The 56,382-nt window shown below is 63.6% G+C and carries 55 protein-coding genes, 1 tRNA gene and 1 pseudogene (2 of these 57 only partly in view); 35 read left to right on the top strand and 22 right to left on the bottom strand.

The genetic code is table 11. The annotated features are described in order from the left end of the window. The 14 genes and pseudogenes from cynS to DCY11_RS08915 form a co-directional block, all read left to right on the top strand. A protein-coding gene (gene cynS, locus DCY11_RS08970) for a cyanase (protein WP_108682603.1) crosses the window boundary here: on the top strand, window positions 1-183 show its final stretch. It extends 270 nt beyond the left edge of the window; 183 of the gene's 453 nt are visible here — the last part of the coding sequence; its start codon lies off the left edge, out of view; its stop codon occupies window positions 181-183. A 206-nt stretch (window positions 184-389) separates the two neighbouring features. Beyond that, a pseudogene (locus DCY11_RS08965) lies at window positions 390-1,756 on the top strand (OFA family MFS transporter); the annotation flags it as partial. 38 nt (window positions 1,757-1,794) lie between these two features. Further along, entirely contained in the window at window positions 1,795-1,932 is a 138-nt protein-coding gene (locus tag DCY11_RS15685; protein WP_174202143.1) for a hypothetical protein, read from the top strand. A 174-nt stretch (window positions 1,933-2,106) separates the two neighbouring features. Further along, window positions 2,107-2,196, top strand: coding sequence for a pyrroloquinoline quinone precursor peptide PqqA (gene pqqA / locus DCY11_RS08960; RefSeq protein WP_045363338.1), 90 nt, complete (start codon window positions 2,107-2,109; stop codon window positions 2,194-2,196). A gap of 216 nt (window positions 2,197-2,412) precedes the next feature. Beyond that, window positions 2,413-2,502: a pyrroloquinoline quinone precursor peptide PqqA gene (gene pqqA, locus DCY11_RS08955; protein WP_045363338.1), complete on the top strand. Its 90-nt coding sequence runs from the start codon at window positions 2,413-2,415 to the stop codon at window positions 2,500-2,502. Window positions 2,503-2,751: 249 nt separating this feature from the next. After that, a complete protein-coding gene (gene pqqA / locus DCY11_RS08950) occupies window positions 2,752-2,841 on the top strand; it encodes a pyrroloquinoline quinone precursor peptide PqqA (protein WP_045363338.1) in 90 nt (29 codons plus the stop codon). A 231-nt stretch (window positions 2,842-3,072) separates the two neighbouring features. Then, window positions 3,073-3,396: a multidrug efflux SMR transporter gene (locus DCY11_RS08945; RefSeq protein ID WP_069445652.1), complete on the top strand. Its 324-nt coding sequence runs from the start codon at window positions 3,073-3,075 to the stop codon at window positions 3,394-3,396. Next, entirely contained in the window at window positions 3,393-4,463 is a 1,071-nt protein-coding gene (locus DCY11_RS08940; RefSeq protein ID WP_108682602.1) for a MaoC family dehydratase, read from the top strand. Before DCY11_RS08945 ends, DCY11_RS08940 begins: the two co-directional genes overlap by 4 nt. 127 nt (window positions 4,464-4,590) lie before the next feature. Next, window positions 4,591-5,112 (top strand): superoxide dismutase family protein, encoded by a 522-nt coding sequence (locus tag DCY11_RS08935; RefSeq protein WP_108682601.1) that lies wholly within the window; start codon window positions 4,591-4,593, stop codon window positions 5,110-5,112. A 98-nt stretch (window positions 5,113-5,210) separates the two neighbouring features. Beyond that, complete coding sequence (locus DCY11_RS15530) at window positions 5,211-5,366, top strand: hypothetical protein (RefSeq protein WP_156137327.1); 156 nt, start codon at window positions 5,211-5,213, stop codon at window positions 5,364-5,366. 155 nt (window positions 5,367-5,521) lie between these two features. After that, the gene (gene sdhC, locus DCY11_RS08930) at window positions 5,522-5,926 is read left to right on the top strand and encodes a succinate dehydrogenase, cytochrome b556 subunit (protein WP_108682600.1); all 405 of its coding nucleotides are present in this window, start codon (window positions 5,522-5,524) and stop codon (window positions 5,924-5,926) included. Window positions 5,927-5,928: 2 nt separating this feature from the next. Further along, complete coding sequence (sdhD, locus tag DCY11_RS08925) at window positions 5,929-6,303, top strand: succinate dehydrogenase, hydrophobic membrane anchor protein (protein ID WP_108682599.1); 375 nt, start codon at window positions 5,929-5,931, stop codon at window positions 6,301-6,303. A gap of 6 nt (window positions 6,304-6,309) precedes the next feature. Further along, window positions 6,310-8,151, top strand: a complete 1,842-nt coding sequence (gene sdhA / locus DCY11_RS08920; RefSeq protein ID WP_108682598.1) for a succinate dehydrogenase flavoprotein subunit — start codon at window positions 6,310-6,312, stop codon at window positions 8,149-8,151. 64 nt (window positions 8,152-8,215) lie between these two features. Continuing rightward, window positions 8,216-9,004 carry a succinate dehydrogenase iron-sulfur subunit gene (locus DCY11_RS08915; protein ID WP_108682597.1) on the top strand — a complete coding sequence of 263 codons (789 nt, stop codon included), beginning with the start codon at window positions 8,216-8,218 and terminating at the stop codon, window positions 9,002-9,004. Between the two features lie 94 nt (window positions 9,005-9,098). Here DCY11_RS08915 and DCY11_RS08910 read toward each other — a convergent pair whose 3' ends face one another. Next, a complete protein-coding gene (locus DCY11_RS08910; RefSeq protein ID WP_159079916.1) occupies window positions 9,099-9,596 on the bottom strand; it encodes a hypothetical protein in 498 nt (165 codons plus the stop codon). 121 nt (window positions 9,597-9,717) lie between these two features. Here DCY11_RS08910 and DCY11_RS08905 point away from each other — a divergent pair, with 121 nt between their 5' ends. Further along, window positions 9,718-10,203 carry a cupin domain-containing protein gene (locus DCY11_RS08905; RefSeq protein WP_108682595.1) on the top strand — a complete coding sequence of 162 codons (486 nt, stop codon included), beginning with the start codon at window positions 9,718-9,720 and terminating at the stop codon, window positions 10,201-10,203. 45 nt (window positions 10,204-10,248) lie between these two features. Here the strand turns inward: DCY11_RS08905 and DCY11_RS08900 are convergent, their stop codons facing one another. Then, complete coding sequence (locus tag DCY11_RS08900) at window positions 10,249-10,749, bottom strand: hypothetical protein (protein WP_159079915.1); 501 nt, start codon at window positions 10,747-10,749, stop codon at window positions 10,249-10,251. A 192-nt stretch (window positions 10,750-10,941) separates the two neighbouring features. Here DCY11_RS08900 and mdh point away from each other — a divergent pair, with 192 nt between their 5' ends. From mdh to lpdA, 6 genes are all read left to right on the top strand, one after another. Next, on the top strand, window positions 10,942-11,910 hold the full coding sequence (mdh, locus tag DCY11_RS08895) for a malate dehydrogenase (RefSeq protein WP_108682593.1): 969 nt from the start codon (window positions 10,942-10,944) through the stop codon (window positions 11,908-11,910). A 33-nt stretch (window positions 11,911-11,943) separates the two neighbouring features. Then, a complete protein-coding gene (gene sucC, locus DCY11_RS08890) occupies window positions 11,944-13,110 on the top strand; it encodes an ADP-forming succinate--CoA ligase subunit beta (RefSeq protein ID WP_108682592.1) in 1,167 nt (388 codons plus the stop codon). Window positions 13,111-13,169: 59 nt separating this feature from the next. After that, the gene (gene sucD, locus DCY11_RS08885) at window positions 13,170-14,042 is read left to right on the top strand and encodes a succinate--CoA ligase subunit alpha (RefSeq protein WP_108682591.1); all 873 of its coding nucleotides are present in this window, start codon (window positions 13,170-13,172) and stop codon (window positions 14,040-14,042) included. A gap of 78 nt (window positions 14,043-14,120) precedes the next feature. Beyond that, a complete protein-coding gene (locus DCY11_RS08880; RefSeq protein WP_108682590.1) occupies window positions 14,121-17,009 on the top strand; it encodes a 2-oxoglutarate dehydrogenase E1 component in 2,889 nt (962 codons plus the stop codon). 71 nt (window positions 17,010-17,080) lie between these two features. Further along, the gene (gene odhB, locus DCY11_RS08875; RefSeq protein WP_108682589.1) at window positions 17,081-18,379 is read left to right on the top strand and encodes a 2-oxoglutarate dehydrogenase complex dihydrolipoyllysine-residue succinyltransferase; all 1,299 of its coding nucleotides are present in this window, start codon (window positions 17,081-17,083) and stop codon (window positions 18,377-18,379) included. 23 nt (window positions 18,380-18,402) lie between these two features. Beyond that, the gene (lpdA, locus tag DCY11_RS08870; protein ID WP_108682588.1) at window positions 18,403-19,806 is read left to right on the top strand and encodes a dihydrolipoyl dehydrogenase; all 1,404 of its coding nucleotides are present in this window, start codon (window positions 18,403-18,405) and stop codon (window positions 19,804-19,806) included. Between the two features lie 23 nt (window positions 19,807-19,829). Here lpdA and DCY11_RS08865 read toward each other — a convergent pair whose 3' ends face one another. The 5 genes from DCY11_RS08865 to DCY11_RS08845 form a co-directional block, all read right to left on the bottom strand. Further along, entirely contained in the window at window positions 19,830-21,002 is a 1,173-nt protein-coding gene (locus DCY11_RS08865; RefSeq protein WP_108682587.1) for an ABC transporter permease, read from the bottom strand. Further along, window positions 20,999-21,928: an ABC transporter ATP-binding protein gene (locus tag DCY11_RS08860; RefSeq protein WP_108682586.1), complete on the bottom strand. Its 930-nt coding sequence runs from the start codon at window positions 21,926-21,928 to the stop codon at window positions 20,999-21,001. Before DCY11_RS08860 ends, DCY11_RS08865 begins: the two co-directional genes overlap by 4 nt. Before the next feature lie 7 nt (window positions 21,929-21,935). After that, a complete protein-coding gene (locus DCY11_RS08855) occupies window positions 21,936-22,913 on the bottom strand; it encodes an HlyD family secretion protein (protein WP_108682585.1) in 978 nt (325 codons plus the stop codon). Then, complete coding sequence (locus DCY11_RS08850) at window positions 22,910-23,575, bottom strand: TetR/AcrR family transcriptional regulator (protein ID WP_108682584.1); 666 nt, start codon at window positions 23,573-23,575, stop codon at window positions 22,910-22,912. The genes DCY11_RS08855 and DCY11_RS08850 overlap by 4 nt, the downstream gene beginning before the upstream one ends. Window positions 23,576-23,775: 200 nt before the next feature. Then, complete coding sequence (locus tag DCY11_RS08845; RefSeq protein ID WP_108682583.1) at window positions 23,776-24,750, bottom strand: tyrosine recombinase XerC; 975 nt, start codon at window positions 24,748-24,750, stop codon at window positions 23,776-23,778. Window positions 24,751-24,846: 96 nt separating this feature from the next. Here DCY11_RS08845 and DCY11_RS08840 point away from each other — a divergent pair, with 96 nt between their 5' ends. The 6 genes from DCY11_RS08840 to DCY11_RS08815 all read left to right on the top strand — a co-directional run bounded on the left by DCY11_RS08840 (window position 24,847) and on the right by DCY11_RS08815 (window position 32,186). Further along, complete coding sequence (locus DCY11_RS08840) at window positions 24,847-27,066, top strand: primosomal protein N' (protein WP_208430436.1); 2,220 nt, start codon at window positions 24,847-24,849, stop codon at window positions 27,064-27,066. A gap of 226 nt (window positions 27,067-27,292) precedes the next feature. Next, the gene (locus DCY11_RS08835) at window positions 27,293-27,853 is read left to right on the top strand and encodes a F0F1 ATP synthase subunit delta (protein WP_069445673.1); all 561 of its coding nucleotides are present in this window, start codon (window positions 27,293-27,295) and stop codon (window positions 27,851-27,853) included. Next, on the top strand, window positions 27,853-29,382 hold the full coding sequence (atpA, locus tag DCY11_RS08830) for a F0F1 ATP synthase subunit alpha (protein ID WP_108682580.1): 1,530 nt from the start codon (window positions 27,853-27,855) through the stop codon (window positions 29,380-29,382). Before DCY11_RS08835 ends, atpA begins: the two co-directional genes overlap by 1 nt. Before the next feature lie 8 nt (window positions 29,383-29,390). After that, window positions 29,391-30,278 carry a F0F1 ATP synthase subunit gamma gene (locus DCY11_RS08825; protein WP_108682579.1) on the top strand — a complete coding sequence of 296 codons (888 nt, stop codon included), beginning with the start codon at window positions 29,391-29,393 and terminating at the stop codon, window positions 30,276-30,278. Window positions 30,279-30,297: 19 nt separating this feature from the next. Continuing rightward, a complete protein-coding gene (gene atpD / locus DCY11_RS08820; protein ID WP_108682578.1) occupies window positions 30,298-31,785 on the top strand; it encodes a F0F1 ATP synthase subunit beta in 1,488 nt (495 codons plus the stop codon). Continuing rightward, a complete protein-coding gene (locus DCY11_RS08815; protein WP_108682577.1) occupies window positions 31,785-32,186 on the top strand; it encodes a F0F1 ATP synthase subunit epsilon in 402 nt (133 codons plus the stop codon). The genes atpD and DCY11_RS08815 overlap by 1 nt, the downstream gene beginning before the upstream one ends. Before the next feature lie 95 nt (window positions 32,187-32,281). Here DCY11_RS08815 and DCY11_RS08810 read toward each other — a convergent pair whose 3' ends face one another. The 13 genes from DCY11_RS08810 to rplU all read right to left on the bottom strand — a co-directional run bounded on the left by DCY11_RS08810 (window position 32,282) and on the right by rplU (window position 43,817). Beyond that, on the bottom strand, window positions 32,282-32,788 hold the full coding sequence (locus DCY11_RS08810; RefSeq protein WP_108682576.1) for an RNA pyrophosphohydrolase: 507 nt from the start codon (window positions 32,786-32,788) through the stop codon (window positions 32,282-32,284). An 86-nt stretch (window positions 32,789-32,874) separates the two neighbouring features. Then, window positions 32,875-34,107: a divergent polysaccharide deacetylase family protein gene (locus DCY11_RS08805; RefSeq protein WP_108682575.1), complete on the bottom strand. Its 1,233-nt coding sequence runs from the start codon at window positions 34,105-34,107 to the stop codon at window positions 32,875-32,877. 161 nt (window positions 34,108-34,268) lie between these two features. Then, window positions 34,269-35,636, bottom strand: a complete 1,368-nt coding sequence (locus tag DCY11_RS08800) for a S41 family peptidase (RefSeq protein WP_371514995.1) — start codon at window positions 35,634-35,636, stop codon at window positions 34,269-34,271. Continuing rightward, window positions 35,633-36,922, bottom strand: a complete 1,290-nt coding sequence (locus tag DCY11_RS08795) for a murein hydrolase activator EnvC (RefSeq protein WP_159079914.1) — start codon at window positions 36,920-36,922, stop codon at window positions 35,633-35,635. Before DCY11_RS08795 ends, DCY11_RS08800 begins: the two co-directional genes overlap by 4 nt. A 160-nt stretch (window positions 36,923-37,082) precedes the next feature. Continuing rightward, a complete protein-coding gene (gene rlmH / locus DCY11_RS08790) occupies window positions 37,083-37,568 on the bottom strand; it encodes a 23S rRNA (pseudouridine(1915)-N(3))-methyltransferase RlmH (RefSeq protein WP_108683756.1) in 486 nt (161 codons plus the stop codon). 39 nt (window positions 37,569-37,607) lie between these two features. Next, a complete protein-coding gene (gene rsfS, locus DCY11_RS08785; RefSeq protein ID WP_108682573.1) occupies window positions 37,608-38,018 on the bottom strand; it encodes a ribosome silencing factor in 411 nt (136 codons plus the stop codon). 177 nt (window positions 38,019-38,195) lie between these two features. Then, a complete protein-coding gene (locus DCY11_RS08780) occupies window positions 38,196-38,768 on the bottom strand; it encodes a nicotinate-nucleotide adenylyltransferase (RefSeq protein WP_245409511.1) in 573 nt (190 codons plus the stop codon). Between the two features lie 68 nt (window positions 38,769-38,836). Continuing rightward, window positions 38,837-40,078 (bottom strand): glutamate-5-semialdehyde dehydrogenase, encoded by a 1,242-nt coding sequence (locus DCY11_RS08775; RefSeq protein ID WP_108683754.1) that lies wholly within the window; start codon window positions 40,076-40,078, stop codon window positions 38,837-38,839. A gap of 80 nt (window positions 40,079-40,158) precedes the next feature. Next, a complete protein-coding gene (gene proB / locus DCY11_RS08770; RefSeq protein WP_108683753.1) occupies window positions 40,159-41,286 on the bottom strand; it encodes a glutamate 5-kinase in 1,128 nt (375 codons plus the stop codon). Next, the gene (gene obgE, locus DCY11_RS08765; protein ID WP_108682572.1) at window positions 41,283-42,326 is read right to left on the bottom strand and encodes a GTPase ObgE; all 1,044 of its coding nucleotides are present in this window, start codon (window positions 42,324-42,326) and stop codon (window positions 41,283-41,285) included. Before obgE ends, proB begins: the two co-directional genes overlap by 4 nt. A 63-nt stretch (window positions 42,327-42,389) precedes the next feature. Then, window positions 42,390-42,920 (bottom strand): GNAT family N-acetyltransferase, encoded by a 531-nt coding sequence (locus tag DCY11_RS08760; protein ID WP_245409318.1) that lies wholly within the window; start codon window positions 42,918-42,920, stop codon window positions 42,390-42,392. A gap of 87 nt (window positions 42,921-43,007) precedes the next feature. Further along, window positions 43,008-43,268 carry a 50S ribosomal protein L27 gene (rpmA, locus tag DCY11_RS08755; protein WP_069445681.1) on the bottom strand — a complete coding sequence of 87 codons (261 nt, stop codon included), beginning with the start codon at window positions 43,266-43,268 and terminating at the stop codon, window positions 43,008-43,010. A 12-nt stretch (window positions 43,269-43,280) separates the two neighbouring features. Then, window positions 43,281-43,817, bottom strand: coding sequence for a 50S ribosomal protein L21 (rplU, locus tag DCY11_RS08750; RefSeq protein WP_108682571.1), 537 nt, complete (start codon window positions 43,815-43,817; stop codon window positions 43,281-43,283). A gap of 326 nt (window positions 43,818-44,143) precedes the next feature. Between rplU and DCY11_RS08745 the strand changes: the two genes are divergently transcribed. From DCY11_RS08745 to DCY11_RS08735, 3 genes are all read left to right on the top strand, one after another. Then, window positions 44,144-44,233: transfer RNA gene (locus DCY11_RS08745), tRNA-Ser, on the top strand. A 523-nt stretch (window positions 44,234-44,756) separates the two neighbouring features. Beyond that, entirely contained in the window at window positions 44,757-45,791 is a 1,035-nt protein-coding gene (locus DCY11_RS08740; RefSeq protein WP_108682570.1) for an efflux RND transporter periplasmic adaptor subunit, read from the top strand. Then, window positions 45,788-48,856: an efflux RND transporter permease subunit gene (locus tag DCY11_RS08735; RefSeq protein ID WP_108682569.1), complete on the top strand. Its 3,069-nt coding sequence runs from the start codon at window positions 45,788-45,790 to the stop codon at window positions 48,854-48,856. The genes DCY11_RS08740 and DCY11_RS08735 overlap by 4 nt, the downstream gene beginning before the upstream one ends. Before the next feature lie 7 nt (window positions 48,857-48,863). Here DCY11_RS08735 and DCY11_RS08730 read toward each other — a convergent pair whose 3' ends face one another. Together DCY11_RS08730 and DCY11_RS08725 are read right to left on the bottom strand one after the other, a co-directional pair. Beyond that, entirely contained in the window at window positions 48,864-50,312 is a 1,449-nt protein-coding gene (locus DCY11_RS08730) for a GntP family permease (protein ID WP_108683751.1), read from the bottom strand. 5 nt (window positions 50,313-50,317) lie between these two features. After that, on the bottom strand, window positions 50,318-51,337 hold the full coding sequence (locus DCY11_RS08725; RefSeq protein WP_108682568.1) for a patatin-like phospholipase family protein: 1,020 nt from the start codon (window positions 51,335-51,337) through the stop codon (window positions 50,318-50,320). Between the two features lie 359 nt (window positions 51,338-51,696). Here DCY11_RS08725 and gltS point away from each other — a divergent pair, with 359 nt between their 5' ends. From gltS to DCY11_RS08700, 5 genes are all read left to right on the top strand, one after another. Next, window positions 51,697-52,902, top strand: coding sequence for a sodium/glutamate symporter (gltS, locus tag DCY11_RS08720; protein ID WP_108682567.1), 1,206 nt, complete (start codon window positions 51,697-51,699; stop codon window positions 52,900-52,902). Window positions 52,903-53,452: 550 nt separating this feature from the next. Beyond that, on the top strand, window positions 53,453-53,830 hold the full coding sequence (locus DCY11_RS08715; protein WP_108682566.1) for a hypothetical protein: 378 nt from the start codon (window positions 53,453-53,455) through the stop codon (window positions 53,828-53,830). A gap of 344 nt (window positions 53,831-54,174) precedes the next feature. Continuing rightward, window positions 54,175-54,765 (top strand): tetratricopeptide repeat protein, encoded by a 591-nt coding sequence (locus DCY11_RS08710; protein ID WP_159079913.1) that lies wholly within the window; start codon window positions 54,175-54,177, stop codon window positions 54,763-54,765. A gap of 16 nt (window positions 54,766-54,781) precedes the next feature. Next, on the top strand, window positions 54,782-56,290 hold the full coding sequence (locus DCY11_RS08705; protein ID WP_159079912.1) for an efflux RND transporter periplasmic adaptor subunit: 1,509 nt from the start codon (window positions 54,782-54,784) through the stop codon (window positions 56,288-56,290). 12 nt (window positions 56,291-56,302) lie between these two features. Beyond that, window positions 56,303-56,382: the 5' end (the start) of an efflux RND transporter permease subunit gene (locus DCY11_RS08700; RefSeq protein WP_108682563.1), read on the top strand. It continues 3,055 nt past the right edge of the window; 80 of the gene's 3,135 nt are visible here — the first part of the coding sequence; its start codon is at window positions 56,303-56,305; its stop codon lies beyond the right edge, outside the window.

Genomic DNA, 56,382 nt, shown 5'->3' with positions numbered 1-56,382 from the left:
CGCTTCTACGAGATCGTCCAGGTCTATGGTACGACCCTCAAAGCGCTGATCGAAGAGGAGTTTGGCGACGGCATTATGAGCGCCATCGACTTCGACCTCGACATCTCTCGCCAGCCCGATCCGAACGGTGACAGGGTGCGCGTCGTGATGACGGGCAAATTTCTTAAATTCAAACGCGGCTAGACTTGTCGCGTTGTCCTTGCGGCAAACCCGGCCAACTCTGACCGGGCTTGCCGTAAGACCATTGTCACATTCGCGCAGCATGGCTCGCTTAGGGGACGGCCAGCGTCGAAACCTATCCCTGGTACTTGCGATAAGCACCAAGCCCGTTCAGAGTAGCTGCCAATAAGCGCACAAATGCGCCATTCAAACGGGGGGAGTGTCCACTCATGACGACCGCAGCGAGCGCGGAATCTGGAGGCGTGTTCGGCTGGCTCGACCGGTCACACACCGTGGCGAAACCGGGCTTCAGCCGATGGCTGGTCCCGCCGGCCGCACTTTGCGTCCACCTTTGTATCGGCCAGGTCTACGCGTTCAGCGTGTTCAACCTGCCGATGACCAAGCTGATCGGCATCACCCACTCCGCGCCCGACGACTGGAAGCTGACGCAACTCGGCTGGATCTTCTCTCTCGCGATCGTCTTCCTCGGGCTCTCCGCAGCATTCACCGGCACCTGGCTCGACCGCGTGGGCCCGCGCCGGGCCATGTTCACCGCAGCCTTGTGCTTTGGCGGCGGTTTTCTGATCTCGGCGCTCGGCATCCATCTGCATCAGCTCTGGCTGATCTATCTCGGCTATGGCGTGCTCGGCGGTTGCGGCCTCGGGCTCGGCTATATCTCCCCGGTGAAGACGCTGATCACCTGGTTCCCCGACCGGCCCGGCATGGCCACGGGCATGGCCATCATGGGCTTCGGCGGCGGCGCGATGATCGCCTCGCCCCTGTCGGTATGGCTGATGAAATACTATTCCAGCCCGACCGATGTGGGCGTCATGGGCACCTTCGTCACGCTCGGCATTATCTACCTCGTCTTCATGATGATCGGCGCGGCCCTCGTACGCGTACCCCCAACGGCTGGCTACCGGAGGGATATGAGCCGCCCGCGCAGCCGAAGAAGATGGTCACCACCGCCCACGTCCATGTGGACGAAGCGCTGAAGACCCCGCAATTCTATCTGCTGTGGGGCGTGCTCTGCCTGAACGTCACGGCCGGCATCGGTGTGCTTGGCCAGGCCTCCGCCATGAGCCAGGAAATGTTCCCAGGACAGATCACCGCTGCGGCCGCGGCCGGCTTTGTCGGCCTCTTGAGCCTCTTCAACATGGCGGGGCGGTTCTTCTGGGCCTCGTCCTCCGACTTCATCGGACGGCGCAACACCTACATGATCTTCTTTGCCCTCGGCATGGTGCTCTACGCCCTCGTGCCCTGGACAGGACAGATCGATTCCATCGTCCTCTTCGTCGCCTTGTATGCCGTGATCCTGTCCATGTATGGCGGCGGGTTCGCCACCATCCCTGCCTATCTCAGGGACGTTTTCGGGACCCGCTATGTGGGCGCCATTCACGGGCGTCTGCTGACCGCCTGGTCCGCGGCCGGCGTGTTCGGGCCGGTCCTGGTGAACTACATCCGCGAATACCAGATCAATCACGGGGTGCCGAAGGCGGACGCTTATTCCGTCACTATGTACATCATGGCGGGGCTTCTCTTCGTCGGCTTCATCTTGAACTGGCTGATGACCCCCGTGGACCACAAGCACCACATGACAGAAGAAGAACTCAAAGCGTCGATGGAGACTTGAGAATGACCGAAACGACCCATCACGAGACCGTCTCGGGCGCCAACAAGGTCAAGCTGGTCCTGGCCTGGACGCTGGTCGGCATTCCGCTCCTATGGGGCGTGTTCAACACCCTGGCCAAGGCGGCTTTGCTGTTTCAATAGCTGTCAGAATCTGACAGAACGCCGCAGATGACCTCGATCGGGATGGCGCAACATGCTGTTTTATAACGATAATTCCTGTAAGAATCTGTTAATGCGCCAGTCATGCGGTTCTCATCCGCAATCGCCATTATCTAGGGACGATAACGTTCACCGAACGAACTCAAGGAGACGACCATGAAAGAGTGGCTGAAGCCCGAGATCACCGAGTCCGAAGCTGGCATGGAAGTTACTTCCTACCTTCCGGCTGAGCTCGACCGCGCTTAATTAGCGCTGATCTAGCCTAGTTTTCGAAAATGGCGGTCCTAGCGATATGCGGGGCCGCCATTTTTGTATGCGCGCTTGGTTGTCGTCTTACTGCGTCGCTCGACCGTGACTGCCGGCAGCACCCTTGATCTGTTCAGATTGTTTTCATTGACGCGTCATGCGCCGCTCATCCAGATTGTCGCACCCTAGGGTATCGTTTAACGAAAGGAGACGACCATGAAAGAGTGGCTGAAGCCCGAGATCACCGAGTCCGAAGCTGGTATGGAAGTGACTTCCTACCTTCCGGCCGAGCTCGACCGCGCTTAATCAGCGCTGATCTAGCAAACCACGAATGGCGGCTCTCGCGATGGCGGAGCCGCCATTTTCGTATGCGCATTCGAATGCGCAATGGCCGGCGACCTTCGCGCGCCGGCGGCAGCTCTTGGGGCTCAAGATACCGGCGCCGCTGTTCAGATAGTTTTCATGAGCGAGTCATGCGGTTCTCATCCGTCCTCCCCATTATTGTAGGACGACTTCATTGATTGAACCGATTGCATTGAACCAAAGGAGATGATCATGAAAGAGTGGCTGAAGCCCGAGATCACCGAGTCCGAAGCTGGCATGGAAGTGACTTCCTACCTCCCGGCTGAGCTCGACCGCGCTTAATTCGCGCTGATCCAGTAAAGTTTTCAAAAATGGCGGTCCCAGCGATATGCGGGGCCGCCATTTTTGTTTGTGGCGGCTGTTCTTGCGATGCCGCTACCGCGACACCCTCCATGGAGGGTGACAGACCCTCCCCCCGAAATTATGGTCCCACGGCGCTGAACGCCTATGGCCGCCGAGAGGCGCGCTGGCGTAGCGCGCGATTGGTCGCAAGAAGCAAGAGGGACCCCTGCCATGCCCTGGGTGTATCTTATCGCCGCCGGGCTCTTCGAGGTCGGTTTTGCCTCGACGCTCAAACTCACCGACGGTTTCACGAAACTCTGGCCAACTCTGATTTTCACCGTCTGCATCGTTCTTTCGTTCGTCCTTCTCAACAAGGCGGTGAAGGATCTGCCGATCGGAACCGCCTATGCGATTTGGACGGGGATTGGCGCTGCAGGCACTGCCATTATCGGGATCCTCGTCTATAAGGAGCCCGTCACGGCGCTGCGCCTGTTCTTCATCGCGACGCTGATCGGTTCCATCATCGGATTGAAACTCGCAACAACGACCACATGACCCAGACACCAAAGATCGACCGCACCGTTACCGGAAACTATTTCGAGGACTTCAAAGTCGGCGAGGAGATCGTGCACGCCACGCCGCGCACCGTCACCGTCGGCGATGTCAGCGTCTACACGGCGCTCTATAGCGGCCGCTTCGCCGTGCAATCCTCGGACGCCTTCGCCCAGAGCATCGGCTATCCGCGCTCGCCCATCGACGACACGCTCGTCTTCCATTTCGTGATCGGCAAAACGGTGCCCGACGTGTCGCGCAACGCCATCGCCAATCTCGGTTATGCGGAGTTCCGCTTCCTCGCGCCGGTCTATCCGGGCGACACCATCGCCTCGACCTCGGAGGTCATCGGCGTCAAGCAGAACTCGAGCGGCAAGAACGGCACGGTCTATGTGCGCACCACGGGCCGCAACCAGAACGGCGAACCGGTCCTGTCCTTCGCACGCTGGGTCATGGTGGTGAAAAAGAATCTCGACCTGCCCGCGCCCGAGACGGTGATCCCGGAGCTGGACAAGGAGATTTCGCCCGACACGCTCGGCAAGGCGCTGCCGCCCCTGAAGCTCACGGTCTACGACTACGCGCTGGCCGGATCGCCGCGCCGCTGGGGAGACTATGCGGTGGGCGACAAGATCAACCATGTGGACGGTCAGACGATCGAAGAGGCCGAGCACCAGATGGCGACGCGGCTCTATCAGAACACCGCGCGTGTACACTTCAACCAGCACCGTGAATCCCAGGAGCGCTTCGGGCGCCGCCTCGTCTATGGCGGCCACATCATCTCGATTGCGCGCTCGCTCAGCTTCAACGGCCTCGCCAACGCCTTCCATGTCCTGGGGCTCAACGGGGCGCGTCACGCGGCGCCCTCCTTCGCGGGCGACACGATCTATGCCTGGAGCGAGGTGCTGGACAAAGCCGAACTCCCGGGCCGCTCAGATGCGGGTGCGCTGCGCCTGCGCACTTTCGCCGTGAAGGACCGCGACTGCGCAGATTTCCCCGGCGTGAAGGAGGACGGCAAGCTGGAAGACGGCGTCGTGCTCGATATGGACTACTGGGTCGCCCTGCCGCGCTAAGGCAGCCGTGCTCGAGGGTGGCGCGCGGTCGCGCCGCCTCCCTTAGGCCTCTCTCTCGCGTTAGAGTGATGCCTAAGTTCAATCGGCCTCAGTGAAGTGAGGCGCCGCCCTGAAGGAGATTTTCGCGATGAAGAACCTGTTCCGTCTTGCCGCCCTTGGAGCCGTCACGGTCACCCTCGCTACTCCGGCCTTGGTTTCTACGGCGTCGGCGGCGGAGACGGCCAAGGCAGTCCTGCAGAACCCGGACGGCAAGGAAGTCGGAACGGTGACGCTGACGGCGGTGCCCTCGGGCGTTCTGCTCGATGCCGACCTGACCGCGCTGCCGGAGGGCACACACGCGTTCCACATCCACGGGACGGGCAAATGCGAGGCGCCGGACTTCAAATCCGCCGGCGGGCACTTCAACCCGGAGGAAGACCAGCACGGCCTCAAGAACCCGGCCGGGCCTCATGCGGGCGACATGCCCAACATTCATGTTCCCGAGAACGGCAAGCTGCACATCGAGGTGCTGAACCAGATGGTGAGCCTGCCGAGCCTTCTCACAGGGGAAGGCACGGCCATCGTGCTCCACGAGAAGGGCGACGACTATGTCTCGGACCCGGCGGGCGATGCCGGTCCCCGGATCGCGTGCGGCGTGATCACCGAATAGGCCGTTGTCCCCGTCACAATTCGTTAGTGTAAACCTTATGTAAAAGTTTTTGGTCCCATTCTTGAGCCTCTTAGTTCCGCGACTTGGGGGAGTTGCCCATGGCTTGGGAAGGACCGTACGACGGCATGATGGGGGGCGTTGCCTACATCGTCGGCTCTCACGTTTGGGAGTCGCTCGACGGTGGCCAGACCTGGATCATGTCGAAGTTCGTCGACGACGAAGAAGCGTGCTACGAAATCGCTAAGCCCGCTTAGAGACTTGAATCTGCTCAAAGTTTAGAGCCTTCGGCGCGTGCACTGCGCGCTTCGGCAGCTTCGGCCCTGGGTCAAAGGGCCCAGGCTGTCGCGATTGCCCCTGTCTTCTCTGTGCGTTATGACAAGATCAGACTGGGCAACACATACAAAAACCAATGACAGATAAGCTTGGGGCGGAGCGGCCTCTTTCTCCGCATCTGCAGATCTACCGGCCGATGCTGACGATGATGATGTCCATCGCGCATCGCATCACCGGTGCGGGGCTGGCCGTCGGATTCGGGCTGCTGACCTGGTGGCTCGTGGCCGTCAGCATGGGCCCGAGTGCCTACGCCTATGTGCAGGACTTCTTCGGCAGTTTTCTTGGCCGCGTCCTGCTCTTCGCGTTCACCTGGGCCCTGATCCACCACATGCTTGGCGGGATCCGCCATCTCATCTGGGATACCGGCGTCGGGCTCGACAAACGGACGATCGAGATTCTCGCACTGGCGACCATCATCGGCTCGATCGTGCTGACGGTCCTCGTCTGGATCCTCGGCTATTGCTACCTGGGAGCCCACTAGCCATGGCAACGCCGCTCAAACGCGTCCGCGGCCTTGGCGCCGCCCATCACGGAACGGAGACGTTCTGGCGCCAAAGGCTCACGGCCGTCGCCAACGTGCCGCTGGTGATCTTCCTGATCGCCTTCATCGTCCGCAACGCCGGCGCGAGCTACACCGACGTGAAGGCCTGCCTCGCGAACCCCGTCGTCGCTGTCTTGATGCTGGCGCTGATCTGGTCCGCCGCAATCCATATGCGGATCGGCTTGCGGGAAATCATCGAGGACTACCTCCACCACAAGCTCTGCAAGACAGCCTCGCTCATGCTCGCCACCTTTTTCTCAGCGGTGGTCGCCATCGCCTCGACCCTCGCCATTTTGAAAATCAGTTTCGGAGGCTGATGCGAAATGCCTCAAGACGCCACGCCCAACACGCCGCACAATGCCGTCAGTGTGAACGGCCGAGCTTACGAGATCACCGACCACGCCTATGACGTCATCGTCGTGGGCGCCGGCGGTTCGGGCCTGCGCGCCGTGGTCGGCGCCAGCGAGGCGGGCCTGCGCACGGCCTGCATCTCCAAGGTCTTTCCGACGCGCTCGCACACGGTCGCGGCTCAGGGCGGCATCGCCGCCGCGCTCGGCAATATGGGCCCGGACGACTGGCGCTGGCACATGTACGACACCGTGAAGGGGTCGGACTGGCTCGGCGACCAGGACTGCATCGAATATCTCTGCCGCCATGCGCCCGAGGCCGTCTACGAGCTGGAGCACTGGGGTGTCCCCTTCTCCCGCACCGAGGACGGCAAGATTTTCCAGCGCGCCTTCGGCGGCATGACCACCGAGTTCGGCAAGGGCCAGGCGCGGCGAACCTGCGCCGCCGCCGACCGCACCGGCCACGCGCTGCTCCACACCATGTACGGTCAGGCGCTGCGCCATTCGGCGGAGTTCTTCATCGAGTACTTCGCCATCGATCTCATCATGGACGACGAAGGCGCCTGCCGCGGCGTAATCGCCATCAACATGGCCGACGGGTCGATCCACCGTTTCCGCGGCCACCAGACGATCCTTGCGACGGGCGGTTATGGCCGCGCCTATTTCTCCTGTACTTCCGCACACATCTGCACCGGTGACGGCAACGGTATGGTGCTGCGGGCGGGGCTGCCCTTGCAGGACATGGAGTTCGTGCAGTTCCACCCCACCGGCGTCTATGGCGCCGGCGTGCTGATCACCGAAGGCGCGCGCGGCGAAGGCGGCTTCCTGCGGAACTCCGAAGGCGAGAAATTCATGGAGCGCTATGCGCCCTCCGCCAAGGACCTCGCCTCACGCGACGTGGTCTCCCGCGCCATCACCATCGAGATCCGCGAAGGCCGCGGGCATGGTCCCGACGGCGAATACATGCACCTGCATCTCGACCACCTGGACCCGGATCTGATCGACGAGCGCCTGCCGGGTATTTCCGACCTCGCCCGCATCTTCGGCGGCGTCGATGCCCGCAAGGAGCCGATCAAGATCATTCCGACCTGCCACTACAATATGGGCGGGATCCCCACCAACATGCACGGCGAGGTGATTGCGCCTAAGAACGGCGATCCCGACGCCATCGTGCCGGGGCTCATGGCCCTCGGCGAAGCGGCCTGCGTGTCGGTCCACGGCGCCAACCGCCTGGGCTCGAACTCGCTGATCGACCTCGTCGTCTTCGGCCGGGCGGCCGGACTGCGCTGCGCCGAACTCATTCCGAAAGGCTCGGCCATTCCGGAGCTGCCGAAGGGCGCGGGCGAAGCCTCGATCACGCGGTTCGACGGGTTCCGCTACGCCGATGGCGGCACGCCAACCGCCGAACTGCGTCTCGCCATGCAGAAGACCATGCAGCGCGACTGCTCGGTGTTCCGCACCGAGGAAGTGCTCGAAGAAGGCGTGAAGGGCATCAAGAAGGTCTGGGACGACGCGGCGGACATCAAGGTCACGGACCGGTCGCTCATCTGGAACACGGACCTGATCGAGACGCTGGAATTCGACAACCTCATCTCCCAGGCCGCTGTTACCGTGCAGGGCGCGCTTGCCCGTCAAGAGTCCCGCGGCGCTCATGCGCGCGAGGACTTCCCCAAGCGCGACGACACCAATTGGATGAAGCACACCCTGTCCTACGCCGATTACGGCACGCACACGGTGAAGCTCGATTTCCGCCCCGTGCATACCTACACGCTGTCGAACGAGGTGGCTTACATCGAGCCGAAAGAGCGGGTCTACTAGAGACGCGCGTCGAACGTGGGTCAGGCCGGGGTTGAGTCCGGCCGGCGCAAAGGAAGAAGCTGAGATGGTTGAATTCGCACTTCCCAAGAATTCGAAGATCAAGAAGGGCAAAGAGTGGAACCCGCCCGCCGCGGACGCCGAGCCCGGCCGCTGGCGCGAATACCGTGTCTATCGTTATGACCCGGACACCGGCCAGAACCCGCGCGTCGACACCTATTGGGTGGACATGAACGAGTGCGGACCGATGGTTCTGGACGCGCTTCTGTGGATCAAGAACAAGGTCGACCCGACCCTCACCTTCCGCCGATCGTGCCGCGAGGGTGTCTGCGGGTCGTGCTCGATGAACATCGACGGCACCAACACGCTGGCCTGCACCATGCACGCCGAAGAGGCCAGGGGCGCGGCCATCGCCATCTATCCGCTGCCGCACATGCCCGTGGTGAAGGATCTCGTGCCGGACATGACGCAGTTCTATGCGCAGCACCGCGAGATCGAGCCCTGGCTCAAGACCGACAGCCCGACACCGCAGAAAGAATGGCGCCAGAGCCACGACGACCGTGAGAAGCTGGACGGGCTCTACGAGTGCATCCTATGTGCCTGCTGCTCGACCGCCTGCCCGTCCTATTGGTGGAACGGCGATCGGTATCTCGGACCGGCCATCCTGCTGCAGGCTAATCGCTGGGTCGAGGACTCCCGCGACGAACGCACGGGCGAGCGGCTGGACGACCTGGAAGATCCCTTCCGGCTCTATCGCTGCCATACCATCCTCAACTGCACCAAGGCCTGCCCCAAGGGTCTGAACCCGGCGGCGGCGATCGCCAATCTGAAACGGAAGATGGTCGAGCGCATGTAGGCGCTTCACGCGCGCGCACCGATCCCAATCGAAAATGTGTTGCGGAAAGCCCGGTCTCACCGATTTTTGTCGGGCCGGGCTTTTTTCGTGGGGCTTATTTCGGGCAACGCGGCAGCGAGAACACACAGCTTGGCGTCCCCTCCCGCTTCATCTGCGCTTGCTTCTCGGGATCCTTCTCCGCCTGCCAGGCGTAGGGGCTGCGCCCTTCCTTATGCGAGTAGCTCACGCGTATCAGCTTGCCGCCCTGGAAGGTAAGGCTCGCGGTACAGGTGGCGTCCTTCGGGGTGCCGCCCGGAACCGGCCCCGCCCCCTTGTAGTGGTAGATGAGCGTTTCGGCGCCGCCGCTGGCCGGGATCTGCGAGCGCGGCTGACCGGCGCATTGCAGGACCTGCTGCTTGCTCATGCCGATATAGGGCTTGCCGTAGTCGACCCGCGTGAGATCCTGGATGGCCTGTTCAGGACCCGAGAAGCCGCCGCCGCACCCGGAGGCAAATACCGTCAGCCCCGCCACCAGCGCGGCGCGCCAACCACGTCGTGCCGAAAATGCTTCCCGTGCTGCGCCTAGAGTTTCGCGAAATGCGCCCAAGTTCATGTCTTCCCATAAGCCTCGAACACGCCGTAACGCTAGATTGCGGGCGCTTTGCGGCGGGGGAAAGCGCCCGTAGCCCACAGAAATCCTTAGGCCCTGACGGCTCCCGGGCTATTCTGCCCCAATGACCCTGACGAAAACCACCCGCCCCGTTGCCGTCGCGTTTGTCCTCCTCGCGCTTGGGTTCGGCGCACCCGCCGTTCAAGCACGCGAGCCGGGCGCACCGCCGAAAGTCCAAGCCGAGCACATTGCGACGGAGCCTCTAGCCACCGACCCCGACAAAGAAGTCGACATTCAGATCTATACGTTCCCGCCCCAAAGCGCGGTGCCCTGGCATGTCCATAAGGACGCGGTCGAGATCGAATACGCGCTTCACGGATCGATCATGCTCGAGGAGGAGGGTAAGCCCCCTTACGAGGTCGCCAAGGGCAAGACCAACGTGCTGGCGCCGAACGTGGTTCATCGCGGGTGGAACCCGAGCAAGACGGAGCCCGCGACGCTCTATGTGGTTCGGATCAAGCCCAAAGCGGCGCCGCTCGCGACGATCGTTCCGGCACCGGCCGAGACAGCCGGCGCGCCCGCGGCAAGCGAGTATCCCGAAGACGAATAGGGTTGGTGACGGGTCGTCAGCCTGCGGCCCATCGTGAGAGCCCGGCTAGTCCGTATCGCTCCGCCTTAACAGCGCGTTGAGCCCGGCCGCCCAGGCGAACGCCACGACGACCCAATAGAAGATCTTGGCGGACGTCCCCAACTGCATCCCGAGCGCCGACCCCTCGAACGTGCCGAAGCCGGCGACAACGGTGTAGAAGGCAGCAAAGGCAAGGACGAAGGCCGTGGCATGGCGCGGGCGGAAGAAACCGATCAGGGTGCCGGCAGCCCCCCACACCAAATTGACCAACGCCTGAAGCGGATTCAGCCTGAAGCCGGGCGGAAAGCTGTTGGGATCGGTGTCGAACCCGTACACGGCATAGGACACGAGCATGATCCCGCCGAGAGCCAGGAAGTAGCTGGCGCAGCGCGCAGCCCACACCACCAGCGGTAATGGCGGGGTCGCATCAAGCTCCTCATCCGTGGGGGCGCGACGCTCTTCGTCGGGTCCGGGCCCCGAGCCGGAATCCGGCCCGGAACCGCTCTTTGCAGGGTGGTTGCCGGTCATCGTTTCTCCGGGATGTGCATCTCCCGACCGAGACTAACCCCTAATGTGCCCGACTGCGAACCAAAGATGCAGGCGATTGTCATCGCAAACTTGCGCGCAAGGACGATTACATCTAACCATCAAAAGATGTCGTAGCGGTTGGAAAAAATGACGGCGCGGCCTCCAGGACCGCGCAAGTCGGGAGGGATAGTCATGGCGCGTAATAAAATTGCTTTGATCGGTGCTGGCCAGATCGGCGGCACGCTTGCTCACCTTGCCGGCATCCGGCAACTGGGCGAAGTAGTGCTGTTCGACGTCGTGGACGGCGTTCCGCAAGGCAAGGCCCTCGATCTGTCTCAGTCCGCACCAGTGGAAGGCTACGCTCCCAAGTTTAAGGGCGCCAACGAATACGCCGAGATCAAAGACGCCGACGTGGTGATCGTCACTGCCGGCGTTCCGCGCAAGCCCGGCATGAGCCGCGACGATCTCATCGAGATCAACCTCAAGGTCATGGAGCAAGTCGGCGCGGGCCTGCGTAAGTACGCGCCCGAAGCTTTCGTCATCTGCGTGACCAACCCACTCGACGCGATGGTCTGGGCCCTCCAGAAGACGAGCGGTCTGCCCCGTAACAAGGTGGTGGGCATGGCCGGTGTGCTGGATAGCGCGCGCTTCCGCTACTTCCTGTCGGAAGAGTTCGATGTGAGCCCCCAGGACATTCACACGATGGTTCTCGGTGGCCATGGCGACACCATGGTGCCGCTCATCCGCTACTCCTCCGTGGCGGGCATTCCGCTGGCGGACCTCATCAAGATGCGCTGGATCACCCAGAAGCGGCTCGATGAAATCGTGCAACGCACCCGCGACGGCGGCGCCGAGATCGTCGGCCTTCTGAAAACCGGTTCGGCCTATTACGCCCCCGCCGCAGCGGCACTCGACATGGCCGAGTCCTACCTCCACGACAAGAAGCGTGTGCTGCCCGCCGCCGCCTATCTCAACGGCGAATACGGCGTGAAGGGCATCTACGCCGGTGTTCCCGTAATCATCAGCGCCAAGGGCGTCGAACGCGTCATCGAGCTCGATCTCACCTCCGCCGAGAAGGACGCGCTGTTGCATTCGGTTCAGGCGGTCAAGAACCTGGTGGAGATCTGCCAGCGCATCGCCCCCAATCTCGCAGCCTCATAAGTCCACACACGTTCCGCGTCCGGAGAGTTTTTTATGAACATTCACGAATACCAGGCGAAGGATCTGCTCAAGGCCTTCGGTGCTCCTGTCGGCAACGGCGTGGTCGCCACCACCGCCGACGAAGCGGTCGAAAAGGCCAAGGCGCTCAACGGCGATGTACTCGTCGTAAAAGCGCAGATCCACGCCGGCGGGCGCGGCAAGGGCGGCGGCGTCAAGATCGTCAAGACCATCCAGGAGATGCATGCGGAAGCCGACCGGATGCTCGGCAAGGCTTTGATCACGCCGCAGACCGGGCCCAAGGGACGCATCGTGCGCAGCGTCTTCGTCACCGAAGGCACCGCCATCGACCGCGAGCTCTACCTGTCGCTTCTGGTAGACCGCGCAACGGGACGGATCGCCTTCGTCGCCTCGACCGAGGGCGGCGTGAACATCGAGGAAGTGGCGGCGGAGACGCCCGAGAAGATCACCACCGTCGATGTGGACCCCGCATCGGGCCTCAGCGCTTTTCATGGGCGCGTGATCGCCGACGCGCTGGGGCTCAAAGGCGATCTCGCCAAGCAGTGCGGCAAGCTCATCAAGCAGCTCTACACGCTCTTCGTCGAGAAGGACGCGAGCCTCATCGAGATCAACCCGCTGGTCGTCACCAAGGACGGCCAGCTCGAATGCCTCGATGCGAAGATGGGGTTTGAGGATAACGCCCTGTTCCGCCATCCGGATATCGAGGCGCTGCGCGACTTCCACGAGGAGGACCCGGCCGAGGTCGAAGCCTCCAAGCACGACCTCTCTTACGTCAAGCTCGACGGCAATATCGGCTGCATGGTCAACGGCGCCGGGCTCGCCATGGCGACCATGGACATCATTAAGTACTATGGCGCCGAGCCTGCGAACTTCCTAGACGTTGGAGGTGGTGCAACCACGGAGAAGGTCACTGCGGCTTTCAAGCTGATCCTCTCGGACCCCAATGTTAAGGGAGTGCTGGTGAACATTTTCGGCGGCATCATGCGCTGCGATACGATTGCCGAGGGCATCATTGCCGCGGCCAAGGAGACGAATATCGGCGTGCCGCTGGTCGTCCGCCTCGAAGGGACCAACGTAGAGCGCGGCAAGGAGCTCCTGTCGCAATCGGGTCTAGACATCATCCCCGCCGACGATCTGGACGACGCCGCCAAAAAAGCGGTGGACGCCATTGGAGTCGCCTAGCGTCCGCACGTTGAACTTCGTGTCACAAATCCTTCCTCAAACCGGCTTAGCTTTGCATCATGTCAGTCCTCGTCAATAAGAACACGCGCGTCATTTGCCAGGGTTTCACAGGCTCTCAAGGCACATTCCACACCGAACAAGCAATCGCCTACGGCACCAAGATGGTGGGCGGCGTCACCCCCGGCAAAGGCGGCACGACGCATCTCGATCTGCCGGTCTTCGACACGGTGCGCGATGCCGTCGCGGCGACAGGCGCGACCGCATCAGCCATCTACGTTCCGCCGCCCTTTGCGGCCGATGCGATCCTCGAGGCGATCGATGCGGGCATCGCGCTTGCCGTCTGCATCACCGAGGGCGTTCCCGTCCTGGATATGGTCAAGGTCAAGCGCGCACTCATCGGGTCGGGCACGCGGCTGATCGGCCCCAACTGCCCGGGCATCATCACGCCGGGCGAGTGCAAGATCGGCATCATGCCGGGGCACATCCACAAGCCTGGACGCGTCGGCATCGTCTCCCGGTCCGGCACGCTCACCTATGAGGCCGTGGCACAGACCACCGCCGTCGGCTTCGGCCAGACCACGTGCATCGGCATCGGCGGCGACCCGGTCAACGGGACGAACTTCATCGACGCGCTCTCGCTCTTCCTTGAGGACGACGCCACCGAAGCCATCATCATGATCGGCGAGATCGGCGGCAGCGCTGAGGAAGAAGCCGCGGAATTCTTGGTTAAGGCCGGCAACAAGAAGCCCATCGTAGGCTTCGTGGCCGGCGCGACCGCGCCTCCCGGACGCCGCATGGGACATGCCGGTGCCGTTATTTCGGGCGGCAAGGGCGACGCAAAGAGCAAAATAGAGGCAATGCAGGACGCCGGTATTGTGGTGTCCCATTCCCCTGCAGCGCTTGGAACAACGCTTGCAGGAATATTTAGCTAAGGGTGCGCTGGGCGCCAAACGCTTGCCTTTTTTGCCCGGCACGCCGGAGGTCCCGATAAGGACCGCGAGGTTGGTGCCATGACACGATACGAAGCCAGCGAGGTTTTCGCCCAGACCTCTTTCCTGGATGGCGCCAACGCCACCTACCTCGCCGAGCTCTACGCCCTGTACGAGGCCGACCCATCGTCGGTCTCAGAAGACTGGCAACACTTCTTTGCCAATCTCGGCGACGACGCCAAGAACGTCATCGCCGACGCGGAAGGTCCCTCTTGGGGTGCCTGGAACCGGGCGCCGTCTTGGAAGAATGGCGCGCAATCGACCGCAATGGCCGTCGCACCCGACGGCGCGCTGACCCAGGCCGAAGCACTCGACGCTGCCCGCGATACGCTGGGGGCACGCATGCTAATCCGCGCCTACCGCACGCGTGGCCATCTGATCGCCAAGCTCGACCCGCTGCGTCTCATCGAACGTGGCGCTCATCCCGAACTCAACCCCGAGACCTATGGCTTCACGCCGGCGGACTATTCGCGGCCCATCTATATCGGCGGCGCGCTGGGGTTCGAGTTCGCCGATCTGGCCCAAGTGCTCGCGGTTCTGGAAAAGACCTATGGCGGCACGATCGGCTTCGAGTACATGCACATCTCCGACCCCGATCAGCGGGCCTGGCTGCAGAAGCGCATCGAAGGCTCGGAGATCCAATTCACTGAGCAGGGCAAGCGGGCGATCCTGAACAAGCTGATCGAGTCCGAAGGCTCCGAGCGCTTCCTCAATGTGAAATACACGGGCACCAAGCGCTTCGGTCTCGACGGCGGCGAGTCCATGGTTCCGGCGCTCGAACAGATCATCAAGCGCGGCGGCCAGCTCGGCGTCCGCGAGATCGTCATCGGCATGCCCCATCGCGGCCGGCTGAACGTGCTCGCCAACGTGATGGCCAAGCCCTGGCGCGCCATCTTCAACGAGTTCCGCGGCGGCTCCGCCCACCCCGACGACGTCGAGGGCTCGGGCGACGTGAAGTATCATCTCGGCGCCTCGTCGGATCGCGAGTTCGATGACAACCGCGTGCATCTCTCCCTCACCGCCAACCCGTCGCATCTCGAGATCGTCGATCCCGTGGTGCTCGGCAAGGTGCGGGCCAAGCAGGACCAGGCGGGCGACACCAAGCGCAAGACGATCATGCCGCTGCTTCTCCACGGTGACGCGGCCTTCGCCGGCCAGGGTGTCGTGGCCGAGTGCCTCGGATTGTCGGGTCTGCGGGGCCACCGTACCGGCGGGGGGATCCATTTCATCGTGAACAACCAGATCGGGTTCACGACGGCGCCGCGCTTCTCGCGCTCATCACCCTACCCTTCCGACGTGGCCAAGATGATCGATGCGCCAATCTTCCATGTGAACGGCGACGACCCGGAAGCCGTCGTCCATGTCACGAAGATCGCCACCGAGTTCCGTCAGCGTTTCGGCAAGCCCGTCGTCATCGATATGTTCTGCTACCGCCGCCACGGCCACAACGAGGCGGACGAGCCCGCCTTCACGCAGCCGCTGATGTATCAGCGCATCGCCGAGCACCCCCGGGTGGTCGAGATCTACGCGGACCGGCTGGTCAAGGAAGGCGTCCTCACGAAAGAGGAGGTCGATGGGCTGCAGGCACAGTTCCGCGACTACCTCGAAGAGGAGTTCAAGGCCGGCGAGACCTACAGGCCGAACCGCGCCGACTGGCTGGACGGGCGCTGGTCGGGCATCGGCTTCGCCGACGAAGGAGCCCGGCGCGGACTGACCGGCGTCGACCTCGATGTCCTGCGTGAAGTCGGGCACAAGCTGACGAAAATTCCCGCCACCCTGACGCCGCACAAGACCATCGCCCGCATCATGGCGGCGCGGCGGCAGTCGATCGACGACGGCACGGGCATCGATTGGGCGACCGCGGAGTCGCTCGCCTTCGGCACGCTGCTGGTCGAGGGCTTCAAGATCCGCCTGTCGGGACAGGACTCCGAGCGCGGCACCTTCTCGCATCGCCATTCGGTCCTGATGGATCAGGTGAACGAGAACAAGTACACGCCGCTGAAGCATCTCGGCAAAGAGCAGGGCGATTTCGAAGTCATCAATTCGATGCTTTCCGAAGAGGCCGTCCTCGGCTTCGAGTACGGCTACAGCCTCGCCGAGCCCAACGCGCTCGTCCTGTGGGAAGCCCAGTTCGGCGACTTCGCCAACGGCGCACAGGTAGTGATCGATCAGTTCATCTCGTCGGGTGAACGCAAATGGCTGCGCATGTCGGGGCTCGTGCTTCTGCTGCCCCATGGCTATGAAGGCCAGGGACCGGAACATTCCTCCGCCCGGCTCGAGCGCTATCTCCAGCTTTGCGCGGAAGACAATTGGCAGGTCGTCAACTGCACCACGCCCGCCAATTACTTCCATGTGCTGCGGCGTCAGCTACACCGGCAGTTCCGCAAGCCGCTTGTGCTCATGACGCCGAAATCGCTGTTGCGGCACAAGAAGGTCAAATCCGACATCGAGGATTTCGGCCCCAAGTCCAGCTTTCACCGGCTTCTCTGGGACGACGCCCAACGCCTCGAGGACTCGCCCATCAAGCTTGTCCCCGACGAGGAGATTCAGCGCGTCGTGCTCTGCTCCGGCAAGGTCTATTACGACCTCGAGGCCGAGCGTGAGGCGCGCGGCATCAACGACATCTATCTCCTGCGCATGGAACAGCTCTATCCGTTCCCGGCGCGCGCGCTGATCCAAGAGCTCGGACGCTTCAAGGAAGCGGAGATCGTATGGTGTCAGGAAGAGCCCAAGAACATGGGGGCTTGGACTTTCGTAGAACCAAATTTGACTTGGGTTCTGGAGCATATCGATGCCAAATCTAAGCGGCCTCGTTATGCTGGCCGCCCAAGCTCCGCGGCGACCGCCACGGGCCTGATGTCGAAGCATACGAGAGAGTTGAAAGCCCTGCTCAACGAAGCTTTGGGCTGATCCGGGAAGGCGCCGCCTCCCGGACTACGGTTGAGCAAGGAACTGGCTGGAAGGACGGACGATAGGCTGCCATGACGACAGAAATCCGGGTACCGACATTGGGCGAGTCCGTCGTCGAGGCGACGGTGGGCCAGTGGTTCAAGCAAGCGGGCGAAGCTGTCGCCGCTGACGAGCCGCTGGTCGAGCTCGAAACCGACAAGGTGACGGTCGAGGTGCCGGCCCCTGCGGGCGGCGTTCTCTCCGAAATCGTCGTCAAGGAAGGCGATACGGTCGAAGTGGGCGCGCTGCTCGGGTCGATCGCCGCCGGAGACGGTGCCACCGTGACGCCCGCCCCAAAAGCCGAGACCAAATCGAAAGAGTCTTTGCCCAAGCCGGCGGAACCGGCCCCCGCGCCGCAGCCGTCACCGGCCGCCGAGCCTGTTGCGCTCAAGCGTGAGCCGTATACCCGCACGGAGATCGCCCCGACCTCCATGCCGCCTTCGCCGGCAGCCCAGAAACTTCTCGACGAAAAGGGACTTGCTGCCGACCAAGTGACAGGGACCGGCCGCCGGGGTCAGATCCTCAAAGGCGACGTCATCGCCGCCACGGCCGCGGCGGAGACCTTGCGCGACACACCGCGCGCACCCAAGCCGCCGGCACCGCCGCGCGCGCCCGTGACCCAGGACGATGCCGCGCGCGAGGAACGCGTTCGCATGACACGCCTGCGTCAGACCATCGCCAAGCGCCTGAAGGACGCCCAGGACACCGCCGCGATGCTCACCACGTTCAACGACGTGGACATGAGCCAGATCATGGAGCTGCGCAAAGAGTACAAGGACGACTTCCAGAAGCGTCACGGCGTGAAGCTCGGCTTCATGGGCTTCTTCGTGAAGGCTTGCGTGCAAGCGCTGAAAGACATCCCCGCGGTGAATGCGGAGATCGACGGGGACGACCTCGTCTACAAGAACTACTACCATGTCGGTGTCGCGGTCGGCACGGAACGCGGCTTGGTGGTTCCGGTGATCCGCGACGCGGACCGCATGAGCCTTGCGGAGATCGAGAGCACCATCGCCGATTTCGGCGTGCGCGCCCGCGAAGGCAAGCTCGGCCTTGCCGAGATGCAGGGCGGCACCTTCACCATCTCCAACGGCGGCATTTACGGGTCGATGCTCTCGACGCCGATCCTCAATGCACCGCAATCCGGCATTCTCGGCATGCACCGCATTGAGGAACGCCCCGTGGTACGCGACGGGCAGATCGTGGCGCGGCCGATGATGTATCTGGCGCTGTCCTACGACCATCGCATTGTTGACGGCAAGGAAGCCGTGACGTTCCTAGTGAACGTGAAGGATTCTCTCGAGAACCCCGCCCGCCTGATCCTCGATCTGTAGCCTCCGACTTCAGAGACTGTCCTATGAGTTCCTCTTACGACCTGATCGTCATCGGCACCGGCCCTGGCGGCTATGTGTGCGCCATCCGCGCCGCACAGCTCGGCATGAAAGTGGCTGTCGTCGAGAAGCGCGCCACCCATGGCGGCACCTGCCTCAACGTCGGCTGCATCCCGTCCAAGGCGCTGCTGCATGCTTCCGAGGCCTATGCGGAGGCGACCGGGCATTTCGCCGAGATGGGTATCAAAGTGAAGCCGGAGCTGGACCTTGCCGCCATGCTCGCCTTCAAGGACGAAGGCGTGAAGGGCAACGTGGACGGCATCGAGTATCTCCTGAAGAAGAACAAGATCGACGCCTATGTCGGGCTCGGAACGATCCTCGCCCCGCACCAGGTCGAGGTGACGCCGGACAAGGGCGACAAGCAGACGCTCGAAACCAAGGCCATCGTCATCGCCACGGGCTCGGAGGTCGCGCACGTGCCGGGCATCGACGTCGACGAGAAACGCATCGTGTCGTCGACCGGCGCGCTGTCGCTGCCGAAAGTGCCGAAGCGCCTGATCGTCATCGGCGGCGGCTATATCGGGCTTGAGCTTGGCTCGGTCTGGTCGCGCCTCGGGTCGGAAGTGACCGTGGTCGAGATGCTGCACACCATCACGCCCGGCCTCGACGGCGAGGTCGCCAAACAGCTGCAGAAGATTCTCAAGAAGCAGGGTCTCACCTTCAAACTCGGCGCCAAGGTGACCGGGGTCGACACCTCGGGCAAGTCAGTGAAACTCACCATCGAGCCGGCGGAGGGCGGCAAGGCCGAGACGCTGGAATGCGACGTGGTGCTGGTCTCGATCGGGCGCGTGCCGAACACGGAAGGCTTAGGCCTCGCCAATGTCGGCGTCGAAACTCATGCGCGCGGGCGCATCGTCGTCGACCACCATTTCCAGACCAATGTGCCGGGCATCTACGCTATCGGCGATGTCATTGCCGGGCCAATGTTAGCCCACAAGGCCGAGGAAGAAGGCGTGGCCGTCGCCGAGATCCTGGCCGGCCAGGCCGGGCATGTGAACTACGACGTGATTCCGTCCGTGGTGTACACCGCGCCGGAAGTGGCGTCCGTCGGCAAGACCGAGGAACAGCTCAAGGAGGACGGCATCGCCTACAAGGCCGGCAAGTTCCCCTTCACCGCCAATGGCCGCGCCAAGGTGAACCGCACCACAGAAGGCTTCGTCAAAGTCCTTGCCGATGCCGTCACCGACCGCGTGCTCGGCGTGCATATCATCGGCCCAGACGCCGGCACGATGATCGCCGAAGCCGCCGTGCTGATGGAGTTCGGCGGGTCTGCGGAAGACTTGGCGCGCACCTGCCATGCGCATCCCACGCTCAATGAAGCAGTGAAGGAAGCGGCGCTCGCCGTCGACAAGCGCCCCATTCACATGTAGCGGCCTGCGCTGCGAATGCGGGCCTAATCCAGCGTGCGGCGGAAGCGCATCAGCGCGATCCCCATTGCCGCAACGAGGAAGATCACCAGCGCCAGCACGTCGAGCTTCATATCGGCGAGGCCGTTTCCCTTCAGCATGATGCCGCGAGCGATGCGCATGAAGTGCGTCAGCGGCAGGATCTCCCCGATCACTTGCGCCCATTGCGGCATGCCGCGAAACGGAAACATGAAGCCGGACAGCAGGATGTTCGGCAGAAAGAAGAAGAACGTCATCTGCACCGCCTGAAGCTGGTTTTGCGCGATGGTCGAGAACGTGTAGCCCACGGCGAGATTGGCGGCGGCGAACAACGTGCTGAGCAAAACCAGCAGACCGATACTGCCCCGGATCGGCACGTCGAACAGGAACGACGCCGCGCCGATGATGATCGTCATCTGCACGAAGCCGACGAGAACGAAGGGCGCGATCTTTCCGATCATGATCTCGACCGGCCGGATCGGCATCGCCAGCAGACTCTCCATCGTGCCGCGCTCGATCTCGCGCGTCACCGCAAGCGCCGTGAACATCATCATGGTCATGGTCAGCACGACCCCGAGCAGGCCCGGTACGATGTTGTATTGCGTCAGGCCTTCCGGGTTGTAGCGGCGCTGCAGCGTCAGCGTGAAAGGCGGGGCCCGTGCTTCAACCGCCTCGTCGGGTCCGCGCAGTTCGCGCCGGAGCGCCGTGTCGATAAGGCCCTGCACGGCGGCGATGGCCGTGCCGGTCGCGACGGGATCGGTGGCGTCGGCGATGACCAGCAGCGACGGATGATCGCCGCGCCGCACGTCGCGTTCGAAGCTTGCTGGAATCTCCACCGCAAACTGGACCGTACCCGAGCGTAGCAACGCATCGAGCTCGGCCGAATCCCGCACCTGCCGTTTGAATTCGAAATAGTCGCTGTTCTTCATGGCCGCGAGCACGGCGCGGGTTAGCGGACCATCGTCGCGCGTCAGCACCGCCGTCGGCAAGTGCTTGGGATCGGTGTTAATGGCATAGCCGAACAGCGTCAGCTGCAGGATCGGGATGAACAGCATGGTGGCGAACGTCATGCGGTCCCGGCGCATTTGGACGAATTCCTTCACCACCATGGCCCAGACCCGCTTGAGAAAGCCGGGATCCCGGCTCGCCGGGCGCGCTGAATTCTGTGCTTCCGCGCTCATTCGAAATTGTCCTGCGACTGGTCCATCAGCAGGATGAACACATCCTCGAGGCTCGGCTCGCCCTGCCGCCAGCGATACGCGCCATCTTCTTTCTTGGCCTCCGCGATGGCGGCATCGAGTTTCTTGGGGTCGCGGCCCGAGACGTGCAGCTCGTTTCCGAAAGGCGCGACCATGTCGATCCCGTCACGATGCTCGAGTCGCACAGCGAGGTCGTGCAAGCCGGGCCCAGTCACGATCCAGGTGCTGAGGCCCGATTGCGTGATGAGATCGTGCGCGGTCCCGCGCGCCAGCAGGTCTCCAAACGCAATATAGGCAAGCTCGTGACAGCGCTCCGCTTCGTCCATGTAATGGGTCGAGACCAGCACCGTGATGCCTTCCGCTGCCAGGGCGTGGATCTCGTCCCAGAACTCGCGCCGCGCCTTCGGGTCGACGCCGGCCGTCGGCTCGTCCAGCAGCAGAAGCTGCGGGTTGGGAAGAATGCAGGCGCCGAGCGCGAGGCGCTGCTTCCAGCCGCCCGAGAGCTCGCCGGCAAGCTGTTCCGCGCGCCCGGTCAGGCCGAGGCGCGCGATCGCTTCCTTCGCCGCCTGCCGCGGATGGGGCACGCCGTAGACCCGCGCCACGAATTCCAGGTTCTCGCGGATTGAAAGGTCCGCATAGAGACTAAAACGCTGCGTCATGTAGCCCACATGCCGCCGGATCTCGTCTTGCTGCGTGAGGATGTCGTAGCCGAGACAGGTCCCCTCTCCCGCATCCGGCGTGAGGAGACCGCAGAGAAGACGCAAGGTCGTGGTCTTGCCGCTACCATTGGGGCCCAGGAATCCGTAGATCTCGCCCTTCGGCACTTGCAGGCTGAGATCATGCACGACTGTCCGGTCGCCGAATTTCTTCGTCAGCCCATGGACGTCGATCGCGATCTCTTTGGTCACGGGAGACCTACTGGCTCTGCGGGAGCGTGACGGAGACGGGCTGCCCGGCCGTGAGTTCCGCGGTCTTCTCGTCGGGCCACGCCTCGACGAGAAACACGAGCTTCTTGCGCTGCTCGCGTGAAAAGATCACCGGCGGCGTGAATTCCGCATCGCGCGAAATGAAGCGGATCGTCGCCGTCAGCCCCGACGGACAGCCGTCGCAGGACACGCCGACAGTCTCTCCGATGCGAAGCCCCGCACGGTCCGCCTCCGAGACGAAGAAGCGGACCTTTAGATTGCCGGGCGGCAGCAGCGACACGACGGCCTGCCCCGCATTCACCACCTCGCCGGGACGGAAATAGACTTCCTCGATGGACCCGGCCGCCGGCGCGAACACCTTCCGCTTGGCGATACTCTTTTCCGCTTCGTCCAGGGCGGATCGCGCTTCCGACACCGCAGCCGTCGCGGCCTCGATCACGCCGGAACGGCCCGGAAGATGGGCGGCTTCGATGCGCCGCTCCGCTTCCTTCACGGCCGCCTGATTGCTGTCGTGCTGCGCGACGGCGTCATCAAGCTGCGCTTTGGAGACCCAACCTTTTTCGTAGAGCTGCTGGATACGATCGAGATTGAGCTGCGACTTCGTCTGCATGGCCTTGGCTCGCACCAAAGCCGACTCGAGCACCTCGATCTCGCGCGGACGCTGGAGCTCGGCCTTTGCATCGCCAAGCCGCGCTTCGGCTTCGGCCAGCCGAGCCTTGCGGGTTGCGAGTTCGGCCTTCTGTTCCGAACTTTCGAGTGTGAACACCAGATCGCCCTTGGCGACGGTTTCTCCTTCCCGGACTTCGAGCGATTCGATGCGCCCGCTCTTTTCGGAACCGACCAGAACCAGGTCCGCTTCCAAATAACCCGGCACGAGACCCTGATCGCCGCCGGAGCGCGTCAACAAAACCAGCCCGCCGATGGCGACGGCCACGACGGCAAGGATGATGAGAGCCGTTCGTCTCATGAGGTCTCATGCCCCCGATTGCCGGTGGTGATTGCGTCGGCCACCAGATTGATGTGCGTCTTTAGAAACTCATCGGTGTCGAGATGGGCATGAGCCTCAAACAGGCTGCGCCAGATCACGGCCATCAGCGCCGGCGCCACCAGCAATTGCGGGAAGTCGTGCAAGCCTGTCGGTTTCAATTCGCCGCGCTCAACGCCCCGGTCGATGAAGGCGCGCAGGGCGGCAATGCCCTTCGAGACGACATGATCGTAGTAGAAGCGCGTGAGCTCCGGATGCTTATGCCCTTCGCTGATCAGCAGCCGCGCGATCAGCATGCGGCGCGACTTCACGAGGTCCTGCAGGAAGGCGAGGAACGGTCCCTTGAGAAAGTCCTCGCTCGGCAAATCCGAGGCGAGCATGAGGTCGCGCATCTCGTCGAACGCCGGCGTCAGCACGCTCCGGACGACGGCCTTGAACAGCTCTTCCTTGGTCTTGAAGTAGAGATAGGGCAGGCCCTTGGACACCTTGGCGCGGGCCGCGACATCCTCCAAGCGCGTGCCCGCATAGCCTTTGACGGTGAACTCCTCGAAGGCCGCCGTCACGATCTCGTCCGCGCGGTCGCCTTTGCGCCCGCGCGATGCGCCGGTCTCTTCCTTGGACTTCGTCTGGTTGCTCTTGGCCATGCCATGCCGCCTTTCCGGAAAGCTTCCGGCCCATCGTTCCGATGCGTCCGCACGACGCCGGGTATCTCTACAAATATGACTGACTAGTCAGTATCGCAATGGCAGAATAGAAAAATCCGCGGTCTCATGCGGTTTTGGTGGACGGCCTGCGACCGCCGTCGTGAGGTGTCAGGAGCACGGTTTTCCGGAGACGCGCGAACTCAGGCCCGGGGGTGGGCGCTCTCGTAGGCCTTCAAGAGATGCGCGCGGTCGACCTCCGTGTAGCCTTGGGTGGTCGACAGGCTGGCGTGGCCGAGCAACTCCTGGATCGCACGCAAGTCGGCGCCCGCGCCCAGCAGATGCGTCGCGAAGGAATGGCGCAGCGCGTGCGGGGTCGCGGTAGCGGGAAGTCCCAGCGCGGCGCGAGCTTTCTCCAACCGGAGCTGGATGATCCGTGGACTGAGTCTCTTGCCGCGTACGCCGATGAAGAGCGGATCGTTGGGGCCCAGCTTCTTGGGACACAGATCGAGATAGCGCTCGACCGCCGCGCGCGCGACCGGCAGCACCGGCACGACACGGGTCTTGTTGCCCTTACCCGTCACGCGAAGCGTGTCGCGGCCCTTGATCGGCGCGTCACAGACTTGGAGGCCCAGCGCCTCGGAAATGCGCAGGCCCGACCCGTACAGCAGCGTCAGCACCGCGGTATCGCGGGCGAGCGTCCATTCGGGTGCGTCGGGCGCGGCGATGTCGGCTCCTTCCATCAACGCGGTCGCCTTCTCCTCGGGCAGAGGCTTCGGCACTGCATGGGGCAGCTTCGGCATGGACACGGCCCGAACCGCATCGTTCTTGCCGTAGCCGCGCCGCTCGAGGAACTGGAAGAACATGCGCAGTGCGCTCAAGGACCTGGAGAGACTGCGGCTCCCGACATCCTGGCTACGCCGATAGGCGAGGAAAGACCGCACGTCGCGGGCCGATACCGCCAGCAGCGCCGCCATGTCGGGCGTCCCGCCGAAATGCTGGCCGAGAAAGAACAGAAACTGTCCGAGATCGCGGGTATAGGCCTCGACCGTATGGGCGGCGAGATCGCGCTCGGTGGTGAGATAGGCAAGCCAAGCCTCGACGGCGGCGGCCACATCCGGCGCCGTTCCGATCGCCGCGAGGCCCTGATAGGCCCTCTCTTGCGGTTTCGAAGCCATCACGCTCCCCCAAAATAGCACAGGCGCTACTATGGCGGAGTGAGTCGTTAAACCCCCGCTAACCCCACTGGCGAGCCCCAACAGAAACGCCCGATCTTGGCCAAGTCCGAACCAGACCAGAAACTGCTGATCCCCGAGGAGGCCCCCGACACGGTACCGGTGCTGGTGCCGCTCGCACTGCCCGCGCCATATGATTACCTGGTGCCCGACGGGGTGCAGGTCCATCCCGGGTCGTTCGTGGTCGCCCCGCTCGGGCCGGTGAAATACGTGGCCGCGGTCTGGCGGCGCCCGGAAGGTGCGCCCGCGCCGAAGATTCCGCGATCCAAATTACGCGCGCTCATCGACGTGCTGGACGATGTGCCGCCGCTGCCTGAGATCTCCATGGACTTCGCCGAATGGGTCGCCGACTACACGCTGACGCCGCCCGGCATGGTCCTGCGCATGATGATGAGCGCGAGTTCCGCGTTTCAGCCGCCCGCGCCGCGCTATGGGGTACGCCTTGCCGGACCGCCTCCCGAGCGCATGACGCCGGCCCGGACCCGCGTGCTGGACGTGGCGGGCAACGGACTGATCTGGGTGAAGTCACTGCTGGCGGAAGCAGCCGGGGTTAGCCCGGGCGTGATCGACGGCCTTGTCGATGCGGGCACGCTCGTGGCCGAGCCCCTGCCCGACACCCTCGCGCGCGAACTCGATCCGTCTCTGCTCCGCACCGAACTCTCCGACGAGCAGACCAAGGCAGCGGAGCAGCTCCTCGAGAACACAAATGATGGCTTCGCGGTCTCGCTGCTCGACGGCGTCACGGGATCGGGCAAGACGGAGGTCTATTTCGAGGCCATCGCCCAGGCGCTCTCGGGCGGCAAACAGGCGCTCGTCATGATCCCGGAGATTGCGCTGACCGCCGCCTTCCTCACCCGCTGCGAAGAGCGCTTCGGCGCGCGCCCCGCCGAATGGCATTCAGGGCTGACCCAATCGGCGCGGGGCCGCACCTGGCGCGCGGTGGCCGAAGGCAAGGCGCAGCTCGTCGTCGGCGCGCGCTCGGCACTGTTCCTGCCCTTTCCCAATCTCGGGCTCATCGTCGTCGATGAGGAACACGACCAGGCCTACAAGCAGGAAGACCGCGTCTCCTATCAAGCCCGTGACATGGCCGTGGTGCGTGGGCACCTCGGCAAATGTCCCGTCGTCTTGAGTTCGGCGACGCCCTCGATCGAGAGTCTGGTCAACGCAGACCAAGGCCGTTACCGGCACATTCCCTTGCGCGCCCGCTATCAATCGGCCGGCCTGCCCGACCTCGAAGCCATCGACATGCGCAAATCCCCGCCCCAGCGCGGGTCCTGGCTCTCGCCGGTGCTCACGGAAGCCATGGCGCAAACGCTGGGGCGCGGAGAGCAGGCGCTGCTGTTCCTCAACCGGCGCGGATACGCGCCGCTCACGCTCTGCCGCAAATGCGGCTACCGCTTCGAGTGCCCCAACTGCTCCGCCTGGATGGTGGAGCACCGGTTCCGCCACCGGCTCGAATGTCACCATTGCGGCAAGTTCGCGCCCCTGCCTGACGAATGCCCGTCTTGCGGCGCCGAGGAGTCCCTGGTCGCCTGCGGGCCCGGCGTCGAGCGCATCGCTGAAGAAGTGGAGACGCTCTTTCCGGAAGCGCGGCGCGCGATCCTCTCCTCCGACCTGACCCCGCGCATCGCGGATCTGCGCGAGACCTTGCGGGAAATCGAGGACCGCGAGGTGGACATCGTCATCGGCACGCAATTGGTCGCCAAGGGTCACCATTTTCCCGGGCTGGCCCTCGTGGGTGTGGTGGATGCCGATCTCGGCCTCGCCCAAGGAGACCCGCGCGCAGCCGAACGCACCTTCCAGCTTCTGAGCCAAGTCACCGGCCGGGCCGGACGCGAGGCCATTGCCGGGCGCGGCCTGCTCCAGACCTATATGCCCGAGCACCCTGTCCTCCAGGCCCTGGTCGCAGGCGACCGCGATGCCTTCTATGCCCAGGAGATCGAGGCGCGACGCGAAGCGGGAATGCCGCCGTTCGGCCGCCTCGCCTCTCTTCTTATATCCGGCACAGACCGGGCCGCGGCGGAAAGCTACGCCCGCAGCCTCGCCCGGGCGGCGGCGCCCGCCGAGAAAATCGAGGTCCTGGGTCCGGCCGAAGCGCCACTCTCGGTGGTCAGGGGGCGCTACCGCTACCGGATTTTGGTGAAGGCGCCGCGCGAGGCGGACATCCAGGCCTACTTGCGCCTCTGGATGGCGGACGCACCCAAGGCGCGCGGCTCGATCCGCCTCTCCATCGACATCGACCCCTATAATTTCCTCTGAGCGCAGACTGAAACGCGCGCGTGCGGCGTTTGATTCGCGCACCTCTGTTGCACGCCCGTCACCCCTATGTTACAGGCTCCGCGGGGTATCCAAGGAGCGGTTCAGCGGCGCCTTTTTCGGGGCAAATTTCCGTTGACGCGGGGGCTCTAATCCCAGCATTTACCGGACTATCAAGGGTGGGGCGGCAGTTGTCTGCGCCTGCCTCAAAGGGAGAGGCTTGAGGGACTTGGCATCTGAGGATCATACCGTATCGGGCGTTGCAGGCCGCTATGCCACGGCGCTATTCGAGCTGGCGGTCGAAGAGAAGGCTCTCGAGAAAATAGAGAGCGATCTCAACCGTTTCGGCGAAGCCCTCGATGCCTCCGAAGACCTCGCCCGGCTCGTCAACAGCCCCATGTTCTCCTCCGAGGAGCAAGGCCGGGCCCTCGAAGCCGTCCTCGAGAAAGTCGAAATCGACGGCCTCACCAAGAATTTTCTGCTGCTGGTCTCCAAGAACCGCCGGCTTTTTGCCGTGCCGGGCATGATCGGCGCCTTCCGCGCGCTGCTCGCCGACCATCGCGGCGAAATCAGCGCGACGGTGGCCTCCGCCGCAGCACTCAACGACACACAGATTACAGCCCTGAAGCAGGCCCTGAAGGCCGCCCTCGGCAAGGACGTCATGCTCGAGCAGCGTGTCGATCCGAGCCTGCTCGGCGGTCTCATGGTGAAGGTCGGCAGCCGCATGATCGACACCTCGCTTCAAACAAAACTCACTCGTCTCAAGCACGCCATGAAAGAGGTTGGCTAATGGATATCAAAGCCGCCGAGATCTCCGCGATTCTCAAGGACCAGATCAAGAATTTTGGGCAGGAAGCCGAAGTGGCCGAGGTCGGCCAGGTGCTCTCCGTCGGTGACGGCATCGCCCGCGTCTACGGCCTCGACAATGTTCAGGCCGGTGAAATGGTCGAATTTGCCGACGGCACCCAGGGCATGGCCCTGAACCTCGAAATCGACAATGTCGGTATCGTGATTTTCGGCGACGACCGGAACATCGGCGAAGGCGACATCTGCAAGCGCACCGGCAACATCGTGGAAGCCCCGGTCGGCAAGGGCCTGCTGGGCCGCGTTGTCGACGGTCTCGGCAACCCGATCGACGGCAAGGGGCCCATCGAGGCCACCGAAATGCGCCGCGTGGACGTGAAGGCCCCGGGTATCATTCCCCGCCAGTCGGTGCACGAGCCCATGCAGACCGGCCTCAAGGCCGTTGATGCGCTGATCCCGGTCGGCCGCGGCCAGCGCGAGCTGATCATCGGCGACCGTCAGACCGGTAAGACCGCGATCATTCTCGACACGATCCTCAATCAGAAGTCGGTCAACGATCGCGACGACGAATCCCAGCACCTGTATTGCATCTACGTGGCCATCGGCCAGAAGCGCTCGACCGTCGCGCAGTTCGTGAAGGTGCTCGAGGAGAACGGCGCGTTGCCCTACTCCATCGTTGTCGCCGCCACGGCGTCCGATCCTGCCCCGATGCAGTTCCTGGCGCCGTTCACCGGCTGCACCATGGGCGAGTATTTCCGCGACAACGGCATGCATGCCCTTGTCAACTACGACGATCTGTCCAAGCAGGCCGTTGCCTATCGCCAGATGTCGCTGCTGCTTCGCCGCCCGCCGGGACGTGAAGCCTACCCGGGCGATGTGTTCTACCTTCACTCGCGCCTGCTGGAGCGCGCGGCCAAGCTCAATGCCGAAAACGGTTCGGGCTCGCTGACCGCTCTGCCCGTCATCGAGACGCAGGCCAACGACGTGTCGGCCTACATCCCGACCAACGTGATCTCGATCACGGACGGCCAGATCTTCCTCGAAACCGATCTGTTCTATCAGGGCATCCGCCCCGCGGTGAACGTGGGTCTGTCCGTGTCCCGCGTGGGCTCGTCGGCCCAGATCAAGGCCATGAAGCAGGTTGCCGGCAAGATTAAGGGTGAACTGGCCCAGTATCGCGAGATGGCGGCCTTCGCCCAGTTCGGTTCGGACCTCGACGCCACGACGCAGAAGCTGCTGAACCGCGGCGCGCGCCTGACCGAGCTCCTGAAGCAGCCGCAGTTCTCCCCGCTCACGGTCGAGGAGCAGGTCGTCTCCATCTACATGGGTGTGAACGGCTATCTGGATGCCCTGTCGGTGTCCGACATCGGCCGGTTCGAGGACGAATGGCTTCGGTACATGCACACCGAGCATCAGGATCTTCTCGACACCATCCGTGACGAGAAGAAGATCTCCGACGAGTCCGGCGACAAGCTGAAGGCCGCGGCCGACAAATTCGCCAAGTCCTTCGCGTGAGCTGATTCATGGCCTCGCTAAAGGAGCTTCGGAACCGTATCGCCTCGGTTAAGGCGACCCAGAAGATCACCAAGGCCATGCAGATGGTGGCTGCGGCGAAGCTTCGCCGGGCGCAGATGGCAGCCGAAGCCGCGCGCCCCTATGCCGAGCGCATGGAGGCCGTGCTTTCGAACCTGGCAGAGGCTCTCAAAGGCCTCGAGGGCGTCGGCTCGCCCCTGATGGTCGGGACCGGCAAGGACGATGTGCATCTCTTGGTGGTGTGCTCCTCCGAGCGCGGCCTTTGCGGCGGCTTCAACTCGTCGATTGTCCGCAAAGCGCGCGAGAAAGTGCTGGAACTGACCGGACAGGGCAAAGAGGTCAAGATCCTCTGCGTCGGCAAGAAGGGCTACGACCAGCTTCGCCGCCAGTTCAAGGCGCAGATCATCGACGTGATCGAGTTCCGCGGCATCAAGCAGCTGTCGTTCGAACATGCCGATCAGGTCGGGCAGAAGGTCCGGGCGATGTTCGAGGCCGGCGAGTTCGACGTGGCGACATTGTTCTACGCCGAGTTCAAGTCGGTCATCAGCCAGACCCCGATCGCCCAGCAGATCATTCCCGCCTCTATTCCCGAAGGAAAAGAGAGCGGCGTCGATCTGGACGGCGCGATCTACGAATACGAGCCGGAGGAATCCGAGATTCTCGCCGATCTCCTGCCGCTCAACATCACGACCCAGATTTTCAAGGCGCTGCTTGAGAACGCCGCGTCGGAGCAAGGCGCTCGCATGAGCGCCATGGATAGCGCGACGCGCAATGCCGGTGAGATGATCGGCAAGCTGACGCTGAACTATAACCGGACCCGCCAGGCCCAGATCACCAAGGAGCTGATCGAGATCATCTCCGGTGCTGAGGCCCTCTAGTCAGTCAAGGAACGGAACGATGGCAAACAAACCCGTGGTGGCAGAAACCAAGAAGCAAGAGAAGCGCATCGCCGAAGGCAAGGGGCCCAAGGGCCAGATCCGCCAGGTGACCGGCGCTGTCGTCGACGTGCAGTTCGACGAGCACCTGCCCGAAATTCTGAACGCGCTCGAGACCGAGAACCAGGGCAACCGCCTCGTTCTCGAGGTCGCGCAGCATCTTGGCGAGAACACCGTTCGCACCATCGCCATGGACTCGACCGAAGGTCTCGTCCGCGGCCAGCAGGTGGTCGACACGGGCGAGCCGATCGCCGTTCCGGTGGGCGCGAAGACGCTCGGCCGCATCATGAACGTCATCGGCGAGCCGGTGGACGAGTTGGGGCCCATCGAGACCTCCGACAGCCGGCCGATCCACGCGCAGGCGCCGTCCTATGTGGACCAGGCGACGGAATCCGAAATTCTGGTCACGGGCATCAAGGTCGTCGACCTGCTCGCGCCGTACGCCAAGGGCGGCAAGATCGGCCTGTTCGGCGGCGCCGGCGTGGGCAAAACCGTGCTCATCATGGAGCTGATCAACAACGTCGCGAAGGCCCACGGCGGCTACTCCGTGTTCGCCGGTGTCGGCGAGCGCACGCGCGAGGGCAACGACCTCTATCACGAGATGATCGAGTCCGGCGTGAACAAGGATCCGAAGGAAGGCTCGATCGAGGGGTCCAAATGCGCCCTCGTGTACGGCCAGATGAACGAGCCTCCGGGAGCCCGTGCTCGTGTGGCTCTGTCGGGCCTGACGGTCGCAGAGTCGTTCCGCGATGAAGGCCAGGACGTGCTGTTCTTCGTGGACAACATCTTCCGCTTCACGCAGGCGGGTTCGGAAGTGTCCGCCCTCTTGGGCCGTATTCCCTCGGCCGTGGGCTATCAGCCGACGCTGGCCACGGATATGGGCGCCCTGCAGGAGCGCATCACCACCACCCAGAAGGGTTCGATCACCTCGGTGCAGGCCATTTACGTGCCGGCCGACGACTTGACCGACCCGGCGCCGGCGACCTCGTTCGCCCATCTGGACGCCACCACCGTGCTGTCGCGCACCATCGCCGAGAAGGGCATCTACCCGGCCGTGGATCCGCTCGATTCCACCTCGCGCATGCTCGACCCGCGTATCCTCGGTGAGGAGCACTACGCGGTGGCCCGCCAGGTGCAGGAGATCCTGCAGCGCTACAAGGCCCTCCAGGACATCATCGCCATTCTGGGCATGGACGAGCTTTCCGAAGAGGACAAGCTCACCGTGGCCCGCGCCCGTAAGATCGAGCGCTTCCTGTCGCAGCCCTTCCACGTGGCCGAGGTCTTCACCGGTTCGCCGGGCGTCCTGGTCGATCTCAAGGACACGATCGCCGGCTTCAAGGGCCTGTGCGAGGGCGACTACGATCACCTGCCTGAAGCGGCGTTCTACATGGTCGGCACCATCGAGGAAGCCGTCGCCAAGGCCGAGAAGCTTGCAGCCGAGGCCGCTTAATGCCCGATCCGTTCAAGTTCGAACTGGTATCGCCCGAGAAGCTGGTGTTCTCGGGCGACGTTGAGCAGGTGCTCGTTCCGGGCGCCGAGGGCGACATGACCATCATGGCCAAGCACGCCCCGCTCATCACGACGTTGCGCCCCGGGCTGCTCGAGATCGACTTCCCGGACGGCAAGCGCCAGCGCTTCTTCGCCCGTGGCGGTTTCGCCGAAGTGATCCCGGCGGGTCTCACGGTTTTGGCGGAACGGGCGATCGACCTGGACGAACTCGATCCGGCGCAACTCTCGCAGGATATCGCGGACGCCGAGGAAGACGTCGCCGACCTCTCGGGCGAGGCCAAAGACAAGGCTCAGATGACGCTCGAGCATCTCCGACAGGTGCAGTCGGCGCTGAGCGCCTAGACCGCGCAAACAGTTCACCACGTCGAGTTCAGAGGGAGGCCAACGCCTCCCTTTTTTGTTGGGCGGCGCGCGTGCGTGTGTGGCCGAGCTGGCCCCTATTTGACGACGAGATGAGAAAACGCGTCGATGACGGCGGCGTAAACAGCCTGCTTGAACGGCACCACCAATGACGGCAATTCGTCCATGGGCACCCAGCGCCACGCGTCGAACTCCGCCTTGTGGTCCGGCCGCGGCTTCAGATCGATATCGCGCTCGGTCCCCTCAAAACGAGCCGCGAACCACATCTGTCTCTGTCCGCGATATTTGCCCTTCCAGGCCACTCCTACCAGTTCCGACGGCAGATCGTAGACGAGCCACTCCTCGGTCTGTGCGAGGAACGTTGTCTTCTGAACGCCGGTCTCTTCCCACAGCTCTCGCCGGGCAGCTTCCTCGGGCGCCTCGCCCTTGTCGATGCCCCCTTGCGGCATCTGCCACCATTTACCGCATCCCTCGGACGCTTCCTTGCCGCGGTCCGGGCGCCGTCCCACGAAGACGTGCCCTTCCGCGTTCAACAGCATCACGCCCGCGCACGGCCGGTAGGGAAGCTTGGTGGGATCGGTCATGGTCAGGTCTTTGTCGCCTTGAGATGGCTGTGGCGGAACACCGCCCGATGAGCCACGCACGACAGCCGCAAGTCAAGGTCTGGGGGTCAGCTTTGACGCCGCGCCTGGACGGCAGCGCTCACCGGCACGAGGACAAGCCCCTTGCTCTCCAGGGACCCGGCCCAATCGGTGATCCGCTTGACCGTGCCGGGCGCCGCCTTGGCGACGCCGATGGCGGATCCGTTTTCTTTCGCGGCGGCCTCGAGTGCGGCGAGCTGGCTGTCGATCCGCCCGGCATCGAGCTGGACGTCGGCGACGTCGTATTCGAGCTCAAGGGCGGCGGCGACCCGTTTCGTCACGGCGGCATCGGTCGAGCCGTCAGCCAGATAGACGAGGCCCCGCCGCTTGAGTTCCTCGAACACGGGCGCGACTGAGCCGAGGTCGGATTGGAATTTCGCACCCATGTAGTTCGTCACGCCGATATAGCCGGCGTAACGCGACATCGCCCATTGCAGGCGCTTGATGTTGTCTTTTGGGGGGAGTGTGGTGAGAAGAGCGTGGGGGCCGGGATCGTTCGTCGGGTAGTTGTTGGGCTCCAGGGGAATTGCGAGGAAGACCTCGTGCCCGGCCGTGCGAGCATCTGTTACTCGCTCTTGGAGCCCGCGCCCGTAGGCGCCGTATGCGAGACTGACAGGCGGCGGCAGCCCCTTGATGATGTCGCCGTCTTGATCCCCCGGCACGCCTAAGCCGTTGAGGAGCACAGCGACCCGTGGGGGCCCGCCTTGCACGTCGGCATAGTCGGAAGGACGCGCGTACACGTCCGCCGGACGGCTTCCGTCAGCGGCGACCTTCGGCAATGGACCGTAGGGTGAATCTTCGACGATGGCCGGCAGCGGGGCCTCGGGCAGCGGCTCTTCCGTCGACCGGTCGATCCCCGGCACAAGGCTCGCTAGGGCGACATTGCTGCCGCGATCCGGTGCCTGTGCGACGCTCCCGTCTTCGTCTTCAATCGCGCCGCTCTGGCCGGGAAACGCCGGCGCTGCGGGTGCCGCGGGCATCTGAGGCGCGGCCGGCGCGGTAGCTGGACCCTGGCCGGGCGGCGGCGCCATTCCCGGGGGAGAGACCCGGGCCGGCGGCGGTGTCGGCATACGGGGTGCTGTCACTGAAAAACCGGGCGGCGGCATAATCCCGCCCGGGCCCGCTGCAGCTGGCGCGGCAGCCGGTGCGGACTCGATCTGGACGACTTCCGCAGGCTCAGGTCCTGATAGAAAGATCAGCGCAATGACGCCAATCACCAAGGTCCAGAATATGATCCCCGACGCGACGGCTAGGGCCTTCATCCTGTGGCCTTCATGTTGTCGTTCTCCCCACTTCCAGACCGAACCGCCTGGATACTGCCTTTGTACCAAGGCTTGTACAACACAAGGCTAGTACATCAGATGGCAGCCGACCAAGCCCGCTGAGCGCTTTCCCACGAATTACGCTCTTGCGGACCGGCCGTCTAGTTCGCCGTCTCTGACTTGCTTGGAGCCTCGGCCTTCTGCTTCAGCTCCGTATCGACAGACTTGGTGCCGCGCAACAGCTCGAGCCCGTAGATGAGTTGCGTATCCTTCGTCTTGTCCTCGGGGACATACGAGGAACTGCCGGATTTCTCCTCTTTGCCTTCCTCGGAACCCTCGTTCTTGAGATGGCCGCGCAGATTGGCTTCGCCGCGTGTGCCGATGAGCTCTTCCCGCTTCTTGACGTCTTCCGGGAGCTCCTCCTCGACCACGATGTCGGGGGTGATGCCCTTGGCCTGGATCGAAATGTTCTTCGGCGTGTAGTAGCGCGCCGTGGTCAGCCGTAGAGCGCCATTCGCCGATCCCAGCGGGATAATCGTCTGCACCGAACCCTTGCCGAAGGACTGCGTCCCGACAACGGTCGCGCGTTTCAGATCCTTGAGCGCACCGGCGACAATCTCGGATGCCGACGCGGAGCCACCGTTGATCAGCACGACAATCTGCTTGCCGTCGGTGATGTCCCCTTTCCGCGCGAACTCCTTCTGAACGTCCTCGTTGTTGCGGCCGCGCGTCGACACGATCGCCCCCTGGTCGAGGAACGCGTCCGAGACGGCGATCGCCTGATCGAGCAGGCCGCCCGGATTGTTGCGTAGGTCGACGATGTAGCCCTTGAGGTCCGGACCGAGTTCCTTCTTGAGGTCGTTGACCGCCTTGACGAGCTTCTCGGTCGTCTGCTCGTTGAAAGAGGTAATTCGGATATAGCCGACGTCACCGCCCTCGGCGCTGAACTTCACCGGATTGATCTCGATGATGCCGCGGTTGAACTTGAACTTCATCAAGTCCTCCTGCCCCTCACGGAGGACCATGAGGGTGATCGGCGTATCCACCTCGCCGCGCATCTTCTCGACGGCGTCTTGCAGGTTCATGCCACGGACGTTCTCGTCGTCGATCTTGGTGATCAGGTCGCCGCTCAAGATCCCAGCCTTGTCGGCGGGCGTGTCGGCAATCGGGGAGATGACCTTCACGAGGCCATCTTCCATCGTGACCTCAATGCCCAGACCGCCGAACCGACCCTTGGTCTGGACCCGCATGTCTTCGTAGTTATCCAGGTTCAGATACGCAGAGTGCGGATCGAGCGCCGTCAGCATACCGTTGATGGCCGACTCGATGAGCTTCTCGTTCTCGGGCTCTTCCACATAGCCCTTGCGGACACGCTCCAACACCTCGCCAAACAGGTCGAGCTGCTTATAGATCTCCGAATTCGCGGCTTCGGCCGAAGGGCTTCGCGCCAGGCTCACCATTGTCGAGCCAGCGGCAATCACCGCAACCACCAGTAGCGCCCACAAAGCGTATTCGGACTTCCGCATCATCCTTGCACCTTCCCGGATGCCTCGGCCCACCATGGGCCGGGGTCTATAGGCCGTCCGTCCTTTCTGAATTCCACATAGAGGACGGGGCGTGAACTTTGGCCACCGGGACTACCCGGAGCCGGTGATTTGCCCATGACGGCGATCGGCTCGCCGGCAAGAACGAATTGGCCGAGGCTAACGTCAATACGGCTCATCCCCGCGAGCAAAATATGATAGCCCCCGCCAGCGTTGATGATCAAGAGTTGGCCGTAGGACCGGAACGGGCCTGAATAGACTACCCAGCCGTCCGCCGGGGCCGTGACGCGGGCCTCCTCGCGGGTCTGCATCGACAGGCCCTGGAACGCCACGCCGGCGGAATCCTTGTCGCCGAAACGGCTGGTTCTCTCGCCCTGGGCCGGTAGCCGCAAACTGCCCTTGGCGTCGCCGAACGGCGTGACCGGCTTCATCCGGGCCGGATTGGCGAAGGCGACCTTTTTCGAATCCGGCTTGAGCTCGACCACCCGCTCGTTGGCAGGCGTGGCCATGACCTCCTGCTTGAGGCGTTCCCGCAGAGCCTTTTCGGCCTCGACCTCGGCGTCGTACTGCGCGACCTCCGCCTTGGCGATCTTCTTGTCGAGTTCCTCGACCAGGTCGTTCAGAGTCTCGACCTCCGAGGCTAGCGTCTGCGCCGACTCGGTCAGCGAGGCAAGCTCCTCCTGGTCCTGCGCTTCCCTGGACTGCTTCGTGGCAATGAGTTCGTCGAGACGCGCCTGCTCGGCCGAAAGCTGATCGGCCTCGCGCCGCTGCGTATCCCGCTCGGCGCGGACGCGCTCCTCGACGGCCGACAGATCCTGCAGGCTGTCGGTCAGGCTATCGGCCTGGTACTTGAGTTCGGGATAGACCTCGGCCAGCAGCATCGCGCCGCGAACGACCTTCAGCGCATCGTCGCGTCTCGTGACGATTGCCGGGGGCGGCGTCCGTCCAATTCTCTGCATGGCGCTCAGCATAGTGACAATCGCGGCCTTCCGCTCATCGATCGAGGTCTGCATCACGTTCACCTGCGCGGTGAGTTCCGCAAGTTCGCTTTCAGTTTCGGAGAGCGTCGCTTCGCTCGCCTGAACGCGTTTGCCGGCCTCGATCAGCTCGGTCCTGAGCCGTGCCCTTTCTTCCGCCAGCGCGGCGAGGTCCTTCGTCAGGCCCTCAGCCCTCACCCGGCTGGATTCCAACTCCTGTTCGGTCTCGTCGAGACGCTTCTTGGCTTCGTCCCGCGTGAGATCGTCTTGGCCATGCACGACGCTCGCAGGCACGATGAGCAGCGCCCCAACAAGCAGGGCGGCGCGAAGATTCCGAGTGGTGAAAGTCGATCGCTCGTTGTGCGCCATGCGTCCTGGCCGTTCAGTCGATGGCACCGGAGGGAAAAGGCAGAATCAAGGCAAAAGCCTTAAGAATCCTTAACCTTTAGGCCTCTCAGGCCCGGTGGTACGGGTGCCCCGCCAAGATCGTCATGGCCCGGTAGAGCTGCTCGGCGAGGACGATCCGCGCCAGCCCGTGGGGCAGCGTCATGGGTCCCAAAGACAGCGACTGGGCGCCCCGGTCAAGGACTGGTTGGCCATGCCCGTCGGGGCCGCCGAGCACGAAGGCCACGCCCGGCGCCGCGGCATCGTCCCGCAAGGCGCCAAGACCGCTCGCGAAGGCTTCGCTCGAGCGCATCTCGCCGCCTGGGTCCAGACAGAGGATGGTGAAATCGTTTGGGATTTTGGCCAGCAGCGCCTCGGCCTCGGCCGACCGGCGTGCGACAGCCTCTGGTGCGCGCGATTCGGACAACTCGATCGATGTCAGCGGCGACAGACCGAGGCTGCGGCCGAGCGCTTCGGCCCGGCCGAAATAATGGGTACAGAGCTCTCGCTCCGGTCCCTTTTTGAGCTTACCGACCGCGGCGATCAGCAGACGCACAGCCAACCTCCGCCGCGTGGGCCGGTGGTGATCTACCGATCAGACCACCATTCGCTCCATGGGCCGATCCGCGGACCACATCTTTTCGAGGTTGTAGAACTCACGAACCTCCGGCCGAAAGAGATGAACGATGACCTCGCCCGCATCGATCAGGACCCAGTCCCCTTGGGGCAGTCCTTCGACGCGCGCACGGCCATAGCCAGCATCTTTGAGCGCTTTGATGAGATGGTCGGCTACGGCGCCGACATGCCGCTGCGAACGACCCGAGGCGACAACCATATAATCGCCAATCGAAGTCTTTCCTTCCAAATCGATGACCGCGACATCTTCGGCTTTGGCGCCGTCGAGAGTGTCGGTCACGATCTTGAGCAGTCTTCCGGGCTCGGCGCTGAATGACGCCAGTCCGGATGGAGGCGTACCGCTCACGGTACCCTCGCTAGGTGAGCGCATGTTTGCGTGGGTTTCCTTCTGCCATTGCTCCTGGAAGTGGCTTCAAGACTATGTCCCGTGCACGACGCTTGGGGCTTCTTCGACAACGAACCACTTCACCCCCTCACAATAAACTGCCGGCTGGTCAAGTTTCAATAGATAGTAGGGGCCGGTTCTTCTTGCTCTTGATCTAGTAATCTAGTCCGATTCCAAGACATTTTCGCGAAGGGCCGTCGACGAGAGCCCCGACAGGCGATGGGTGAGGATGGTCCAAGCCGGCGGGCGCAGGAGCGCGAGCCCCAAAGCGTCGGTCTCGTCGATATAGGCGCCCGCAAAGCGATGCGCCGCCTTGCCCGCCCGCGCCTTGAGGCGAAAACCGGGCCGGTCCAGAACCGCGATCGGCACAAGCTGGAATATCTCGGGCCAGGCCTTCCAATGGTGAACCGTGGCGAGATTGTCCGCGCCCATCAGCCAGACGAAGTGGACTCCCGGATAGCGCTGCACGAGCGCCGAGAGCAGATCGGCGGTGTAGGGCGAGCCCGTTCCGCCATCGAAGCCTGTGACTTTGATTCGTGGATGGTTCGCGATACGCCGCGCCGCGCATACCCGCGCTTCGACCGGCGGCAGGCCGGAGACGTCCTTCAGAGGATTGCCCGCGGTGACCAGCCACCAGACCTGGTCGAGCCCCAGCCGCTTTAGAGCCGCAAGACTGATTTCGCGATGGGCACCATGGGCGGGGTTGAAGGACCCGCCAAGGAGACCGATCCGCATGCCCGGCGCCGCCAGCGGAGCCCGCATTTCGCTCAGGGCAGACGGCTTGCTCACGGCAGTCTTCGCGTTCAAGGCCGCGTCTGGCCTTGCCCGCGCACCACATATTTGAACGTGGTGAGTTGCTCGACTCCAACGGGCCCGCGTGCGTGGAACCGGCCCGTTGCGATCCCGATCTCCGCCCCCATGCCGAATTCGCCGCCGTCGGCGAACTGGGTCGAGGCGTTGTGCAGGACAATGGCGCTGTCGACGCGCGCCAGAAACGCAGCCGCAGCCGCCTCGTCGTTCGTGACGATCGCCTCGGTATGGTGCGAGCTGTGCTCGTCGATATGCGCGATGGCGTCATCGAGATCCTCGACGACTTTGACGGCGATGATGGGCGCCAGATACTCCGTGTCCCAATCTTCATCCGTCGCTGTCTTGACGCGACTATCCGTATGCTGTGTATCCGGATCGCCGCGCACTTCGCAGCCGGCCTCTATCAGCGCGTCCACGATGGGCGTGAGATGGGTGTCGACGGCGGCGCGCGAAACCAGCAGCGTCTCGGCCGCGCCGCAAATGCCTGTCCGGCGCATCTTGGCGTTGACGACGATGTCCCGCGCCATATCGAGCGGCGCGGTCTCGTCCACATAGACGTGACAGTTGCCCTCCAGATGCGCGAACACCGGCACGCGCGCTTCCTTCTGAACCCGCTCCACAAGGCTCCTGCCGCCCCGGGGCACGATCACATCGATGGCGCCGCCGAGGCCGCCGAGAATGAACCCGACCGCCTGCCGGTCCACCGACGGCACGAGCTGGATAGCCTCGCCGGGTAGACCTGCGGACTTGATCGCTTCGGTGAGAATGTTGGCGATCACGAGCGAGGTCAGGAAGCTGTCCGAGCCCGACCGCAGAATGACCGCGTTGCCAGATTTGAGGCACAGCGCGGATGCGTCCGCCGTCACGTTCGGACGGCTCTCGTAGATCATGCCGATGACGCCGAGCGGCACGCGGACCCGCGCGATCTCCAAGCCATTGGGCCGCGTCCAGGAGGCGATCGTCTGGCCGACGGGATCGGGGAGGCCTGCGACCTCGCGCAAACCCTTGGCCATAGCCGCCACCCGGCCCTCGTCGAGCCGCAGCCGGTCGAGAAACGCGGCATCGCGCCCATTCTTCTCGGCCGCCTCCAGATCCTTGGCGTTCGCACTGAGAATTTTCTCGGCACCTGCCTCGAGGGCGGCCGCCATCGCCTCGAGCGCGGCATTCTTCTGCTCCGTCGTCGCCACGGCAAGCTCGGCCGCGGCCGCGCGGGCAAGGCGGCCCATATAGAGCATCATCGGCTCCAGACTGACGGCGGGGTCCTGGGCGGGAAGTGCCACGTGAGGTCCTTTCGTTTCCTAGGAAGGGTTGTTCCTTAGGAGCCTTTCTTCCTGAGGCTCATGTCGTCGCGATGGATCAGCTCCGGACGGCCAAGATAGCCGAGAATGTCGGCAATTTCACCGCTCTTGCGCCCGATGATCGCCGCAGCATCCGCATGACCGTAGGCAATCAGCCCACGGCCGATTTCCGTTCCTTCGAGCCCGCGGATGGCCACCGCATCGCCGCGTTCGAACTGCCCGACGATCTCCGTGACGCCGGCCGGCAGCAAGCTCTTGCCCGAGCCGAGTGCCTTGGCCGCGCCGGCATCGACGATCACCGCGCCGCGGGGCTCCAGCGTACCACCGATCCAACGCTTCCGCGCCGTCACGGGATCCTGATGGGCCAGGAACCAGGTGCAAACCCCGGTCGAGGCCAGCACGGACAGCGGGTTCAGCACCTTGCCGCTGGCGATCACCATATTCGTGCCCGCGCCCACGGCGATCTTGGCCGCTTCGATCTTCGTGACCATGCCACCGCGCGACAGTTCCGACCCGACATCGCCGGCCATCGCCTCGATCTCGGCGGTGATCTCCGGGACCACATCGAGCCGCCTGGCGTCGGCCGCCGACCCCGGCGGGGCCGTATAGAACCCGTCCACGTCCGACAGCAACACGAGGCAATCGGCGCTCATCATCGAGGCGACGCGCGCGGCCAAGCGGTCGTTGTCGCCGTACCGGATCTCGTTGGTCGCGACCGTGTCGTTCTCGTTGACCACGGGGACCGCGCCGAGCTTGAGCAGGGTTGAGATCGTGCTGCGCGCATTCAGATAGCGCCGGCGCTCTTCCGTATCGCCCAGGGTCACGAGCACCTGCGCAGCCGCGAGCCCGCGCGCCCGGAACGCGCTCTCATAGGCATGGGCCAGATGGATCTGGCCGACGGCCGCCGAGGCCTGGCTGTCTTCGAGCTTGAGCGGACCCTTTGGCAGCTTGAGCACATTGCGCCCGAGCGCGATTGCGCCCGACGACACCAGGACGACTTCCTTGCCTTGGCGACGAAGCTCCGCGATGTCGTCGCACAGTGCGTCCAGCCATGCGGCGCGCAAGACGCCGGCCGCGTTGTCGACCAGAAGCGCGGAGCCGATCTTGACGACGATCCGGCGCGCAGACGCCCATTCGGATCTCATGGCCGCCACCCTTCGTCGGCTCGCGGCAGCAGTTCCTGAACGTCTGCAGCCCGCATAGCCTCAACCTCACGGGCGAGCGCGGCGAGCACTTCCGGCACGCCTTTGCCCGTGGCAGCGGAGACAAGCAACGGCTTGACGCCCGCTACCGCTTCGAGTGCGCGCGACTTCTCTTTGAGGTCTCCTGCGTCCACCGCGTCGATCTTGGACAGGGCCAGCACTTCGGGCTTGCCGTCGAGCCCGGCCCCGTAGGATTCGAGCTCGGTGCGGACGATTTCGTAGGCTTCGACGGGGTTCTCCTCGGTCGCATCCACGAGATGCAACAGGACGGCGGTGCGCTCTACGTGGCCGAGGAACCGGTCGCCGATCCCTGCGCCTTCATGCGCGCCCTCGATCAGACCCGGAATGTCCGCCAGCACGAAATCGAGACCGCCGAAGCGCACCACGCCGAGATTGGGGTGGAGCGTCGTGAACGGATAGTCCGCGACCTTGGGCTTGGCCCGGCTGACCGTCGACAGAAAGGTGGACTTGCCGGCATTGGGCAGGCCGACAATGCCCGCATCGCCGATCAGCTTGAGGCGCAGCCAGATATACATCTCCTCACCGGCCTGACCGGGATTGGCGCGACGGGGCGCCTGGTTCGTGGATGTCTTGAAATGCGCGTTGCCGAAGCCGCCATTGCCGCCATGGAGCAGGACGAGCCGCGTTCCCGGCTCGGTCATATCCGCGATCAGCGTGTCCCCGTCCTCATCGAGGATCTGCGTGCCCGGCGGCACCTTCAGCACGACATCGGCGCCCTTGGCCCCGGTGCGGTTGGAGCCCATGCCGTTGCCGCCCTTCTTGGCCTTGAAGTGCTGCTGATAGCGAAAGTCCAGAAGCGTGTTCAGATTGGCCACACATTCGATGATCACATCGCCGCCGCGGCCACCGTCGCCCCCGTTGGGGCCGCCGAACTCGACATACTTCTCCCGCCGGAAGCTCACGCACCCGTTGCCGCCATCACCTGACCGGACAAAGACTTTTGCGGAATCGAGAAATTGCATGGGAAGGGATTAACACCGGGGCCGTCATCTTGCACGCATCGCCGGACGACATGGTTTGCGGTCCTAAGGGTGCTGAAGCGCGCTTGCCGCCTGGGCCCTTTCGAGCCGATAGGTAAGACACGGCACCACTTCGCCGCGCGCCACGCAATCACGCGTCTCCTCGCCCTCCGGCGTGAACCCGAGTTTGGCGAGCACACGCTGCGACTTGGGATTGTCCACGAAGTGGCCGGCCCGCAAATAGGCGAAGTCATGTGTGTCGAAGGCATGGGCCACGACCGCACGCACCGCCTCGGTCGCGAACCCGGCGCCCCAATAAGGCTTCCCGATCCAGTAACCGAGCTCGGCATGGTCAGCGTCCATGGGCATGTATCCGGAGCAGCCAATCAGCCTGCCGTCTCGTGTGACAGCGAACACGACGCCCTCCTCGCCCTGGCCGACGCGGTCCACCCAGGCGCGGGCGGCCGTCTCGCTATAGGGATGCGGGATCGTGCCGGTCATGCTCGCCACGTCGAAGTCGCCGGCGAGCAGGCTCATGGCCGCGGCGTCCGCATGGTCAAGCGGCCGCAAGTTCAGCCTTTGCGTTCTGATCTGCATGGGAAAGCCAACGTACATATGCAAACGCGCCCGCTAAAAGACGGGCGCGCGCAAATCTCTAAGAAAGTCTGGAAGCGGTTGCGCGCCTTACGAGGCGTCCGGCTTCACCGATACGTAGGTGCGGCCCTTGGCCTTGGTCGCGAACTCGACCTCGCCGTCGACGAGCGCAAACAACGTGTGGTCCTTGCCGATGCCGACACCCTCGCCTTTGTGCCACTTGGTGCCACGCTGGCGAATGATGATGTTACCGGCGATAACCTTCTGACCGCCCGACTTCTTGACGCCGAGGCGACGTCCCGCTGAATCGCGGCCGTTGCGTGAGGAGCCGCCTGCCTTCTTATGTGCCATGGTGGTGTTCCTTTAGCTCTTCTTCGCCGGGGCCTTTTTGGCCGGGGCCTTCTTGGCTGCGGTCTTCTTCGCAGGCGCCTTCTTGGCCGGAGCCTTCTTCGGCGCGGCCTTCTTGGCGGGCGCTTTGTCCTCGGCCGCCTTCTTGGCGGGAGCCGCCTCAGCCTTGGCTTCCGGCTTCTCCGCGCTCTCCGTCTTGGCCGGCGCCTTCTTGGCGGCCGCCTTGGAAGGCTTCTTGCCGTCCGTCAGAATCTCGGTGATGCGCAGGGCCGTCAGCTCCTGCCGATGGCCTTGCGTGCGGCGGTAGCCCTGGCGGCGCTTCTTCTTGAAGACGATGATCTTGTCACCGCGCTTCTGCTCGACGACCTCGGCCGCAACCATGGCGCCGGAGACCGTGGGGCTGCCCGTGGTTGCGGCACCCTCGCCGCCCAGCAGCAAAACTTCGGAGAGTTCGATGACGTCGCCCGGGTTTCCGGCGATCTTCTCGATCTCGATAATGTCGTTCGGCGACACGCGATACTGCTTGCCACCCGTGCGAATGACCGCGAACATGATTCCATTCCGTCTTTTGAGGCTACTCTCCGGGCTTGATTTACCAGCGCATTTTCGCCGCCGGCACGCCGCTGAAGGAGCGATAAGCGGCGCAATATAGTGGGCAAACCTAAGAAGTCAATTCCTAGAAAGCCCCAGAACCTAAGCCTTTCGAGGAAGTTTCGGGTAGATCGGGCTCGTACGGCTCCGATTGGCGACCAGCTCGGACCCGAGCCGCCCTCCACAGGCCACCCCGACACGATCTGCGGCATTTCCGAGCGGCACGCAAGGTGGACCGGCTGGTACCGCTTGCGATCATCGCCCCGCCAAGCTACATGAGCCCGCTTGGAGAGGTGCCGGAGTGGTCGAACGGGGCGGTCTCGAAAACCGTTGAGCGCGTGAGCGTTCCGAGGGTTCGAATCCCTCCCTCTCCGCCAATTCCCGACCATCGGACGCGGTCTGTTAGCGGCGCATCGCGAACGCCCTGCAACCAACCGCGTGGCAGCGGCCTCAATCGTCTGCTTCGAGCCCGTGAGCAGACATGAGATTGGGCGCGAGTCTGGTCCGCTTCGTGCCAGGAGTGGACCTGATTGTCCTCACAGGCCCGGACACCTGTGCCCGGTGACCATCGCGATACGATCAGTGTGGCTTTGGAGGGTCTTGGCAGGACCACCTCTATGCATGTCCGCGCGAGCTCGCCCCGCCATCGAGTCGCAGGATAAGCGAGGGGCCTTGACGGCACTCGCTTCCTAGGGCCCCTTACATCCATAAAGCTGCCGAACAAGGACGGGTGTGCTGATGTCCGACGAAACTTGCCGCTCGTCACTTGTGTCTAGAGGGGAACGGATCGGACAAAGCTTCCCACGCTGCAGGGATCACGCTGCGCAACAGCGCACTGCTAAGGTCAAACTGCTGCCTGGCGCCGCCGTCCGGATTGGTCTCATCGCCGGGCTCGCGCTCATGGCCGCCGGTTGTGATTCGCAGCAGGAAGACGCCGAAGCGCCGGCGCGCCCCGTGCGCACGATCACGCTGGAGAAGACCGGCAAGGGCGTTCCGGTCACCCTGAGCGGCCGGGTGGAAGCCCTCGACGAGGTTTCGCTCGGGTTCCGGCTGTCGGGCCAGTTGCTCGCGCGGCCGGTGTCAGTCGGGGACACCGTCAAGCCCGGACAGCTCCTGGCCGAACTGAATTCCGACAACGAAAACAACGCCCTGCGGTCCGCGAAGGCAAGCCTCAACGCGGCGCTCGCCGAGCAGACCCAGGTCGAGAACCATTTCGAGCGCCAGGAGACCCTGCTGGGGCAAGGATGGACCACGCGCGCGAATTTCGACCAGGCCGAACGCGAACTCAGAACGGCCAAGGCCCGGGTCAAATCCGCCGAGGCCCAGCTTGCCAAGGCTCACGATCAGGTCGGGTTCACCCGGCTCACGGCCGACGCCGGTGGCGTCGTGACCGCGGTTGGCGCCGATGCGGGCGAAGTCGTCCAGGCAGGGCAGATGATCGTCACGCTCGCCCGGGAGGGAGGCCGCGACGCGGTCTTCGACGTGCCCGCACAAGTCCTGCGGACGCCATCCGCCGATCCCGAGATCACGGTGCATCTTGCGGATGCGCCGTCCGTCACGGCCACGGGCCGGGTCAGGGAAGTGTCGCCCCAGGCCGATCCTGTTACGCGCACGTTCCGGGTCAGGGTCGGCCTGAGCGACGTGCCTGAGGCCATGCGGCTCGGCGCCACCGTGACCGGCACGATGGCCACCGATGCCGACCCAATGATCGAGATCCCGTCCAGCGCCCTCACGGAGTCGGAGGGCAAGCCCGCTGTCTGGGTCGTCGATCCCGACACGTCGGTCGTCAATCTCCGTAACATCTCGGTGCTGCGGTTCAACCCGACCACCGTCACCGTCGAGCAAGGGCTGAATGTCGGAGATGTGCTGGTGACGGCCGGTGTCCAGGCCCTTCGCCCAGACCAAAAGGTCCGAATTCTCGGATCCGGTTCATGAAGCGATTGAACCTCTCGGAGTGGGCCCTCAACCACCGCTCGGTGGTTATCTATTTGATGATCATCGCCGTTGTCGCGGGCGTGCTCTCGTACAACCGGCTAGGCCGGGCCGAGGACCCGACCTTCATCATCAAGACGATGGTGGTCAACGCGGTCTGGCCGGGCGCAACGATCGACGACACGCTCAATCAGGTCACCGAACGGCTCGAGCGCACGCTGGAGGAGACGCCGCATCTCGACTTCCTCCGCAGCATGACGACGCCGGGCGTGACCACAATCTTCGTCAATCTCGAAGGCAGCGCCACCGCGGCGGAAGTCGCCGACACTTGGTACCACGTTCGCAAGAGCGTCGGCGACATGCGGCACACGCTGCCCGCCGGCACGCTCGGGCCCTTCTTCAACGACGAGTTCGGCGACACGTTCGGTATCATCTACGGCTTCACGGCCGATGGCTTCACCCGGCGCGAACTCAGGGACTATGTCGAGGACGTCCGCGCAAAGCTCCTGAGCCTGCCCGACGTCTCGCAGATCGAAATCCTCGGTGCGCAGGACGAGCAGATCTTCGTCGAGTTCTCGATGAAGGAACTGGCCAGTCTCGGCATCGATCGGTCGGCCCTGCTTGCGGCCCTTCGGGCACAGAACACCGTGCGGCCGGCGGGCGTGATTCAGACGGGCACAGAGACCGTGTCCGTCCGCGTGTCGGGAGACTTCCGCTCCGAAGCCGACATTGCCGATGTGAACTTCGCAATCGATGGACGCATGCTGCGCCTCAGCGACATTGCACACATCAGGCGCGGCTACGTCGATCCGCCCCAACCGCAGTTCCGCGTCAATGGAGAGCCGGCGATCGGATTGGCGATCGCCATGCAGGACGGCGGCGACATCCTCACGCTCGGCGACAACATCAAGGAGGCGATGAAGATCATTACCTCCGACCTTCCGGTGGGAATCGAGCCCATATTGGTGGCAGACCAGGCGGTCACCGTCGACGATGCGATATCCGAGTTCACGGCCTCGCTCTGGCAAGCGGTCGCGATCATCCTGGCCGTGAGCTTCGTCAGCCTCGGCATTCGGCCTGGCCTTGTCGTCGCGCTCGCCATCCCGCTTACGCTCGTCATCGTGTTCCTCGTCATGGATGTCGTCGGGATCGACATGCAACGCATCTCGCTGGGTGCCCTCATCATCGCGCTGGGGCTCCTCGTGGATGATGCGATGACGACCACCGACGCCATCCTTGGCAGGCTGGCGAAGGGCGACGGCATCTTCGCGGCCTCGACCTTCGCGTTCCAGACATATGCCGTGGCGATGCTGGCCGGCACGCTCGTCACCATTGCCGGTTTCGTTCCGGTCGGCTTCGCCGCGAGTTCGGCGGGCGAATACACCTTCTCGCTCTTCGCTGTCGTCGCCATCGCCCTGCTCGTTTCCTGGTTCGTGGCCGTCGTCTTCGCCCCGCTCTTGGGCGCGATGATCTTGAAGCCGCCGAAACAACAGGACGAAGCCCCGAAGGACGGCGGCATCCTCGGCTGGTACCGGCGCATGGTGACCAAGGCCATTCAAGCCGGCTGGGTCACCCTCGCCATTATTGTCGGCGTCTTTGGATTGTCGGTTCTCGCGATACCGCTGATCCCCAACCAGTTCTTTCCGTCCTCCGACCGGCCGGAACTGCTCGTCGACCTCACGCTGCCCCAGAACGCGTCCGTTCAGGCCAGCAAGGCGACTGCGGAGCGTTTCGATGCGCTACTGAAAGACGATCCGGACGTCGATCGCTGGAGCACCTATGTCGGCCGGGGCGCGATCCGCTTCTACCTGCCGCTCGATGTGCAGCTGCCGAGCGACTTCTTCTCCCAGGCCGTTGTCGTGGCGAAGGATGTCCCCGCTCGCGACCGGTTGAAAAAGAAGCTGGAAGACGCGCTCGCAAGTGAGTTTCCGGCCGTCGTTGCGCGGATATCCCCGCTCGAACTCGGACCGCCGGTCGGCTGGCCGGTTCAATACCGGGTCAGCGGTCCCAATCTCAGCCAGGTGCGTGAGATCGCGCGGAAGCTGGCCGACGTCGTCGCCTCCGACCCCTCGGCGGAGAACGTCAATTTCGATTGGATCGAGCCGGCGCGCGAAGTGCGCATTCAGATCGACCAGAACGAGGCCCGGCTGCTTGGGCTGAGCTCCGATGCGGTCTCAGGCATATTGAACACGGTCGTCACCGGCATCCCGATCTCGCAGGTTCGCGACGACATCTATCTCGTGGACGTCGTCGTGCGCTCCACGGACGAGGAACGCGCATCGCTCGCGACGCTCCGGCAATTGCCGGTTCCGCTGCCGAACGGGCGCACGGTACCGCTCAGCCAATTCGCGACGTTCGACTATACGCAGGCCGCGCCCGTCGTTTGGCGCCGCGACCGCATACCGACATTGACGGTGCAGGCGGACGTGGCACCCGGCGTGCTGCCTGAGTCCATCGTCACGGCGATCGCGCCGAAGGTCGACGAATTGGCCAAGACCCTGCCGCCGGCCTATCACATCGCCGTCGGGGGTACCGTCGAAGAGAGTCAGAAGTCGCAAGCCTCGGTGATTGCGGTAGTGCCCGTGATGCTACTCATCATGATCACGATCCTGATGTTCCAGCTGCAAAGCTTCCAGCGCCTGCTCGTTGCCCTGAGCGTGGCGCCACTCGGCCTGATCGGCGTGGTGGGCGCACTCCTAATTTCGGGGCGTCCGCTCGGCTTCGTCGCCATTCTCGGCATTCTCGCCCTGATCGGCATGATCACGAAGAACGCGGTGATCCTGATCGGCCAGATCGAGTCGGAAAGGGAGGCGGGCAAGCCTGTCCGCGAGGCCGCCATCGATGCCAGCAGCGCGCGGTTTCGGCCTATCGTTCTGACCGCCATCTCGACGATCCTCGGCATGATCCCGATTGCGCCAACCGTGTTCTGGGGCCCCATGGCGTTCGCGATCATGGGCGGCCTGCTGGTCGCGACCGTGCTGACGCTGATCTTCCTGCCGACCTTGTACGTCGCCTGGTTCGAGCGGGGCGAACGCACGCCGGAGAAACATGTGGGATCGGCTGCCTAGGCTTCGTTCAGAACGAGCCCACCGCCGAACCGAGCAGGATGACCGCGACCAGGGCGAGCACGGCGCCGACGATCGCCACCATGAAGATATCCAGATAACTCTGCTTGTGCGTGACACCGCAAACGGCAAGAAGCGTTACCACGGCGCCGTTATGCGGCAGGCTGTCCAGCGTGCCCGCGCTCATCACGGCGACGCGGTGGAGCAGCGCGGGATCGATGCCGTACTCGCCGGCAAGCCGCATATAGGTCGGCCCCAGCGCGTCGAGCGCGATGGTCATGCCGCCGGAGGCCGAACCGGTCAGCGCGGCGAGGACGTTGGTCGCGACGGCGAGCGACACGAGCGGTCCGCCGCCGATCGACAGAACCCAATCGCGGACGAGGTCGAAGGCCGGCAGAGCGGCGATCACCGCGCCGAAGCCAACGAGACTGGCGACGCTGAAGGCAGGCAGAACCGAGGCCGTGGCGCCTGCATCCATCGTCTCCCGCAACGATGGCAGCCGCCTGAAGTTGAGGGCGATCAGCGTGAGGATCGCCACGAACAGGGCGACCACCACGGCCCACACGCCGCCCACGCCCGCGAGAGACGTCGCACCCCATTTCTCTTCGGCGAGGAAACTCGTGTCCATAAGGGGAAGCACGAACACGCTCATCAGGAGGTTGACCAAGATGACGACGACAAGCGGCAGCAAGGCGACGATGAAACTCGGATCGGACCGTGTATGGCGACCATGCGGGAGTTCGGCCGGATCGAACTCGCTGGCAATGGTCGCCCGCTCGCGGAGACTCGGATCGTCGGCCGAAAGCTCGGCGCATGTGGCCGCCTCGAACCCCTCGCCCGCACGCCGTGCCGCGGCCTCCGACCGCGACAGCCACCACAGGCCGAAGCCGAGCATGATGGCCGCGGCGATGATGCCGAGACCGGGGGCAGCGAACGGCGTCGTGCCGAAGAAGGGCATAGGGATGGCGTTCTGCAGCGCCGGCGTGCCGGGGAGCGCCGACATCGTGAACGTCATAGTCCCGAGCGCGATGGCGCCGGGCATGAGCCGTCGCGGAATGGCGGCCGTCTTGAAGAGCCCTTGCGCCATCGGCACGAGAACGAAGATCGCGACAAACAGGCTGACACCGCCATAGGTGACGACGGCGCCGCCGAGCACCACAGCCAGGATGGTCCGTGCCGTCCCCAGCTTCTCGGTCATGAACCGGGCTATCACCTCGACAGAGCCGCTATCCTCCATGAGCTTGCCGAACAGCGCGCCGAGCAGGAACAGCGGAAAGAACTGAGCGAGGAACTGCGCCGCACCGGTCATGAAAACTTGCGTGAGATGCGCGAGCAGCGGCTCGCCGGCTGCGAATGCGGCTAGGAGCGCGGCGGCGGGCGCAAGCAGGAGGATGCTCCAGCCGCGGAACGACAGCCACATCAGCAGGCCGAGCGCGATCAGGATGCCGAGTAGCCCCAAGAGCATCAGACAGGTCCGACGAAGGTCGCGAGGTCGAGGGTCGAACGCGACCCGAGATCATTCGCATGGGCGTCGAGGAAGGCCTCTGCCGAGCGCCGGCCCTCGTCGCGAAGCATGGTCAGAAACTCCCACTCCGCGTTGAGCTTGGACGAGTAGCCGAGCTTCTTCATGAGGTCGCTGGAGATGCGGTGAATGCGCATGTCCGCCCAACGTGCACCCTCGGCATTGCCCGGATCGGTCACTTTGCGGAGGACCGCGATCATCCGCAGCTCTTTCAGAAGCGTCGCGTTGAAGGAAACCTCGTTGACGCGATTGACGATCTCGCGGGCAGACCGGGGCGTGCCAGGCCGCTCGACGGGGTTCACTTGCACCAGGATCGTGTCCGTGGAATCGCACTCCTGGATGAGCGGCGTGATGGTCGGGTTACCGGCAAAGCCGCCATCCCAATAGGCGTCTCCATCGATCTCGACCGCCTGGAACATGGCCGGCAGGCAGGCCGACGCCAGGAGCACGTCGGGGGTGAGTTCCGCATTGTGAAACACGCGCCCGCGCCCGGTGCGCACATTGGTGGCCGTCACGAACAGCTTGATCGGGGCACGATCGATGAGGTCGAAATCGATGCACTCGGCCAACACGTCTGACAGGGGATTGAGACCGCTCGGATTGAGATCGTAGGGTGAAACGATCCGGGCCATGAGGTCGAAGGCTAGGAACATCGGCGAATTGTCGATCGTCCATTGTCCGGTGAGAATGTCGAACGGGCTGCGCCGGAACGGGCTGAACCGGGCAGCCTCGGAAACGGCGCGCCAGAACGCCTCGAGGCTGGATTTGGCGCCCGTGGCGCCTCCCTGCGCATGCCCCGAGACGAGCACGGCGGCATTCATGGCACCGGCGGACGTGCCGGAGATGCCTTCGATCTTCAACCAGTCTTCTTCGAGAAGCCGGTCGAGCACGCCCCAGGTGAAGGCGCCATGCGCGCCGCCGCCTTGAAGCGCAAGATCGACAAGGACCGGACTACGCTCCATCGCTTGGCCTGCAAATGTGGAAATGAACGGATGCCGACGTGTGGACTTGTCTGGCCCGATTGGAAATAGAAGCGCGCGAACCGCGCCCAGGCCGAAACTCGCTCATCACCACCAAGCCAGCAACAAGGGTGCATAGAAAACCGGCCGACCGTACACGGCGCCCTTTTGTGTGTCGAGGAGCACCAGCGTGTCGGATAGTCCCATATTGCCGGAGCCAGAGGGCCAGGTGGCACAACCGCAAGCTGCCCTAGCCGAACGGATGCCGAGATTGTTGCATGAGCTTCCGGTAGTGGGACCGCGGCGTTTGCCGTAAGGGTACGCGGCAGCGCGGCGGACCTCATACGAGCATCTCATTCAGCATGACACATTCGATTGAAATCAACTCCTTCATTGCCCTCACGATCGGCTTTGTCGTCTTCTTTGCCGGGCAATACCTGACCAAGAAGATCCGCTTCTTGTCCGACTACAACATCCCCGAGCCCGTCAGCGGCGGGATCGCCGTCGCGTTGGCGACCTGGGTGCTCTACGCATTCTTCGACCGCGAAATCTCATTCGATCTCACCGCACGCGATGCTCTGCTCGTCTACTTCTTCACCACGGTCGGACTGAATGCACGCTTCTCCGATTTGGTGCGCGGCGGTCTGCCGCTCGCACTGATGCTCGCCGCCACCGTCGTCTTCATGTTGCTGCAAAACCTTGTGGGCGTCGGCGTGGCTCTTCTATGGGGATTGCCCAGTCAGGTGGGCGTGCTCCTCGGAACCGCCTCGCTCATCGGCGGACACGGTACGGCCATCGCATGGGGCCCGAGGATCGCGGAAGCTCACAACGTGACGGGAGCGGCGGAACTCGGAGTGGCCATGGCGACGATGGGCTTGATCGTTGCGAGCCTGCTCGGCGGTCCGATCGCCAAGTATCTCATCGAGAAGAACGACCTCAAATCTGATCCGGAGCAGGAAGCGGCCTTCGTCATTGTGGAGGACGACGAGCGCACCGATCACTTCGACTATGTAGACGTCATACGATCCTTGCTCGTGGCGAATATCGCCATCATCGCCGGCTATTTGGCACACGTCGCGTTGCAGGATGCAGGCATCATGCTGCCGCTCTTCGTCCCGTGTCTTCTGGCCGGGATCATTCTCACCAATACCGTCCCGACCCTGTTGCCAAAGGTGAAATGGCCCTCCAGAACCCCCGCGCTGGCGCTCGTGTCCGACTTCAGCCTGTCTGTCTTTCTGGCGATGTCGCTGATGAGCATGCAAATGTGGACGCTGAGCGGCTCGACCGGCTTGCTGATTACGACGACCGTCCTTCAAGCGACGATGACGGCGCTGTTCATCCTTTTCGTCTTCTACCGCCTCATGGGCAGCAATTACTTTGCCGCGGTCCTGTCGGCCGGATTCGCGGGTTTCACGCTGGGCGCGACCCCGACGGCAATCGCCAATATGAGTGCGGTGACGAAGCATTTCGGCCCGAGCCCACTAGCATTCATCGTGCTGCCGCTGGTGTCGGCATTCTTCGTCGACTTGGCGAATGCGGCTGTCATTCAGCTATTCCTCGGGTCGTAGCCTCGGCAAAAGAGGTGTCGCTCCCAGTGGCAAAGGCCGCTTTGGGTCGTTGGCAGACATCAGAGGTCCGATTTGGAAGATCCGCTTCAATCTCCGACGCCGACCTGTGCTGGAGACGAGCTTGCAAACCAACCAGGCGGCACATACCGACAAAGGGCAACACCAACCAGCATCGCCGGACCAGAATCATCAAATGTATCAATACGGTCGGCGACTGCGCGAGACGCACAAGCATGGAGATCGCAGAGCTCGAAAACCGTTGAGCGCGTGAGCGTTCCGAGGGTTCGAATCCCTCCCTCTCCGCCAATTTCCGACCACCGGACGTCGTCTGTTGGCCGCGCATCGCGAACGCCCTGCAACCAACCGCGTGGCAGCGGCCTCAATCGTCCGCTTCGCGCCAAGAGCGGAAGCACGGGTCAGCGATCTGGAGGTCCGGCCGCGTTAGAGTCCAGCGAGCTTCTATGAGGCTGGAGCCGCAACAGGGCCCGAAACTCCCAGAGCCTCCACCAAAGTAACTTGACTTTCGGCGATCCAGCGGCTCGTTTGAGGCATGCTTCGGGGTGCTCATCAAGCCATATGCAAGCTTCTCGCCGCCGCGATCGTGTTCGGCGGCACCTTCACGCTTGCGGATTCGGCGTCTCACGCCGCGTCCAGAGGATTGGATTCCGCACACGACCATCTGAGCGTCGCGGACCACGAGACAGCGGACGCGACCGACCTCTCCGAATCCGACATCGATGAGGAGAAGCAAGAAAGTGCGGCTGGTCACTGCCTTGGTGCGCACTGCTGCGCCCCGGACTCACAGATGACGGCCCAATATGTCCCGAAGCATCCGCCGACCGGCGGGAAGCTCGTACCCCGGGCAACGTCCGATTACGTGTTCACCTGCACCTATAGCCTCCTGAGACCGCCACGCGCGAGCGCCTAGCCCGGCGCCTGCTTCTAGTGCGGGCGCCCTCTGCCTAGACGGCAGCAGAGTTCGGTGAATCGCACGCCATGTTTGCGTTCTGACATTCGCTCTTCACGGCGAAGCTGGTTCACCGCCTGCTGCTCATCTCAGCCATGCAGTCCAGGTGAACGACCATGCGCAAACGACTTTTGGTGCTTCTACTACCATTGCTATCTACGCCGTTGCAGGCACACGCGGCGTCCCCGCCGTGCGGCGGCAGCGAAATCGACTCATCCTTACCGCAATCAAAGCGCGTCGAGCAGCTTACGCGCGCAGCTCTCGCTTGCGTCAAGGCAGGCAAATCCGTCCGCGCGATCGCTTATTTGAGCGAGATCATCGGCGTCGATCCCAACCGTGCCCAAGCCTATCTCAATCGCGGGAACACTTTTGCGCGGTTGGGCGACTTCGAAGCGGGTCTCGGCGACTACGGCCGCGTCATCGCGTTGGAACCAAAACAGTTCGAGGGTTGGTACAACCGGGGCTCGGCCCGCGTTGCTGTGGGCCAATATGACGAGGCGATCGCCGACCTTACCGAGGCAATTCGGCTGAAGCCCAATGTCGGCTATGCCTACTGCAGCCGCGGTCTGAGCTATCTCCGGAAGGCCGAACGCGCGAAGGCGCTGGCCGATTTCGAGAAGGGGCTCTCGCTCTGGGTCGACATGCCTCTTTGCTACTACGGCCGAGGCGAGATTCATCTGGCGGACGGCAAGCATCAAGACGCAATCGATGATTTCAGCCGAGGCATCAAGTCCAAGCCGACGGCCGAGTCGCTCACGCAACGCGCGGCGGCCTACGAAACCATCGGCGAGATCCAGAAAGCCCTGAAGGACTATCGCAGCGCGCTGTCCCTACAGCCTCGTCTGAAAACGGCGGAGGCCGGAATCGCGCGGCTCACACAGAGCCGCCAAAACTGAACTTGTGGAGAACGACATGACGAAGATCACAACTCTCGCCCGCGCGTCGGCTTGCATCGCATTCGGCGCCATGGGCCTGGCCGCGAGCTCCGTCTGGGCTGAGGCGGACGGTCCCTCGACGACCAACGTTGCCGAGCCACAAGACGATCACGCGGGCCACGACCATGGAGATCACGGCCACGGAGATCACGACCATGGCGCCAAGGACGAACACGACCACGACGACGGGCATGACCATAAGAACCATGACCATGGTCATGACTCCAAGGAGGGACACGACGCGAAGGACGGACACGACGACGAGGTGGGACATGATGCCAAGAAAGGACATCGTCACGACGACGGCCATGACCACGACGACGAGGAAGGCGACAACGGACACGAAGGTCACGACCACGGTTCGGACGATTCGCATGGCCACGGGTCTGACGACCATTCGAGCCACGAGGGTCATGACGATCACGGCGGCGTCGGCCTGACCCAAGAGCAGATGGACCGGTTCGACGTCCGTATGGTGGCTGTCGCGGCTGGTCCGATCCCCGTTACCATCGAGCGGCCCGCCGAAGTCATCTACAACGAGAATGCTTTGGCGCACGTTGTGCCACGCGTTCCCGGCATCGCCCGCACCGTTGAAGCAAACGAAGGTGATCAGGTCGCGGAAGGCGACGTGCTCGCCGTTCTGGACAGCCGCGAACTCGCCGATGCAAAGGCGGCCTATCTGGCGAGCCTCGAACGCCTGGCGCTGGCGAAGGAGAACTTCGATCGGGCAGAGGCGCTCGTTGGAAAGCGGATCGTTTCCGAGAGGACGCATCTTACGGCCAAGACGGACTTTGCCGAGGCTCGAATCAATTTACGCAGTGCTCGGCAGAAATTGCTGGCACTCGGTATTGGCGAGTCACGCCTCAAAGAGATTGCCGAGCAGGACGAAGCCGATCTGACGGCCTATGTCATGCACGCTCCCCTCGGCGGGACGATTGTCACTCGTCACCTGACACAAGGCGAATCGGTATCGATTGACCGCGAGGCTTTCATCATCGCGGATGTGTCGACCGTGTGGGTCGACATCAGCATCTATTCCCATGATCAGGAGCGGGTCGAGCAGGGACAGCCCGTGACCATCACCACCGACGGCGGGCTCCAGGTCGACGGCAAGGTTGCGTTCGTGACGCCGAATGTCTCGGAAGAGACACGGACGGCAAACGCGCGCGTGGAACTGGAGAATGCTCCAAAGCACCTGCGGCCCGGCATGTTCGTGACGGCACGGATCGCTTTGACCGCGGACTCCGTCGACGTGCGTATTCCGGCCTCCGCCCTGCAAACCCACGAAGGGCAAAGGGTTGTCTTCGTTCGGGAAGGCGAGGATGGGCCACTGAAGCCACGGCCTGTCACGCTCGGCCGCAGCAATGGCGAGCACATCGAAGTTCTCACCGGGCTAAAGCCCGGCGAAGCGGTCGTGGCCGAGGGTGCGTTTCTCGTGAAGTCTCAGCTTGCCAAGTCGGATTTCGACGACGGCCACAACCACTAGCCAGGCTTATAGATGCGCACGTTTCTCGAAGCTATCCTCCGCCAGCGGCTACTAGTCTGCATCATCGCTATCGGCGTCTTGGTTGCGGGCTT

This window comes from Methyloceanibacter sp. wino2 (genome assembly GCF_003071365.1).
Lineage (GTDB): Bacteria > Pseudomonadota > Alphaproteobacteria > Rhizobiales > Methyloligellaceae > Methyloceanibacter.
Note: the sequence above shows the minus strand (reverse complement) of the source record. Positions and strands in the feature narration are given on the sequence as shown.

Excerpts from the sequence above, each read along its gene's own strand:
- DCY11_RS15685 (WP_174202143.1), top strand. The coding sequence starts at position 1,795 with ATGACCGAAACGACCCATCACGAGACCGTCTCGGGCGCCAACAAGGTC.
- pqqA (WP_045363338.1), top strand. The coding sequence starts at position 2,107 with ATGAAAGAGTGGCTGAAGCCCGAGATCACCGAGTCCGAAGCTGGCATG.
- pqqA (WP_045363338.1), top strand. The coding sequence starts at position 2,413 with ATGAAAGAGTGGCTGAAGCCCGAGATCACCGAGTCCGAAGCTGGTATG.
- pqqA (WP_045363338.1), top strand. The coding sequence starts at position 2,752 with ATGAAAGAGTGGCTGAAGCCCGAGATCACCGAGTCCGAAGCTGGCATG.
- DCY11_RS08945 (WP_069445652.1), top strand. The coding sequence starts at position 3,073 with ATGCCCTGGGTGTATCTTATCGCCGCCGGGCTCTTCGAGGTCGGTTTT.
- DCY11_RS08940 (WP_108682602.1), top strand. The coding sequence starts at position 3,393 with ATGACCCAGACACCAAAGATCGACCGCACCGTTACCGGAAACTATTTC.
- DCY11_RS08935 (WP_108682601.1), top strand. The coding sequence starts at position 4,591 with ATGAAGAACCTGTTCCGTCTTGCCGCCCTTGGAGCCGTCACGGTCACC.
- DCY11_RS15530 (WP_156137327.1), top strand. The coding sequence starts at position 5,211 with ATGGCTTGGGAAGGACCGTACGACGGCATGATGGGGGGCGTTGCCTAC.
- sdhC (WP_108682600.1), top strand. The coding sequence starts at position 5,522 with ATGACAGATAAGCTTGGGGCGGAGCGGCCTCTTTCTCCGCATCTGCAG.
- sdhD (WP_108682599.1), top strand. The coding sequence starts at position 5,929 with ATGGCAACGCCGCTCAAACGCGTCCGCGGCCTTGGCGCCGCCCATCAC.
- sdhA (WP_108682598.1), top strand. The coding sequence starts at position 6,310 with ATGCCTCAAGACGCCACGCCCAACACGCCGCACAATGCCGTCAGTGTG.
- DCY11_RS08915 (WP_108682597.1), top strand. The coding sequence starts at position 8,216 with ATGGTTGAATTCGCACTTCCCAAGAATTCGAAGATCAAGAAGGGCAAA.
- DCY11_RS08910 (WP_159079916.1), bottom strand. The coding sequence starts at position 9,596 with ATGAACTTGGGCGCATTTCGCGAAACTCTAGGCGCAGCACGGGAAGCA.
- DCY11_RS08905 (WP_108682595.1), top strand. The coding sequence starts at position 9,718 with ATGACCCTGACGAAAACCACCCGCCCCGTTGCCGTCGCGTTTGTCCTC.
- DCY11_RS08900 (WP_159079915.1), bottom strand. The coding sequence starts at position 10,749 with ATGACCGGCAACCACCCTGCAAAGAGCGGTTCCGGGCCGGATTCCGGC.
- mdh (WP_108682593.1), top strand. The coding sequence starts at position 10,942 with ATGGCGCGTAATAAAATTGCTTTGATCGGTGCTGGCCAGATCGGCGGC.
- sucC (WP_108682592.1), top strand. The coding sequence starts at position 11,944 with ATGAACATTCACGAATACCAGGCGAAGGATCTGCTCAAGGCCTTCGGT.
- sucD (WP_108682591.1), top strand. The coding sequence starts at position 13,170 with ATGTCAGTCCTCGTCAATAAGAACACGCGCGTCATTTGCCAGGGTTTC.
- DCY11_RS08880 (WP_108682590.1), top strand. The coding sequence starts at position 14,121 with ATGACACGATACGAAGCCAGCGAGGTTTTCGCCCAGACCTCTTTCCTG.
- odhB (WP_108682589.1), top strand. The coding sequence starts at position 17,081 with ATGACGACAGAAATCCGGGTACCGACATTGGGCGAGTCCGTCGTCGAG.
- lpdA (WP_108682588.1), top strand. The coding sequence starts at position 18,403 with ATGAGTTCCTCTTACGACCTGATCGTCATCGGCACCGGCCCTGGCGGC.
- DCY11_RS08865 (WP_108682587.1), bottom strand. The coding sequence starts at position 21,002 with ATGAGCGCGGAAGCACAGAATTCAGCGCGCCCGGCGAGCCGGGATCCC.
- DCY11_RS08855 (WP_108682585.1), bottom strand. The coding sequence starts at position 22,913 with ATGAGACGAACGGCTCTCATCATCCTTGCCGTCGTGGCCGTCGCCATC.
- DCY11_RS08850 (WP_108682584.1), bottom strand. The coding sequence starts at position 23,575 with ATGGCCAAGAGCAACCAGACGAAGTCCAAGGAAGAGACCGGCGCATCG.
- DCY11_RS08845 (WP_108682583.1), bottom strand. The coding sequence starts at position 24,750 with ATGGCTTCGAAACCGCAAGAGAGGGCCTATCAGGGCCTCGCGGCGATC.
- atpA (WP_108682580.1), top strand. The coding sequence starts at position 27,853 with ATGGATATCAAAGCCGCCGAGATCTCCGCGATTCTCAAGGACCAGATC.
- DCY11_RS08825 (WP_108682579.1), top strand. The coding sequence starts at position 29,391 with ATGGCCTCGCTAAAGGAGCTTCGGAACCGTATCGCCTCGGTTAAGGCG.
- atpD (WP_108682578.1), top strand. The coding sequence starts at position 30,298 with ATGGCAAACAAACCCGTGGTGGCAGAAACCAAGAAGCAAGAGAAGCGC.
- DCY11_RS08815 (WP_108682577.1), top strand. The coding sequence starts at position 31,785 with ATGCCCGATCCGTTCAAGTTCGAACTGGTATCGCCCGAGAAGCTGGTG.
- DCY11_RS08810 (WP_108682576.1), bottom strand. The coding sequence starts at position 32,788 with ATGACCGATCCCACCAAGCTTCCCTACCGGCCGTGCGCGGGCGTGATG.
- DCY11_RS08805 (WP_108682575.1), bottom strand. The coding sequence starts at position 34,107 with ATGAAGGCCCTAGCCGTCGCGTCGGGGATCATATTCTGGACCTTGGTG.
- DCY11_RS08800 (WP_371514995.1), bottom strand. The coding sequence starts at position 35,636 with ATGATGCGGAAGTCCGAATACGCTTTGTGGGCGCTACTGGTGGTTGCG.
- rsfS (WP_108682573.1), bottom strand. The coding sequence starts at position 38,018 with ATGCGCTCACCTAGCGAGGGTACCGTGAGCGGTACGCCTCCATCCGGA.
- DCY11_RS08780 (WP_245409511.1), bottom strand. The coding sequence starts at position 38,768 with ATGCGGATCGGTCTCCTTGGCGGGTCCTTCAACCCCGCCCATGGTGCC.
- DCY11_RS08775 (WP_108683754.1), bottom strand. The coding sequence starts at position 40,078 with ATGCTCTATATGGGCCGCCTTGCCCGCGCGGCCGCGGCCGAGCTTGCC.
- proB (WP_108683753.1), bottom strand. The coding sequence starts at position 41,286 with ATGAGATCCGAATGGGCGTCTGCGCGCCGGATCGTCGTCAAGATCGGC.
- obgE (WP_108682572.1), bottom strand. The coding sequence starts at position 42,326 with ATGCAATTTCTCGATTCCGCAAAAGTCTTTGTCCGGTCAGGTGATGGC.
- DCY11_RS08760 (WP_245409318.1), bottom strand. The coding sequence starts at position 42,920 with ATGCAGATCAGAACGCAAAGGCTGAACTTGCGGCCGCTTGACCATGCG.
- rpmA (WP_069445681.1), bottom strand. The coding sequence starts at position 43,268 with ATGGCACATAAGAAGGCAGGCGGCTCCTCACGCAACGGCCGCGATTCA.
- rplU (WP_108682571.1), bottom strand. The coding sequence starts at position 43,817 with ATGTTCGCGGTCATTCGCACGGGTGGCAAGCAGTATCGCGTGTCGCCG.
- DCY11_RS08740 (WP_108682570.1), top strand. The coding sequence starts at position 44,757 with ATGGCCGCCGGTTGTGATTCGCAGCAGGAAGACGCCGAAGCGCCGGCG.
- DCY11_RS08735 (WP_108682569.1), top strand. The coding sequence starts at position 45,788 with ATGAAGCGATTGAACCTCTCGGAGTGGGCCCTCAACCACCGCTCGGTG.
- DCY11_RS08725 (WP_108682568.1), bottom strand. The coding sequence starts at position 51,337 with ATGGAGCGTAGTCCGGTCCTTGTCGATCTTGCGCTTCAAGGCGGCGGC.
- gltS (WP_108682567.1), top strand. The coding sequence starts at position 51,697 with ATGACACATTCGATTGAAATCAACTCCTTCATTGCCCTCACGATCGGC.
- DCY11_RS08715 (WP_108682566.1), top strand. The coding sequence starts at position 53,453 with ATGCTTCGGGGTGCTCATCAAGCCATATGCAAGCTTCTCGCCGCCGCG.
- DCY11_RS08705 (WP_159079912.1), top strand. The coding sequence starts at position 54,782 with ATGACGAAGATCACAACTCTCGCCCGCGCGTCGGCTTGCATCGCATTC.